Source organism: Salipiger mangrovisoli, from assembly GCF_015223355.1.
Taxonomy (GTDB): domain Bacteria; phylum Pseudomonadota; class Alphaproteobacteria; order Rhodobacterales; family Rhodobacteraceae; genus Salipiger; species Salipiger mangrovisoli.
Genome location: NZ_JADFFK010000007.1, coordinates 224,606 through 273,978 on the forward strand (window position 1 = coordinate 224,606; position 49,373 = coordinate 273,978).

Sequence of the window (49,373 nt, forward strand, 5' to 3'; positions counted from 1 at the left end):
AGGCGCGCTTCGAGGTCGTCCGCGCCCGCGGCTACGAGGTGAAGCCCTCGGCGCAGACCGTCGGCGTCACCAATCTTTCGGCCCCGGTGCTTGCGCCGAGCGGCGAGGCCATCGCCGCGGTCACCATCCCCTACCTGCCGCTGGTTGATCGCGAGGCCGCACCCAGCCCAGAGGAGGCGACGGCAGCGCTGGTCGAAACCACCGCAGCGCTGTCGCGGTTCGCCGGATATGGTGCTGAGGGGGAGACATTCGCATCTGAATGATCCATTCTTGGGTGAATGATTTGCTCAGGGAGGAGCACATGCAAGAGCCCGCGATTCTGGACAGCCACCTTCACCTCGTAGACCGCGGGAGGCTCGACTACCCGTGGCTCTCCGGCGCCCCGGCGCTGGACCGGGACTGGCTGCTGGAGAGCTATGCTGCCGAGGCGCGCCGCGTCGGGATCGGCGGGGCGATCCATATGGAGGTGGATGTCGCCGATCCGCGGATCGAGGACGAGACCGCTTGGATCGAGGAGCTCGCCGCGAGCGGCAGCTTCCCCATTCTCGGCGCGATTGCCGCCTGCCGTCCCGAGGCGCCCGACTTTCCCGCCTTCCTCGACCGCTCGGCCGCGCGCGAGATCGTCGTCGGCTTCCGGCGGGTGCTGCACGTGGTGCCCGACGAGGTCTCACAAGGGGAGCTTTTCCGGCAGAACATCCGCCTGCTCTCGGGCCCCGATCTGCCCTTCGATCTCTGCGTGCTTGCCCGGCAATTGCCGCTGGCCATCGAACTGGTCGACTCGGCCCCCAACACACGCTTCGTGCTCGACCATTGCGGTGTGCCGGACATCGAGGGCGGGCAATGGGACAGCTGGGCGCGCGACCTCGCCGAGATCGCCGAACGGCCAAACGTCTGCGCCAAGATTTCCGGCGTGGTCGCCTATGGCGGCGCGGGATGGACGCTGGACGAGTTGACCCGCTGGGTCAGCTACACCGCCGAGACCTTCGGCCCCGAGCGCATCTGCTGGGGCGGTGACTGGCCGGTGAACACGCTGGGCGGCGGTCTTTCCACCTGGGTTGCCGCCACCCGCGCGATCTTTGCCGGCTGGAGCGCGGAGGAGCGCGCCGCGCTCTATGCAGGGAACGCAGCGCGCATCTGGAAGCTCTGATCGCTCAGAAGGTCGCGGTGAACATCCGGTCGAGGTCGTCCATGGCAGCCTCGAACCTTCCGTTCTGCAGGGCCGCGTTGATCCGCTCCGAGGCCTCTTGCTGGAACGGCATGTAGCCGTCGTGGCGCGGGCGCATCCAGGCCCGGTCCAGTGTCGCCAGCGTGCCGGAGTAGAAGCTTCCGGCTCCCGCGTCGCAGGTCGGCGAAATCCACGCGTCCCGGTGTCCGGCCTGACCGCCTGCCGAGGCCCAGGGCCCGGTCTGCGCCTCGGGTCCCGCCGCGTGGCGGGCGAAGGCGATGGCCTCCCGCGGGTGCTGGCAGAAGGAAGAGACGGCGAGCCCGGTGCCGCCGAGCGCGCTGCCCTTCGGCCCGGCACCGGGCACGGCCTCGGGGATGTCGTGGAAGGTCACGCGGTGCGGCGCGGCATCGGGCAGGGAATAGCTGATATAGCCATAGATGAGCGGCGCGCAGGCGATCCGATTGCCTTGTGCCATCTCGCCGAGCACGGCGATCGGGTCCATCTCGAAGCAGGCGGGATCAACCTTGTCCGCCAGCGCCTTCAGCAGTTCCAGCGCGCGCAGCGCTCCGGTGCGGTCCACGAAGGGCGCGCTGCCGTCGACCCGGCAAGGGTGCCCGAGGTTGCCGCAGAGCGTGTAGAAGCTCATCAGCACGTGCGGCGGGCGCAGCGGGATCATCACGCGGCCGTCCTCGGCAAGGCGCAGAACACCCCCCCAATCCTTCGCCGGCGCGCTCAGGTCGGGCCGCACCGCCTGCACCTGCGCGGCGGCATCGACCGGATAGGCCCATTGGCGCGCCTCCCAGGTGTAGCTCTCATAGGAGCGTCCGAGAGAGCCCGCAGCGATTTCGGGCGCGTCGGGCAGCGGCAGCAGGCAGGTTTCTGCGGTGATCTGCCCGACGTGCGGGTGGTCGATGATGACGAGGTCGTAGGCGCGCGCCAGCTCAAGCACAGGGTAGCTCTCGAAGTCCTGCAGCGAGCGACGGTCCCAGGTGATCGAGACGCCGTGCGCGGCCTCCCATTCCCGCGAAAGGGCGGCGAGCGGATCGTAGCCCCGGGGGTGGTCCCAGGTCATGCCTTTGAGGGAGATCATAGTCCGAACTCCTTGCGGATCTGCGCGGAATGCTCGCCCACGCGCGGCGCGGCGCGGTGGCCCGCCGGTCGGCGGCCGTCGATGGTCAGCGGCGCGCGGGTGGTGTCGATGCTGACGCCGTCATCGCGGGTCACGGTCTGCAGAAGATCGAGGCGCTTGAAGGCCTCCGCCTCCATCAGCCCCGACCAGTTCAGCACCTCCGAGCACCAGATGTCGGCGGGCTGCAGGATGGCGAGCCATTCGGCGACGGTCTTCTCGGCGACGCGCTCGGCGAGTTGCGCCTTGATCGCGTCGCGGGCGCTGAAGGCGTCGCTGGCAGGGCGGCCCGCCAGCTCCGGCAACCCCATCAGCGCGGCGAGCTTGTCGAGCGGGGTCATCGCCAGCGCCAGATGCCCGTCCCTGGCGGCGTAGACGCCGTAGGGCGCGCCCAGATAGGCATGCGCGCCGTTGGTTTGCGAGCGGGTGGGCAGGCGGCGTCCGTCGTTGAGCCAGGTGGTCAGCACCTCGAACTGCAGGTCGACCAGCGCTTCGAGCAGCGAGGTCTCGACGTGCCGCCCGATGCCGTCGATGCCGCGCCGGACGAGTGCAGCCAGGATGCCCTGCGACAGTGCCACCCCGGCGAACATGTCGCCCACCGCGAGCCCCATGGGCACTGGCCCCTGCGCCGCATCGCCGGTCAGCCACATCAGCCCGGAACGCGCCTGCGCCAGCAGGTCCTGGCCGGGGAATTTCACCCAGGGGCCGTCGTCGCCATAGCCCGAGATCGAGCCGTAGACGAGCCGCGGGTTGAGCGCGTGCATCTCCTCCCAGCCGACGCCGATGCGGTCCGCCACGCCAGGGCGGAAGTTCTGGATCATCACGTCGGCCTGTGTCGCCAATCGCTTCAGTGCCGCAAGGTCGGCGGGGGTCTTCAGGTCGAGCGCCAGGCTCTCCTTGCCGCGGTTGATGGCGTGGAAGATCGTCGAGTCGCCGCCGATCTCGGTGTCCGACAGGTAGAGTTGCCGCGACAGGTCGCCCGCGCCCGCGCGCTCGATCTTGATCACCCGTGCCCCCAGGTCGGCCAGCCGCAGTGAGCAATAGGGACCGGACAGGAACTGGCTGAGGTCGACCACCAGCAGCCCCTCGAGCGGGCGCTCGGGCAGCGAGCCTTGGTGGCCTGCGGCAGTGGTCGTCTGGGATGTGGCGATCATTCGGACGCTCATTCTTTGGTGAAAGATGTACTCACATATGAATGAACGCTTCACGCATGGCGCGTCAAGCCCGATGGCGCAAGCTGGAAAGAAATGCGCGCGGGTCCCACGCTGGTACCCGCGCGCAACGGGATGGAACGGCGATGTCAGTCCAGCGTGGCCGCGAAGATCACCAGCTCGCGCTGCGCGGCCTTCATCGCGAAGGCGCGGGCCGCCTGGTAGTCGGGGTCGTCGTAGCAGGCCTGCGCAGTCGCCAGATCGGCGAATTCGACCAGCAGGATTCGGGACTTGTCCCCGGCTTCCAGCATCGTTGGCGCCTCGTCGCCACGCCTGACCCTCGCGCCGTATTTCGCCGCGACCGGGGCCCAGAGCCGCCCGTATTCCGCCTGCGCCTCGGCGTCTGTCACATCGGTGCCGAGCACCAGCCAGTAGCCTTTCATCGGGGTCTCCTGTCCCTGCGTGTCATGTCGCCCCGCTCTAGCGCGGGCCGGGGCTGCGGGGAAGGGCGGGAGGGGTGAGCCTTGCCTTCGAGGTGGGCCGGGCAAAAGCAGGCCCTCCCGGGGCCTGCGGCGGAAAGGCCAGGGAACGGATCAGCGCTCTGTCGGATGCCCCGCGTCGATCCAGCCTTGCGTACCGTTCTCGAGGAAGGCGACGCGCGCGATCCCGGCCTTGACCAGCGCATGAGCGGCAATCGCGCCCATCGGCCCGGCCTGGCAGGCGGTGATCACCTCGCCCCTGTGACCGGAGATGGCGGTGGGAATGTCCCCCGCCTCGAGCCGGTCGAGCGGCACGATGAGCGCGCTGGGGATGCGGCCTGTTGTCTTGGCGATGGCCTCGGGCGGCCGCGGATCGACGAAAAGCGCGCCCCTGCCGTGGCGGCTGGCGGCCTGCCCGGCGGCGATCGAGGGAACGGCCGCGCGGGCCTCTTCGAGACGGGTGTTGAAGGAGTTTGACATCGGAAGGGTCCTTTTCAGGTTGGGGTGAAGATGCGGCGTGGCCGCGCGGGAAAACGGGGGATCAGGCGGCGAGGCGCAGGGCGCCTGCCTGCCGGGCGAGCCATTCGCGGCGCAGCGCGGCGGCACCGATGCAGGCCGAGATCAGCGCGCCGACGAGGCCGGGCAGGGCGCCGACCGAGAGGTCGAGGCCGATGCCGAAGGGCGCGGCGCAGAGCATGACGGCGCGCATCCGCAGCGTGTCACGCTGCATCCGGCCGACCATCACGAGGCAGCAGGCGGTCATCGCCAGTCCCGAGGCCAGCCCGCTCCATGTCAGCGCCGTGACCAGCCAGACCACCGGCAGGAAGCCCAGACCCATGTGGCGCAGCCAGGGGCGCTCGCCAGCGGCAAGGGCGATAAGCGTCTGGGTCGCGCCGATGGCGCAGACGCCGGTGCCGCTCCACTGGCCAAGCAGCGCGTATTGAGCGGCGTAGCAAGCGGCGATGCAGAACTGCGCTGTGAGGATCTGGCGGCGCTGCTTGAACAGGGGCCAGACAAGCTGTCCGGCCAGGCCCGCGGATCCGAAGAGGACCGCCGGGGAGATCGCGGGGATCAAGGCGAGTACGTCGGGCATCTTGGCCTCCATCAGAGCAGACTTTTTGGTCTGCATCGAACGTACCAACCGGTCTGTTTTCGGGGGAGAGCCTTCCGGGTTTCGCTTGTTTCACCGCCGTATCAGCGCGTTTCAGTCTCGTATTCGCGGTAAATGTTGCGATCCGGGCCGAGGCGGCATAGTCTGATTACAGACTAAGCGGTTTGGAGGTGCCCCATGTCCCGCAAGGGTGAGCAGTCCCGCGAACACATTCTCGGAAGCGCCCGCGCGCTGGTGATGGAGAAGGGCTTTGCGGGCACCTCGATCGACGACATCCTGCGCAGGGCGGGGGTGTCGAAGGGGGCCTTTTTCCATCACTTCGCCTCCAAGGCCGAATTGGCGCGTGCGCTCGTGCGCTGGCATGCGGGGCAGGATCTCGAGATGTTCCGCACCCTCGCCGCCCGCGCCGAGGCGACCCATGACGATCCCTACGACCAGCTGCTGATGTTCCTTCAGGGGTTCGAAAGCTACATTTCGAACCCCGAGCAGCCGTCGCGCGGCTGCATGTACGCGGTCTACACCTACGAGAACGCCCAGTTCGACGAGGAGGTGCGTGGCATCGTCACCGAGGTGCTGCGGGACTGGACGGCGATCTACATCCGCAAGTTCCAGGAGGTGCTGGATGTACACCCGCCGCGCATCGAGGTCAGCGCCCGGCAGCTTGCCGAGTTGGCGGTCTCGATCATCGAAGGCGCGCTGGTGCTTCAGCGTGCCTATGGCAAGCCCGACATGACCGCCCGCCAATCCCGGCATTTCCGCGAGTATCTCGCGCTGCTCTTCGACCGGCCCGCGCGTGCCGCGGTGGCCTGAACCGTTGCGGGCTTCGGCGTGAAACGAATGAAACAGCGCGCGCAATCGGCCTGAAACGCGGCCCCGTCAGAACTTCTGTCCATCGGAAGGGCACAGCGCCCGACGAGCCCAGACACTCCAATGGACAGGAGCCCAAGATGACGACCCAGACCCTCGAGAAGCCCGCCAAGACCGCCATGAACGGCGTCGACGTGCCGACCTTCCTCGCCACGCTCGGCGTGGTGGGCGAGACCCCGGACATCGCCAAGTTCACCTTCCGCGCCGACGGCGAATGGCTCTCCGGCACCCACAGCCGCACCGCCTTCACCGGCTTCCACGGTGCCATGCAGGAGATGCAGCACCGCCGCGACTACGCCGTCGAATGCGACCACCCGCAGGTGCTCTGCGGCGCGGACAACGGTGTCACCCCGGTCGAATTGCTGCTGGCGGCGCTGGCCTCCTGCATCACCGCCGGGATCGGCAACATCGCCTCGATCCGCCAGGTCAAGCTGCACGCGGTCGAGACGAAGATCGAGGGTGACATCAATCTCAATGGCATCCTCGGCCTCGACAAGAGCGTGCGCAACGGTTTCGCGGGCATCCGCATGGCGGTGAAGATCCGCGGCGACGCCCCGCAGGAGAAGCTTCGCGAGATCGTCGAGCAGTCGGTGGCCCGCTCCGCCGTCTTCGACGTGCTGAGCAACGGCGTGCCGGTCTCGGTCGAGATGGCCGCCTGACCCCGGACAGACTGCCCGCGCCGACCGGTGCGCGGGCCACGTCCCCCAAGCCCTCAATCCCCCTCATCCGAAAGGACAGATCCATGCCCCGTTTCTCCGCCCCCGCCGCCAAGCCCAGCTACGGCTCCGGTTTCGACAACGTCGCGATGCGCGACACCTTCGCCGACTTCCGCGCCTGGTGGGACCGTGCCTGCCTGCTCGCCGAAGCGCCGGTGCAGGCTCCGAAAGGCACCTCCCTGCCGATGGCCGCCTGAGCCGGGCTCTCCTCCCATCCTCCCACCCTCCCCAACGGCCCGCTGCCATTGCGCTGCGGGCCGTCTGCTTTTCACGGGCCGCGCGCCGGCGCTGAAACACTCGAAACGCGAAGGCCTGCGGCAAGACGCAGTGGCGAAACACGGCGCGGTCAATCTTGGGCAAACCCCAATGGAGTGAGCCCATGAGCACCGCAACGCGCGTTCTGATCCTTGGTGCCGGCCAGGCCGGCCTTGCCCTGAGCTGGTCGCTGTCGCGGCGCGGCATCGACCATATCCTGCTCGAACGCGGGCGGGTGGGAGAGCGCTGGCAGTCCGAGCGCTGGCCGGGGCTGCACCTTCTCACGCCGAACTGGATGAACCGGTTGCCGGGGCCGTGGGCCGAGAAGGATCCCTCGGGCTTCATCTCCGCCGCCGAGTTCGGCCAGCGGCTCGACGCCTACCGCAAGGCCATCGCCGCGCCGGTGGTGACAGGCTGCGAGGTGCAGCTGGTCGAGCGGGAAAGCGACCGCTTCCGGGTGATCGCCGGCGGTCGGCAGTGGTTCGCCCGCGCGGTGGTCATCGCCACCGGCGCATGCGATCTGCCGGCGGTTCCGGAGTGGGCCGCCGCGCTGCCGAAAGAGGTCACGCAAGTGGTGCCCACGCGCTACCGCGGTGCGCAGGCGCTGCCGCAGGGCGGGGTGCTTGTCGTCGGCGCCTCGGCCACCGGCGTGCAGCTGGCGGCCGAGATCCGCGCCTCGGGCCGTCCGGTCACGCTTGCCGTGGGCCGTCATGTGCGCTGCCCGCGCCGGTATCGCGGGCGCGAGATCTTCGATCTGCTGCAGGACAGCGGATTTCTCGATGCCCCCCGCCCGCCGGATGCCGATGCGGCGCAGCTTTTGGCGCTGCCCTCGCTGCAACTCACCGGATCGGAGGGCGGCGGGGCGCTTGGCCTCGACCGGCTCCGCGCGATGGGTGTGCGGCTGGTGGGCCGGGCGCTCGGCGCCGAGACGGGCGTGCTTCGGCTCGATCCTGCACTCGGCGCGGAGGTCGAGGCGGGGGAGCGTCGGCGGCGCAAGCTGCTCACGCATGTCGAGACCCATCTTGCGCTGTCCGGCAGCGCGCTGCCGGCGGATGCCGACGCCTGGCGCAGGCCGGAGCTGCCGCGCCACGGTCCCGAGCGGCTCGACCTGGCGGCGGCGGGCATCCGCAGCGTCATCTGGGCCACTGGCTTCCGCCGCGCCTACCCGTGGTTGCAGGTTCCGGTGCTGACCGGTGCCGGAGAGCTGGAGACCCAGGGCGGGCGCACCGCAGTGCCCGGTCTCTACGCGCTTGGCCTGCCGTTCCAGCGCCATCGTGCCTCGGCCTTCATCCACGGCGTCGGTCGCGATGCCGAGGCGCTGGCCCCGGTCATCGCCGCCGGGCTGCGCCGGGCTCTGCCACGTGCCGCCTGACCCCCTTCACACAAGGAGATTCACAATGAACATAGAAACATACGACGTACTTATCGTGGGGGCCCGCTGCGCCGGCGCGGCCACCGCCCTGCAGCTCGCCCGGCAGGGCGCGAGGGTGCTGCTGATCGACAGCGCGGCGCCGGGAAGCGACACCATGTCCACCCACGCGCTGATGCGCGGCGCGGTCATGCTGCTGGACCGCTGGGGGCTTGCCGAAGCACTGCGCGACGCGGGAACACCGCAGATCACCCGGACCAGATTCATCTACGGGACCGAGGCGATCGACATCGCCATCCGCCCGGAACAGGGGGTCGCGGCGCTCATGGCGCCACGGCGCCACCTGCTTGACCGGCTGCTCGCCGAGGCGGCCGCGGAGGCGGGCGCCGATGTGCGGTTCGAGACCGCTTGCACCGGGCTGATCGAAGACGCGCAGGGCCGGGTGCGCGGCGCGCGGCTGGCCTTGCCAGATGGCGGCACCCGCGAGGTGCGCGCAGGGCTGGTGATCGGCGCCGACGGCAAGCGCTCGCGCGTGGCCCGGCTCGCGGGGGCAGAGGTCACGCGGCGTGCGCATCACACCGTGGCCTGCACCTACCACTACGTCACGGGCCTGCCAAACCGCGGCTTTCGCTGGCATTTCGCGCCCGGCGCGGCGGGCGGGATCATCCCGACAAACGCCGGGGCAAGCTGCGTCTTCATTGCGCTGCCTCAGGGCTCCGCCTCCGAGCTGCGCCGCACGCCTCTGGCCGACCTGGCGGCGCGGCACATGCCCGCGATGTCCGAAGACCTGGCCGGCGCGGTGCCGGTCGAGGGGCGGGTGACCTTCGCGGGCCTGCCGGGCTACATGCGCCGCTGCGCCGGGCCGGGCTGGGCGCTGGTCGGCGATGCCAGTTGGTTCCGCGATCCGATCACCGCGCATGGCATCACCGACGCCTTCCGCGATGCCGAGCTGCTGTCCTCTGCGGCGAGCAGCGGCACGCTCGGCGGCTACGAGGCACTGCGCGACCACCTGTCGCTGCCGATCTTCGACCTGTCGGACCGGATCGCCAGCTTTGAGTGGTCGATGGACGAGCTGGCCGGGCTGCACAAGCACCTCAACCGTGCGATGAAAGCCAATCAGGGCTGGATCGCCGGAGCGCCTGACCCGGCGCGCCGGGTGGCCTGAGACGTCGCAAGGCCGCGCGGCGCGCCTATGCCGGGCTGCCTTGGCGCATCGGCGGAAGCGGCGGCGGTGGGACACCTGACCCGTGCAAGACAAAAAGGACCCGCCGATCTGGCGGGTCCTTCCTTTTTTTGTCCAGCGGCTGCGCGCGGCGGCTCAAAACCCGTGGGTGCGGCGAAAGACCCGGTGCCACTCGGCCTCGCGCTCGATCTCGGCCTTGGCGCCGTAACCGTGCCGGGCGCGGCGCAATCTGCGGTCCGCGCGGGGCTGCTGCAGGGCATTGTTCAACGCGTTGAGGGCTTTCATGTCATGGCTCCTTGCGTTTGGCGGTGATGCGCCAGTCTCGCGTGCCGGTCTCGCGTGCCAGTCTCGCGCGCCGGTGTTTCAGCCCGATGTCCCGCGGCGGCCCCGTGCGTATCGCGTGCAGCGCCGCCCCAGCGCGCTGCTGAAACAATCGAAACACGGCCCAACCTTGCGCGACATGCGCCTGAAACACGGGCGACCAAGACTTGGATTTCCGCCCTTGGATGAAAACCTTGCCACAGAGGTGCAAGATCCCGCATGTTTGTAGAGCATTGCATGTTCGCGCATTTTTACGGTGGGGAGCCGCGGGCTCCGGGGGAGGTTGCCATGGAGAAGTCCCTGTTCGACAAGTACGGCGGCTTTTCCGTCGTCAGCAAGATCGTCCTCGACCTCTACGACCGGCTGCTGGACGATGATGACGTGGGCCCGTTCTTCGACGAGATCGACATGGCCCGCATCGTCGATCACCAAACCAAGTTCGTCTCTTCGCTGATGGGCGGCCCGGCCTCCTACACCGACGAGCAGATCCGCAAGATGCACGCGCATCTGCGGATCGATCAAAGGCATTTCGACAAGCTCCAATCGCTGCTGCGCGCCACGCTGGCAGATCATGGCGTGGCACCCGAGGATCAGGACGCGATTCTCGGGGCCTTCGAGGCGCGGCGCCCCTTGGTGACGGAGTAACGCCATGACCATCGCCGCGATCAACGAGCAGCTGCTGCGGGCGATCGGGGTGGGGGTTGCGCTTCTCGACCTGCAGAGCCTGCGCCTGCGCTTCTGCAACGACACGTTCCGCGGCTGGTTCGGCGAGATGGAGGTGGGCTCGAACCTGCTCGAGCAGTTCCAGGACTTCGACACCGAGGCCTTGCGCGCCGCGCTCGAGGCCGAGGGCCGCTACACCACCGAGACCACCTTCCGCCTGCGCCGCCGCACGATGACCGTGGCGATGGATTTCAACCGCGCCCTCGACGAGGACGAGCCGATCGCGGTGCTGGTGTGCCAGAACATCTCGCGCATCAAGGAACTGGAGTCGATGATCGACAGCTATTCCATGATGGTCGAGCGCAACACCCGCGAGATCAAGCGCGAGAAGGAGCAGGTCGAGAAGCTGCTGCTGAACATGATGCCGCGTTCGGTCTACGAGGAATACAAGACCTTCGGCATCGTCACGCCCCGGCTCTACGATCCGGTCTCGGTGGTCTGTCTCGATTTCGTCGGCTTTTCCGATATGGTCAGCGCGCATGAGCCGGGGGTGATCGTCTCGGAGCTCAACGACATCTACACCGCTTTCGACCGCATCGGCGAGCAGTTCGGCTGCGCGCGCATCCGGGCGGTGGGCGATCTCTACATCGGTGTCGCCGGGCTGCCCGATCCCACCGACGACCACGCGCAGGCGGCCGCCAATGCCGCGATCCGTTTCATGCGCTACCTCAACCAGCGCAACGGCAGCCATCCGATCCAATGGTCCTGCCGCGTCGGCATCGCCTCGGGAGCGGTGGTCGGATCGGTGGTCGGCGTGCAGAAATACATCTACGATGTCTTCGGCCCCGCGGTGATCACCGCGAGCCAACTGCGTTACAAGGCCGAGCCGATGACCATCTCGGGCAACCGCGCGGTGGTCGAGCGGCTCGGTGACGAGTTCACCGCCGCCGAGGCGGGCAGCATCACGCTCTCGGATGGCAGCGAGGAGGCGGTCTTCCGCATCGCCGCCGAGATGCGCGCGGCGCAGGAACGCTGAGATGGCGGTGCGCTTCGATCCCTCGGTGCCGGAAGCAGGGGGCGGGCCGCAGCGGCGTCCGGCCGACATGCTGGCCGAGGTGATCGATGCGCTGTCCGAGGGTCTGGCGATCTTTGACGAGAACGCCCTGCTGCTGCGCTTCAATGCGGGGTTCGCCGAGATGAACCCGGCGGTTGCCGACCTGCTGGCCGAGGGGCTCGACTGGTCGCTGCTGCTGCGCGAATGGGTGGTGCGCGGCGGGCTTGCGCCCGAGGATGCCGAGCGGCTCAACTTCATGGAGGCCAGGCTTGCGGGGGGCGACTGGATGGTCACCCCGCTTGAGATCGAGAGCGGCGACCGCGTGACGCAGATGGTTCTGCGCAGCACCGCCGCTGGCGGCTTCGTGCTGGTTCAGACCGACGTGACCGAGCGCCGCGTTGTCGAGGAGACCGAGCGCGCGGCTGACCAGCTGGTGCGCAAGGTGCTGGAAAGCTGCCCGGCAAATATCATCATGTCGCGCGTCGGCGACGGCGAGGTGATCTACCGCTCGCCCGCCGCGACCGAACTCTTGGGCAGCGCCGAGCACACCCACGCGCATTTCGCCTCGCGCGCCGAGCGGGCCGACTTCATCACCGCAGTGCTTCCCGACGGGCGGGTCGACGACATGCCGGTGACCGGGATCCGTGCCGATGGCGCGCGGTTTCCCAGTCTGGTCTCGGCGCGGCTGATCCAGTATCGCGGCGAGGACGTGCTGGTCTCCTCGACCATCGACGTGTCGAAGGAAGTGGAGCTGCGCCGCCGACTTGCCGCGCAGCGCGAACAGATCTTCCAGGCGGAGAAGATGTCGGCGCTCGGCGAGCTCCTGGCCGGGGTGGCGCACGAGCTGAACAATCCACTCTCGGTGGTGGTAGGCCACGCGCTTATGTTGCGGGACGAGGACATCTCGGACGAGGTTCTGCGCCGGGTCGAGAAGATCTCGGATGCCGCCGAGCGCTGCGCGCGCATCGTGAAGTCCTTCCTCGCCATGGCCCGGCAGCAGCCTGCGAGGCTGGTGCCGATGGACATCGCCGAGACGGTCGAGACCGCGGTGGGCGCGCTGTCGCAAAGCGCCGAGGGGCTGGGGGCAGAGGTCTCGCTGCAGATCGCGCCGGATCTGCCGCCGGTACGCGGCGATGCGCATCAGATCGCGCAGGTGGTCATCAACCTCGTGACCAATGCCGATCAGGCCATCGGCGAAAGCGGCACTGGCGGGCGGATCGACGTATCCCTGAGCCACGACCTTGCTGCGCAGCGGGTGGTCCTGCGTGTCGCTGACGACGGGCCGGGCATCCCGAGGGACATCCGCAGCCGCATCTTCGACCCGCTTTTCACCACCAAGCCCGTCGGCTCGGGCACGGGCATCGGGCTTGCGCTCTGCCACCGTATCGTCACTGCGCATTCGGGGACGATCGCGCTGGCCGAGAGCGGTACGGGCGCGACGCTGGTGGTGCGCCTGCCGACCACCGAGGCGCGCGAGGCCGAGGGCGAAGGCGCAACCTTGGCCGCGAAGCCTGCCGGGCGCGGCGCGGTGCTGGTGGTCGACGATGAGGAGGACGTCTCGGACCTCATCCGCGAGATCCTCGGGCGCGACGGCTTCGAGGTGACGGTCGCCGGCTCGGCCGAGGCCGCGCTCGACCTTTTGGCCGGAAGAGAGTTCGCGCTGATCCTGACCGACCTCAACATGCCGGGGCTGGGCGGGCGCGGGTTCTACGAACGGCTGCTGCGTGACCGCCCGTCGATGGCCCGCCGCATGGGCTTCGTCACCGGCGACACGATGAGCCCGCAGGCGCGCGGTTTTCTCGACGGCGCCGGGCGCCCCTTCCTCGAAAAGCCCGTTGCGCCCGAAGAACTCCGCCGCCTCGCGCGCGGCATGCTGGAGGGCAACGCATGAGCGATCACGTCCTGATTTGCGACGACGAGCAGGACCTGCGCGAGATGGTCGGCGAGTACCTCGGCAAACGCGGCTATCGCACCACGCTGGCGGGCGGGGCCGACGAGTTGCGCGAGAAGCTGGCGCAGGACCGGCCCGATCTCATCCTGCTCGACATCAACATGCCCGGCGAGGACGGGCTTTCCGTGCTGCGCAGCCTGCAGGGTCCGGAGGCGCCGATGGTCATCATGCTGACCGCCGCAGGCGAGGTGATCGACCGGGTGGTCGGCCTCGAGATGGGGGCGGACGATTACCTTGCGAAACCCGTCGATCTGCGCGAGCTCGCCTCGCGGATAAAAGCGGTGCTGCGCCGGCAGACCTCGACCCCAGAAGAGGCGCCGCGCGAGCGCACGCGCTTCCGTTTTGGCAAGACATGGCTCGACCTCGACGCGGCCAAGCTCTTCGATGAAGAGGGGGTGGAGCTGCCGCTCACCGCCATGGAATTCAACCTGCTGAAGCTCTTCGCCCGCAACCGGGGCCGCGTGCTCAACCGCGACCAGATCCTCGAGGGGGCGCATGACCGTTCGTGGGATCCCTTCGACCGCTCGATCGATATCCGCATCTCGCGCATTCGCAAGAAGATCGAGGTGAACCCGGCCAAGCCCGAAGTGATCCGCACCGTGCGCGGCGTCGGCTACATCTACGATCCGGGCTGAAATGATTGAAACCATCTTGACCGGGGTCTGACACAGGCGGGAAACTCGGGGCAGAGAGACTGGCGGCATCATTCGAACATGAGGATCGCGCCATGACCCTGACCACGCAGAACATCTCTGACATCCGCGCCAGCTGGCAGGTGCTTGCCGCGGACGCCGATGCCTTCACCAGTGACTTCTACGCGGCCCTCTTCCGCCGGAACCCGGCGCTGCGCTCGCTTTTCGCGAACACCGATCTGCCCGCGCAGCGCAAGAAGCTGGTCGCGGCGCTTGCGCTGGTGGTGCGCCAGGCCGACGATCTTGCGCCGCTGCTCGCCCCCCTCGCGGACATGGGGGCCCGCCACCTCGGCTACGGCGTGAAGGAGGCCGACTATGACGCCGTGGGGGGCGCGCTGATCGAGACCATGGAGACGCACCTTCGCGCGCTCTTCACCGCCGAGGTCCGCGCGGCCTGGCTGGCCGCCTATGGCGCGGTCGCGGGCGCCATGATGGCCGGGGCCAGGGCCGCGGCCGCGCGCAAGTCGGCCTGAGGAGGCGCGGCATGCCCCGGTCACCCGCCCCCTCGATCCCGCCCGCCGCCTTTGTCGCGGCGGGGCGCCGCAAACTGGCCGCCGCCGGTCTCGCGACAGCGGCGGCCGGGGTCTTTGCCCATTGCCTCCTTTCGTTTCTCTGACCGCATTTCAGAAGGACACATCCGATGACCAAAGCCTTTGACTCCATTCTCGAGACCGTCGGAAACACCCCAATCGTCCGGATCACCAAGCTCGCCCCCGAGGGTGTCGAGCTCTTCGTCAAGCTCGAGGCTTTCAACCCCATGGGCTCGGTCAAGGACCGGCTGGCGCTGGGGATCATCGAGGCCGCCGAGGCCGACGGCTCGCTCACGCCCGGTCAGACGGTCGTCGAGGCCACGAGCGGCAACACCGGCATCGGCCTTGCCATGGTCTGCGCTGCCAAGGGCTACCCGCTGGTGGTGACCATGGCCGAGAGCTTTTCGATCGAGCGGCGCAAGCTGATGCGCTTTCTCGGTGCCAAGGTGATCCTCACCCCGGCCTCGGAGAAGGGCTCGGGGATGATCGCCAAGGCGCGCGAACTGGCCGACAAACATGGCTGGTTCCTTGCGCGCCAGTTCGAGAACGAGGCCGGGCCGGACATGCATTCACGCACCACGGCGCAGGAGATCCTCGAATGTTTCGACGATGCCCCGCTGGACTACTGGGTCAGCGGCTTCGGCACCGGCGGCACGCTCAAGGGGGTCGCGCGCAAGCTGAAGGCAGACAGCCCCTCTACCAGGATCATCGCCGCCGAGCCCGACAATTCCGCGCTGCTCGCCTCGGGCTGGTGCCAGCCCTACAACGCCGACGGCTCTCCGGCCGCCAGCCACCCCGCCTTTCGGCCGCACTTGATGCAGGGCTGGTCTCCCGATTTCGTGCCGAAGCTGGTCGACGACGTGCTGCGCGCGGACTGGATCGACGAGCTGGTGCCGGTGGCCGGCGCCGATGCCATGACCTGCGCGCAGGATCTGGCGCGCTACGAGGGCATCCTCTGCGGCACCTCGGGCGGGGCCACCTTTGCCGCCGCGCTGGACATTGCCCGGCGCGCTCCAAGGGGATCGCGCATCCTCGCCATGCTGCCCGACACCGGCGAGCGCTACCTGTCGACGCCGCTCTTCGCCGAGATCGAGGAGGTGATGAACGCCGAGGAGCTGGACATCGCCGCCTCGACCCCTCGCTTCCGCTTTGACGCGAGCGCCAGCACCCCGGCTGCGCAGGCCGCTCCGCCCGCCGTCCCGACCGAGGCGGCGCGGGCAGAGCTGGCGACGCTGATCTCGAACCCCGAGACTCCGGTGGTCTTCTTCGCGCTCGAGTGGTGCGAGTTCTGCTGGTCGGTGCGCAAGCTCTTCGCCGCGGCCGGGATCGAGTATCTGTCCGTCGATCTCGACGGCGCCGCCTATCGCCAAGACGATCGCGGCGGCGCGCTGCGCAAGGCGCTGGCCGAGAAGACCGGCGCGGTGACCATCCCGCAGATCTTCATCGGCGGTCGCCACGTCGGCGGGGCCACCGAGACCTTCGACGCCTTCAACAGTGGCGCGTTGCAGGAAATGCTGGCGGGTTTGGGGCGGCAGGTCCATACCGAGGGCATCGGCAATGCCTATGGATTCCTGCCCGCGTGGCTGCACCCTCGCAAGCCGGCGTCCGCCTGAGGAGGAGAGGACATGGAACAGATTGGCGACGCACCGAAGGTCTCGCAGGACCGGTATCGCTGGGTCATCGTCATCGCCGCCTCGATCGTGCTGGCCGTGTCGATGGGGCAGCTGGTCAACGGGCTCTCGGCCTTTTTCACGCCGCTTGAGGACAGCCAGGGCTGGAGCCGGGGCGACATCGCGCTGATCAACTCGGCGGGGCTGATCGGGCTCGCCCTAGGGGGCATCGCGATGGGCTGGCTTGCGGACCGGGTGGACACGCGCAGGGTGGTGCTGGCGGGCGCGGTGGTGACCGGGCTCTGCGTGACCGCCGCGGGCTTCACGACCGCACTCTGGCAACTCTACGCACTGTTCTTCTTGGCCGGAGCGCTTGGCGGAGGGGCGCTTTTCGCGCCGCTCTTCGCGCTTGTTGGAAGCTGGTTCCGCACCGGCGCGGGGCTGGCGATCGGCATCGTCTCGGCAGGTCAGGCCATGGGGCAGGGCGGCATTCCGCTGGCCAATGCCATGCTGATCGACGCCCTAGGCTGGCGCGGCGCCTTTGTCGCGATCGGGCTTGCCTCGCTGGTGGTCATGGTGCCGCTGGCGCTGCTGGCGCGCGCACCGAGGGCCGAGACGGCCGGTGCCGCGGCGCAGGCCGCGGAGGAGGAGCCCGCGGTCCGGCCCGCGGTCGTGGTCGTTCTGATGAGCCTCGGGGTGATCTTCTGCTGCGGCTTGATGTCGGTGCCGCTCATGCATCTTGCGCCGCTGGTCGAGCTTTGCGGCGCGAGCGGCCCGGAGGCGGGCGGCGTGCTCTTCGTGATGATGCTGACCGCCATCGCCGGCCGGGTGGCCTTTGGCAAGCTGGCGGATGTCATCGGCGCGCTGCCGGCCTATCTGGCCGCCAGCGCCTGGCAGACCGCGCTGGTCTATGTCTTCATCCAGATCGACGACATCGGCCTGTTCTACCTCTTCGCGCCGATCTACGGCTTCGGCTACGCCGGGGTCATGACCGGGGTGCTGACCACCATCCGCGCCTTGATCCCGGCGTGGTGCCGGGCCGGGGCGAGCGGCATCATCATCGCCTTTGCCTGGGGCGGGCACGGGCTTGGCGGCTGGCTTGGTGGGGCGTTTTTCGACCGGACCGGCAGCTACGACCTGACCTTCGGCGTGGCGGCGCTGGCGGGGGTGGTGAATCTGGCGCTGCTGCTCACGCTCGGGGCGCTGGTGCTGCGCGGCCGGGCAAACCCGCCCAAGCCGCTGAGGCCGGTCCACGCCTGACCGCGGCGATGGCGACGGCGCCGGACACAGGCCGTCCGGGGCCGTCGTCACATGCCGCTGCGGTCAGGGCTTGGGGATCGCGCCGCGCGGCAGCGGCGACGCGCGCCGAACCACCTCGTCCCAGCCGGGCCGGCGGGTGTAACGCACGACGAGCGATGCATCCACGGCGATGACAAGGGCGTTCAGCGTGTAAAGCCAGACGATGGGCGGCAACACACCGGTTTCGCGCCAGAGCAGCAGCTTCGAGGCGACGCCGCAGAGGTAGCCGAAGCCGATCACCAGCACGAAGGGCAGGCTTTTGCCTCGCGCCTCCCGCTGCCGCATCATCTTGTAGATCGAACAGTACCAGCCGGTCGAGAAGGCGACCAGCATGATGGCTTCCAATACCCCGGACATGTGCAGTTTCCCCTGTCAGGGAGCGCGGGCCGCTCGGCTGATGGCGTGATCGGGGAAGCTTGCGCGGCGATTGTTGCAGAACTGTTTGAAAGTGCCGCAACGCGGCGGGCGGGCAAGGGGCCCGCCGTTCGGCGGGCGCCTTGCGCCGGTTCAGAGCATCCCCGCCGCGCGCGGCAGCCAGAGCACCAGCTCAGGCACGAAGGTCAGCACCATCAGCAGCGCGATCAGGATCGCGAGGAACACCCAGACCTCGCGGATCATCTCGCTGACGGGGATGCCGTTGAGCGCCTTGATGATGAAAAGCAGGATGCCGTAGGGCGGGGTGATCAGCCCGATCATCATGTTGAAGACCAGCACCACGCCGAGATGCGTGAGATCGATCCCCAGCGCGGCCGCCGAGGGCAGGAAGAGCGGCGTGACCACCAGCATGATGGTCGAGACGTCGAGGAAGCAGCCCATCGCGAGGTAGAGCAGGTTGAGCAGGATCAGCAGCTGGATGGCGCTCAGGTCCATGCTGTCGAAGAAGGCGAAGACGCTCGCCGGGACCCGCTCGACGGTGACCACGTAGTTGAAGATGAACGCGCCGCAGAGCACGATGGTGACCACCGCGGTGGTGCGCACGGTGGCGCGGACCACGTCGAGGAACTCGCGCAGGCCCAGCACCCGGTAGGCGAAGACCGACAGCAGCAGCGCGTAGAAGGCCGAGACCGCGGCAGCCTCTGTCGGGGTGAAGACGCCGGTGTAGATGCCGCCCAGCAGGATCGCCGGCATCATCAGCGCCGGGGCGGCGCGCAGGAAGACGAGGGGGAAGGTCCGCCAGGGGATCGCCGCCTCGACCGGGAAGCCGCGGACCTTGGCCATGATCATCACCGAGACGCCCAGCACGACGACCAGAAGCAGCGCCGGCACCACGCCGCCGAGGAAGAGCGCGCCGACCGAGGTCGAGGAGATCAGCGCGTAGAACACCATGGGAATCGACGGCGGGAAGATCGGCCCGATCACCGCCGAGGTCGCGGTGATCGCCCCGGCAAAGCCGCGCGGATAGCGCCCGTCCTTTGTCATCATGTCGGTGATCACCTTGCCGACTCCCGCCGCGTCCGAGATCGCCGAGCCCGACATGCCCGAGAAGATCAGCGAGGTCAGGATGTTGACCTGCGCCAACCCGCCTGGCACCCGGCCCACCAGCGCCAGCGCGAAGGTCAGCAGCCGGTCAGACACCTTGCCCGCGTTCATGATGTTGGCGGCGAAGATGAACAGCGGCACCGCCAGGGCGACGAAGTTGCCGAAGACCCCGTTCAGCACGTTCTCGGCGGCAAGACCGATATCGCGCCCGGCCATCAGCAGGTAGAAAACACTCGAGACGATCATCGCGAGCCCCATCGGAAGCCCGGCCACGGTGGTCATCACCAGCAGCCCGATCATCAGCAGCAAGGCGTTGTCGGCGAAGAATTCCATTGAGTTCCCTTGGAGTCTGAGGGGCTCTTGTCAGAGCGCGTCGCGCCAGTGCGGCCCGAAGAGGCGCAGCAGGCGGCCGAGCATCTTCAGCGCCAGGCCGACGACGAAGAGCAGGTAACATCCGTAGATCCAGTGCATGGGCAGGCGCAGCACCGGGCTCTTCTTGCGGGTGAGGAAGTCGAGGTAGTCGAGCGTCGGCAGGAACAGCAGCGCGAAGGCGACGAGCGCGACGATCATGGTGAAGATCGCCATTGCCCGCTGCACGCGGGGCGAGACCACGTCATAGACCACGTCGAAGGTGACATGCTCGCGGATCGGCACGAGGAAGGCCGCGGCCCAGAACACCGTCCAGATGAAGGCGATCATCACGAACTCCTCGGTCCAGACGAGGGGGGCGCCCATCACATAGCGGAAGAAAATCTGCACGATGAACCCGGCGAAGGCGGCAAGGAAGAGCCCGATGCCAACCACGTCGGCCGCCCGCGAGAGCAGGCGGCCAAGGGTCTCGATCGTGCCGCGCCGGGCTGTCTCGGGCTTCGCCCCGGATCCGGAGGCCATGCGCGCCGTCATGGCGGATCACTCCGCCAGCGCGTTGATCTTCTCGGCCCAGCCTTCGGGCCAGTCGGCCGAACGGTCGGAGCTGAAGTAGACCTCCTGCACGTGGCTGCGGAAGGCGTCCACGTCTGGTTCCGTCACCTGCAGCCCCTCGGACTTGAAGAAGTCCACCAGCCGCTCCTCGTTGGCAACGCGCTCGGCGTTGTTCCAGTCGCAGGAGGCCACGGCAGCCTCGGTCATCGCGGTCTTTTCCTCGTCCGAGAGCTTGTCCCAAGTCTCGTTGTTGATCGCGATGTTGATGCCGTCGACAAGGTGGCTGGTCAGTACGATCTGCTCGGTGACCTCGTAGAACTTCGCGGCCTCGACGGTGGGCAGCGGGTTGTCCTGCGCATCGATCGTGCCGGTCTGCAGGCCGAGGTAGACCTCGCCGAAGGGCAGCGGCGTCGGCGCGGCGCCTAGTGCGCTGCCAAGGAACAGCCAGGCGTCGGAGCCGGGCATGCGCAGCTTCAGCCCGTCAAGATCGGCCGGGGTCTGCACGTCGCGCGCCTTGCGCAGGTTCAGTTGGCGGGTGCCAAGATAGCAGGTGTCGAGCAGCTGCACGTCCATTTCGTCCGACACGGTCTGCTTGAACTCGGCGCCGATGTCCGAGGCAAGGAAGGCGCGGTAGTGCTCGGGGCTCTGGAACAGGTAGCCGGCGGTCAGCAGCCCGTAGGCGGGAATGGCGTCGGCGATGAGCTGGTACGACAGGTAGGTCATCTCGGCGTTGCCGCGTTGCAGCGCGTCGAGGTCGGCACCCTGTGCGAAAAGCGAGCCCGAGTCGTAGATCTGCACGTCGAAACGGCCGGGCGCGCGCTTTTCCAGTTCGTCCTTGAACACCTGCATCGCTTTGGTGTGCAGGTCGCTGGGCACCGATGCGGTTGTATACTTGATCTCGATCTGATCGGCGGCGAGCGCCGGGGTCGCCAGCGCGGTGCCAAGGGCAAGCGCGGTCAGCGTGCGTGTGAATGTCATGTCAGTCCTCCCTGAATTCCGTTTAAGGATTTTCGCCGCTTTGCCAATGGCCGGACCCTCCTCCGGCGGCGATTGCTGAAGACTTTACAAAGCACAGGGGCCTATGTAAACACTGATTGTATCAGTTATGGGATTATTGAAACAACCAGTACAACAGGGCTGGTTGTCCCGTGAAATGGAGGAGAGTGGGATGCGTGCTGGGTCGGATTTCAGGGGGGTGGTCGGCGCCGCGGTGACGCCGGTCACGGCGGCGCTCGAGATCGATGTGCCGCGCCTCCTTGCGCATTGCGAGGCAATGCTCGGGGCGGGCTGTGCCTTCACCTCGGCCTTCGGCACCACTGGCGAGGGCGCATCGCTCTCCACCGATCAGAAGATCGCCGCGCTGACGGAAATGAAGGCGGCGGGCCACGACATGGCGCGGCAGGTGCCGGGCATCATCTCGGCAGCGGTCGAGGATGCGGCGCGGCTCTACCGGGCTTGTGCCGATCTCGGATGCCGCGCGGCGTTGATCATCCCGCCGTTCTACTACACGCCCTCCTCGGAAGCGGCGGTGGCCGAATTCTACGCCGCCGTCGCCGAGAAGGCGGGACATCCGGGGCTCGACATCGTGCTCTACAATTTTCCGCACTTCTCTGGCGTGACCTTCACGCCGTCGCTGGTGCGCGCGGTGCAGGCGCGACTGGGCGATCTGGTGATCGGCATCAAGGACTCCACCGGCAACCTCGAAGGCGGGCTCGAGCTGATCCGCGCCTTTCCCGATCTGTCGATCTTCACCGGCGACGACCGCATCCTGACGCGCATGGTCGCGGCGGGCGGCGCGGGGATGATCGGCGGGCTGGTGAACCTTTTCCCGGCCGACAGCGTCACGCTTTGCGGTGGCAATGTGGACGCGGCTTTCGAGAAACGCGCGGCGATGCGGATCGAGGCGGTTGACGCTCACGGCGGGCTCGTGGTTCTGAAGGCGCTCGTGGCGGCCCGCTACGGCGACGACGGCTACCGCCGCACCGTGCCGCCGCTTGCGCCGCTGGAGGCCGGGATGAGCGCGCGCCTCGCGGAAGAGCTGGGGTTCACGGGCGCGACGCTCTGAGCCGCGGCACAACAGGACGACAGGAGACAGCTGATGCCGGGCAACCGCGCCGAGGACACCCAGAAGCGCCACGACGGGCGCGTCCGGCAATCGGGCTACGAGCAGTTCCAGAAGGCGCTGCTCGACGGTCGTCTGCGGCCCGGCCAGCTGGTCAGCCAGCGCGATCTCGTCGCCATGCTCGGCCTGTCGATCGGGGCGCTGCGCGAGCTCCTGCCGCGGCTCGGATCCGAAGGGCTTATCAACGTGCTGCCGCAGCGCGGGATCCAGATCCCGGCGATCGACCTGCCGTTGATCCGCGATGCCTTCCAGATGCGGGCCGCGCTGGAGCGCGAGGCGGTGCTCCACGCGGTGCGGACCATGCCCGACGCGGTCATCCGCGAGCAGCTCGACCTGCACCGAGAGGTGCTTGCGCAGGTCAAGGCCGATCCCAGCGAGGCGGTGCTGGAACGCGGCCAGGAGATCGACACGAATTTTCATGCGCTGCTGATCGCCTCGACCAAGAACGAGCTGATCCTCTCGGCCTATGACATCAACTCGATCCGCATCCGGCTGATCAAGCTCGACCGGATCCGCCTCAGCCCGGTGACCCTGCCTGCTGCCTTCGCCGACCACATCGCGGTGATCGAGGCGCTGCTGGCGCGCGATCCGGTGGCGGCGACGGCGGCGATGGACCGCCATATCGCGAATGCCCGCGAGCGCGCGCTCGAGATCTGAACTGGAGACCTGAGATGCCCGGACCTGCTGACCGACCCGCAGCCGCAGCCCTGCGCCCCGTCGCGCTGCGCTGCGAGTTGCAGGAGGAGCCTCGGGGTCTCAACGATCTCGCGCCCCGCCTGAGCTGGGGATGCGAGGGCGACGCCGAGCTGGCCGCGAGCCGGGTGGTGGTTGGTCTCGATCACGATGCTATAGGATCGGGGCAGGGTGATCTCTGGGACAGCCGCTGGCTCTCCGGCAGCCCGTCGCCGCTGCGCTACGCGGGTGCCGCCTTGCCGCGCGATGCGCGCCTGTGGTGGGCCGTCGGCCTGCGCGACGCGCAGGGCGCCGAGACATGGTCGAACCCCGCGCCGATCTTCACCGGCCTCGATCCCTCGGATTGGGATGCGCAGTGGATCGCCCGCTACTTCGTCCTGCCTGCCGGGCGCGAAGTGCCGCAGGACAGCGCCTATGACAACCGCTTCCAGGCCCGCCCTGCCGATTACCTGCGCCGAACATTCGACCTGCCAGAGGCGCCGGTGCGGGCCTTTGCCTATGTCACCGCGCTGGGTCTCTACGAGCTGCACCTCAACGGCGCGCGGATTGGCGAGGACGTCATGGCTCCGGGCTGGACCGACTACCACAGGCGCACCGAATATACCGTGCATGACGTCACCGCGCATCTGAACGCAGGCCCGAACGCCCTCGGCGCGATCCTCGGCGAAGGCTGGTATTCGGGCCGCATCGGCCACAACCAGCGCCGCGCGGGCAACCATTACGGCGGCCGCCCGGCCTTCCTGTGCCAGCTGCACCTCGAATACGCGGGCGGGCGGACCCAGCGCATCGTCACCGACGCGCAGTGGCGCACCAGGCAGGGGCCGGTCTGCTACTCGGACTTCCTCGCGGGCGAGATGTACGACGCGCGGCGCGAGATGCCCGGCTGGGATACGCCAGCCTTCGAAGAGGTGAACTGGCAGCCGGTCGAGGTCTTCACCCCCGATCCCCGCGCGCCGGAGCTCGACGCCGCCCGCGCACCGCTGGCCCGCGAGGTCGCCGCGCTGGAGCCGCGAGGTGAGACCCTTGCGGCGGATGGCGAGCGTGTTTTCGACTTCGGCCAGAACCTGGCGGGCTACGTGACGCTCGAAGTCGAGGCCCCCGAGGGCACCGAGATCCGCCTGCGCCACGCCGAACGGCTGGACGAGTCGGGCGCGCTCTACACCGCCAACCTGCGCTTCGCGGTCAGCGAGGACATCTACATCTGCAAGGGCGGCGGGCCAGAGACCTTCACGCCGCGCTTCACCTTCCACGGTTTCCAATATGTCGGCCTCAGCGCCAACGGGCCGGTCGGGGCCCTGAGCCTCAAGGCGGTGGCGATCCAGTCCGACCTGCCGCAGACGGGCGCCATCGAGACCGGCCACCCGATGCTCAACAAGTTGATCTCCAACATCTTCTGGAGTCAGCGCGGCAACTTCCTTGCGGTGCCGACCGACTGCCCGCAGCGCGACGAGCGGTATGGCTGGTCTGCCGACGCACAGGTGTTCTGGCGCACGGCGGGATACTTCATGGATGTCAGCGCCTTCACCGAGAAGTGGCTTCAGGACATGGTTGATGGCCAGTCCGCCGAAGGCGTCTTCCCCGATGTCGCGCCCACCAAGCCGCTCAACCCCTACCGCCTGACGCCGCAACCCGGCGCCCCCGCGTGGGGCGACGCACCGGTCATCCTGTGCCGCGATCACTGGATGCGCTACGGCGATGCCGGGCTGCTGCGCCGCATGTGGGGCCCGCTGGTGGCCTGGATGGACTACATCGAACGCGAGAACCCGGATGGCATCCGCGAGCGCGCGGTGCACAACAACTACGGCGACTGGCTGTCGATCGGCCCGGTCACCGACCGGGCGCTGGTGGCGACGGCCTACTGGATCCATATGGCCGATATCATGGGCGCATTGGCCGCGGTGCTCGGCGAGTCCGAGGCGCGCTGGACCGCGCTGGCAGTGCGGCTGCGCCGTGCGTTTCTCGGGCGCTTCTGGCAAGAGGGCCGCCTTCGCGGCGATACCCAGACAGCCTACCTGCTGGCGCTGGACTTCGCTCTGCTCCCCGAGGCGATGCGCCCGCAGGCAGCGGAACGGCTCGGGGCCTTGTTCGAGGCGTCGGATGGCCACCTGCAGACCGGCTTTCTTGGCGTGCGGCACCTTGCGCCGGTGGTTTGCGACTGGCTCGGGCCGGAGCGGGCGGTCGATCTGCTGCTCAAGGAGACCTACCCCTCGTGGGGGTTCTCGATCCGCCACGGCGCGACGACGATCTGGGAGCGCTGGGACGGCTGGACGCCGGAGCAGGGCTTCCAGTCCACCGCGATGAACTCCTTCAATCACTACGCCTATGGCGCGGTCGGGGAATGGATCTGGGCGCGGCTGGCGGGCATCGACTGGAGCGCGGCGGGTCCGGGATTCCGCGTTCTTGCCATGCGCCCGGTGTTCGACCGGCGCATCGGTCACGTCACGGCGCGCTACGAGGCGGCCTCGGGACCGGTGGCGAGCGCCTGGCACTTCGAGGGCGAGGCGGTGGTTTGGAAGGTGACGCTGCCCCCCGGCACCCGCGCCGAGGTCGCCTTGCCCGACGGGTGGCATTGCGACGGGCAGCGGTGTTTCGCGCTGCCGGCAGGCGCGCATGTCCTGAGCCTGAGCCTGAGCCGCAGCGCGGCCTGACGGCGCGCGCGTCTCGGCGTCAGAGTTCCTCGAGCGAGGACATGAACTTGGAGAAGAGCGCGCCCTGGGAGCTGACCCCCAGCTTGCCATAGATGTTGCGCCGGTGAATGCGCACCGTGCCCGGCGCAATTCCCAACGCCTGGCCGGTGGCCTCGGCGGAATGGCCCTTGAGCGTGTATTCAACGATCTCCGCCTCGCGCGGGGTCAGCAGGTTGCGCCCGAAGCTCTGGAAAGCGTCGTCGATGAGCTTTGGAAGGCGCGGCTCCTCGCTGCCGGGCTGGCCCGCGAAGTCTTCGATCAACCCGACCCAATGCTTCCGTGCGCAGGCCTCGATGAACGGGAAAACCGCCTGAAAGTCACGGAATTCCTTGGCAGAAAATGCCTTGTGCTCGCGCATCGCCGAAATCACGACGCTCACATCGTCACCGACATCGACGATGAAGCCTATTTCTTCAGCAAGTCCGGTCTGCACATAGTAGTTGCGAAAGTACTCGGCCTGGTAAAATCGGTCTGGAGCAAGCTCGCGCAGGCGCACCAGCCGAGAGGTCGTCGGGGCGGCAGAGTGAAGGTAGAACGGGTCCAGCAGATACGGGCCCTCCTGGTAGTCATCCACCATGACCCGGCGCTTTGCTGCGGGGAAATCATCATAAATATCAATAGGTCGTCGGTCACGGTAGTAGGCGAAGGTGACGGTGAACTCGAAGGGGACGACGGCGCGCATCGCATCGGTCAGCGCCTTTGGAAAGCCCGCTGTACCGATCGCGGTCACCGCCGCCGCGCTGGCCGCGACCCAAGTCTCTGTGTCAAATTTTCCAGCCATCTATGCCCTTTGTGGTATATACAACCATTACCAGTTTCCGTACCGTTTTTGAAAATTACGGCATATGCCGCTTGGCGCAAGAGCAAACAGCCACGCCAGGCATCGCGGGGTAAGCCGGGACGGGGAGCACGATGATTCAGGAACCGCACATGACCGACACCACCACTCACGTCCGCGCTCCGGAGGTCGTGGCCGAATTTGTCGGCGCAACCAAGCGTTTCGGCGAGGTTCTTGCGGCGGATCGTATCGATCTGCGGATCCGGCGCGGCGAGTTCCTGTCCTTCCTCGGACCTTCCGGTTGCGGCAAGACCACGGCGCTGAGGATGCTTGCAGGCTTCGAGAGCCCGACTGCGGGCGAGGTGCTGATCGACGGGCGCGACGTCTCGGCGGTGCCCGCCCACAAGCGCCCGGTGAACATGGTGTTCCAGCACTACGCGCTTTTCCCGCATATGACCGTGGCGCAGAACGTCGGTTACGGGCTGCGCCAGCGGCGCCCTCGGCTGCCCAGGCGCGAGATCGAGCTGAAGGTGGCGAAGGCCCTCGCGACGGTGCGTTTGGCGGATTTCGGCCCGCGCCGGATCTGGGAGATGTCGGGCGGCCAGCAGCAGCGCGTGGCACTCGCCCGCGCCATCGTCAACGAGCCGAAGATCCTGCTGCTCGACGAGCCGATGGCGGCGCTCGACGCCAAGCTGCGCGGCGAGATGCAGCGCGAATTGCTGGATCTCCAGCGCAGCCTCGGGATCACCTTCGTGCTGGTCACCCACGACCAGGAAGAGGCGCTCGCGATGTCTGACCGCATCTGCATCATGGGCAAGGGGCGCATCGCGCAAGTGGGCACGCCGCAGGATCTCTACGATCGCCCGCGCAGCCGCTACGTCGCCGATTTCGTGGGCAAGGCGAATATCGTGTCGGGCCAGATCACCGGACGGCAGGCCGGCCTTGCCCAGGCGGTGGTGGGCAATGGCGTGAAGGTCGTGCTGCGCGACGAGCCGGACGATGACCGAAGCGCCGCCGAGATCGCCGTGCGCCCCGAAGCGCTTTCGCTCGCGTCGCGGGATGCAGCTGCCCCGGAGCGCGCAGCCTCGCTGCCCGCGCGAGTCACCCATCGCACCTTCCTCGGCGATCACACCGAATACCTGCTGGTTGCCGAAGGCATCGGCCCATTGCAGGTCAACGTTCCGCGACAGGCCGAAAGAGCCTTGGGCGGACATGACGTGGGCGCGTCTGTCCACGTGATCTGGCCAGAGGGAACGGGTCTCGTTCTCGCTGCCGACGACTGAAGACATTCCTATAAGTCAAAGTCCAACAAGGGAAAATTGAGATGAAAGACGATAACACGCCGATCTCGCGCAAGGCGTTCATGGAAGAGCTTCGGCGCTACCAGAAGGGCTCGGTCAGCCGCCGCCACTTCCTCGGGGTGACCGGGCTCGGCACCGCCGCGGCGGTCATGGGCGGCGCGCTGCCGGGCTTGCTGCCGGGCCGCGCCCGCGCGCAGGACATCGGCGACCGCGTGGTGCTGGCAACCTGGCCGAACTACCACGACCCCGCCAACTTCGACGCCTTCACCGACGCGACCGGCGCCTACACGCAGGTCAACGTGTTCGGTTCCAACGAGGAGATGCTGGCGAAGATCCAGGCGGGCGGCTCGGGCTGGGACGTTTTCGTGCCCACCAACTACGCCATCCCGACCTATGTCGAGGCGGATCTCATCGAGCCGCTGGATCTGAGCAAGATCCCGAACTTCGACGCGGCGGCCTTCGAGAAGCGCTTCTCGGATGCGGGCACGATCGACGGCGTCGTCTACGGCGTGCCGAAGAACTGGGGCACCACCGGTATCGCCTTCAACTCGGACAAGACCGGCGGTGTTGTGGACAGCTGGAAAGCCTTCTTCGACGGGGCCCGCGACAAGTGGGACGGCCGGGCGATGGTGCATGACTACCAGCTCACCACGATCGGCAACGCGCTGGTTTACCACGGTTTCTCCTTCAACTCGGTGGACCCGAACGAGCTGGCGCAGGCCGAGAAGCTGCTGATCGACGTCAAGCCGCACCTCTATGCCATCTCGTCCGACTACCAGCCCGCGATGCGCAACGGCGATGCCTGGCTCACCATGTGCTGGACCGGCGACGGCAAGCAGATGAACGCCGACATGCCCGAGATCGGCTTCGCGCTCGGCAAGGAGGGCGGCGAGATCTGGTCCGACTATTACGCCATCCCCAAGGACGCGCCCCACAAGGAGGCCGCCTACGCGCTGATCAACTACCTGCTGTCGCCGGAGGTGAACGCCAAGGAGGCGCTCGCCCACGGCTACCCGGTGGCCGACAGCCGCACCAATGCGCTGCTGCCCGAGGAGCTGCTGAACGATCCGATCATCTATCCCGCCGCCGAAGCCCTCAGCCCGCTGGAGTTCGGCGCGGCGGTGACCCTGACCGACCCGAACCGTGCCGAGCTGATGGCGCGCTTCAAGTCGGCCTAAGAGCGAAGACGGAGACAGGACGATGGCCATGACCCAATCCCGGGCGCGGGCGCTGCTGCTGACACCGGCAGGGCTGTGGTACGCGGCGATGCTGCTGCTGCCGCTGGCCGTCGTCCTGATCTTCTCCTTCGGCGAGCGCAGCGCCATTGGCGGCTACGCGCCCGGCTTCACCTTCGAGCAATACGCAAACCTTCCGGCGCGTTTCGCGGCCTTCCGCAACACGCTGACGCTGGCACCTGTGGGCACCGTCGCGGCGCTCGTCATCGCCTATCCGCTGGCCTATTTCCTGGCGGTAAAGGTCTCGCCGAAATGGAAGACCATGCTGCTCGTGCTGGTGATCGTGCCGTTCTGGACCTCGATCCTCATCCGCTCCTACGCGTGGATCTTCCTGCTCGGCGGCAAGGGCATCCCGGCGCTGCTGGAGTCCATCGGCCTTGATGACGTGCGGCTGCTCAACACGCCCTTCGCGGTGCTGGTGGGCATCGTCTACGGCTACCTGCCGCTGATGGTCTTCCCGATCTACGTGGCGCTGGAAAAGCTCGACAAGCGGCTGCTCGAGGCGGCGGCGGATCTTGGCACGCCCCCCTGGCGTGCCTTCCTGCAGATCACGCTGCCGCTGTCGATGCCCGGTGTGCTGACCGGCTCGATGCTGGTGTTCATCCTGCTGATGGGCGAGTTCCTGATCCCCGCGATCCTTGGCGGCGGCAAGGTCTTCTTCGTCGGCAACGCGCTGGTGGACCTCTTCCTGCAGTCGCGCAACTGGGCCTTCGGCTCGGCGGTGGCGGTGGCGCTGGTGGGGGTCATGCTGATCACCGTCGGCGTCTACACCCGCCTGGTGAAGCGCTTCGGCGCCAGCCGCGACGACGTCGGCCTGATGTGACCCCCCTGATGTAAATTCCTGAGAGACACGCATGAGACTTTACGCCTGGGCGGTCTACGCCTTCCTCTACCTGCCGATCGGCATCATCGCGCTGTTCTCCTTCTCGGCGGGGCGCTCGGCCTCGCAGATGCAGGGCTTCTCGCTGCAATGGTACGGCCGCGCGCTGAACAACCCCTTCGTGATGGAGGCGCTCTGGACCTCGGTGCGTGTCGCCTTTCTGTCGGCTGTTCTGGCGACGGTGGTGGGCACCATGGCGGCGCTGGCGCTGACCGGAATGCGCGGGCGCACCCGCAAGGTCTTTGACCTTTTGGTGCAGATCGCGGTGATGATCCCCGGCATCGTCATCGGCATCGCGACGCTGATCGCGCTGGTCTCGGTCTTCGACCTGGTCAACCCCTGGCTCGAAGGGCTGACCGGCTGGAAGCTGTCGCTGGGCACCGGCTCGCTGGTCGCGGCGCACGGGCTTTTCACCATGTCGCTGGTGGTGCTGCTGGTGCGCGGGCGGATGGAGACGCTGGACGGGGCGCTGATCGAGGCCTCGGGCGATCTTGGCGCAACGCCCATGGGCACCTTCTGGCAGGTGACCTTTCCGCAGATCCTGCCGGCGATCCTCGCGGGCTTCCTGCTCGCCTTCACCTTCAGCTTCGACGATTTCATCATCGCCTTCTTCGTCGCGGGCGCCGAGACCACACTGCCGATCTACGTCTTCTCGTCGATCCGGCGCGGCGTGACGCCCGAGATCAACGCGATCGGAACCATGGTCATGGCCGCCTCGCTTCTCATGCTGATCGTCGCGCAGCTCTTGCTGCGGCGCTCGCAGGCGCAGGCGCGCCGGTAATTCAAGACTTCAGGAGAGACCCATGCTGAAAGACCGTGTCGCATTGGTGACCGCCGCCGGTTCCGGGATCGGCCGTGCCGGCGCCGTGGCCATGGCCCGCGAGGGCGCCTTCGTGGTGGTGACCGACCTGCGCGAGGAACTGGCCGCCGAGACGCTGGCCGAAATCGAGGCCGCCGGGGGCCGGGGCATGGCGCAGGGCCTCGACGTGCGCGACGATGCGGCAGTCGAGGGGCTGATCGACCGGGTGGCGAAGGACCATGGGCGGCTCGATGTGCTGCATTCGCACGCGGGGATCCAGATCGAGGGCAGGGCCGAGGACGTGACCCCGGCGCAGATGGATTCTTCCTGGGCGCTGAACGTGCGGGCGCATTTCGTCGCCTCGCGCGCGGTGATCCCGCACATGCGGGCGCAGGGCGGCGGGTCGGTGATCATCACCGCGTCCAATTCCGGCTGCCAGTACGACCGGGGCATGGTTTCTTACGCGACCACCAAACATGCCGCCGTGGCGATGGTGAAGCAGATGGCGGTGGATTACGCGCGCGAGAGGGTCCGCTTCAACGCGCTGTGTCCGGGGTTTGTCGACACGCCCTTCAACCTTGGCTTCGAGAAGCAGATGGGCGGGCGCGCGGCGCTCGAGAGCTACGTCGCCGACACCATCCCGATGGGCCGCTGGGCCAGCGTGGAGGAGATCGCCGAGGGCATCCTCTACCTCGCCTCGGACCGCTCGGCCTTTGTCACCGGGCTGGCGCTGGTGATCGACGGCGGCGAGATCCTCTGATCCCGCCCCGAAGGGGTCAGCCGTTCGGCGAGCCGAAGCCGATGGTGGCCTCGACCGCGCGCTTCCAGGCGGCGTATTTGCGCTCGCGCACGGCGGGGTCCATCTGCGGCTCGAAGCGCGCGTCGCGGGCCCAGGACGCCGCAAATTCCTCCATTCCCGGCATGATCCCGGCGTTCTGACCGGCAAGCCATGCCGCGCCCATGGCGGTGGTTTCAAGCACGGTGGGCCGCTCGACCGGCGCGTCGAGGATGTCCGAGAGGTACTGCATCCCCCAGTCCGAGGCGCTGAGTCCGCCATCCACCCGCAGCGCCGCCATCTCGGCATCGCCATGCGCAGCGGCCCAGTCCGCCTTCATCGCCTCGATGAGGTCGCGGGTCTGGTAGCCGACGCTTTCCAGCGCGGCGCGGGCGAACTCGGCGGGGCCGGAGTTGCGGGTGAGCCCGTAGATCGCCCCCCGGCAATCGGCGTTCCAATAGGGCGCACCGAGCCCGGTAAAGGCGGGCACCAGCACCAGCTCCTGCGCCGGATCGGCGGCCTCGGCCAGAGGCTGGCTCTCGGCGGCTTCGCGGATCACCTTGAGCCCGTCGCGCAGCCATTGGATCACCGCACCGGCGACGAAGATCGAGCCCTCGAGCGCATAAGTGGTCTTGCCGCCGATGCGGTAGGCGATGGTGGTGAGCAGGCGGTTCTGCGACACCACCGGCGTCTCGCCGGTGTTGAGCAGGGCAAAGCAGCCGGTGCCATAGGTGGATTTCACCATGCCGGGGGCAAAGCAGGCCTGGCCGATGGTGGCCGCCTGCTGGTCACCGGCGATGCCGAGGATGGGGATCGGGCGGCCAAAGAGATCGGCGCGGCAGTCGCCGAAGTTGGCGTCGCAGTCGCGCACCTCGGGCAGCATGTTCGTGGGAATGTTGAGCCGCTTGCAGATCGCCTCGGACCAGCGCCCCTCGCGGATGTTGTAGAGCATGGTGCGCGCGGCGTTGGTGGCGTCGGTGGCATGGACCGCGCCGCCGGTCAGCTTCCAGACCAGCCAGCTGTCCACCGTGCCGAAGAGCAGCTCGCCCGCCTCGGCTTTCTCGCGCGCGCCCTCCACGTTGTCGAGAATCCACGCCAGCTTGGTGGCCGAGAAATAGGGGTCGAGCAGCAGGCCGGTCTTTTCGGTGACGGTGGCTTCGAAGCCCTCGTCGCGCAGGCCCCGGCACATCTCCGAGGTGCGGCGGTCCTGCCAGACGATGGCATTGTGCACCGGCTTGCCGGTGGTCTTGTCCCAGACCACGGTGGTCTCGCGCTGGTTGGTGATGCCGATGGCGGCGATGTCATCCGGGCCCGCGCCCGCCTTCTCGACCACGGCGCGACAGGTGGCGGCGGTGGTGGACCAGAGGTCGAGCGGATCATGCTCGACCCAGCCGCTCTGCGGGAAGTGCTGCGGGAACTCCTCCTGCGCCGAGGCAACGACCTGCAGCTTTTCGTCGAAGAGGATTGCGCGGGTCGAGGTGGTGCCCTGGTCGATGGCGAGGATGAGGGTCATGTCTTTGGTCCGGCCTTCTCTTGTGTCGTCTGTCGTGTCGGACGCGCGGCGCAGGGCCCGCGCGATCCCTGGGAGATCTGCCTCTCGGGTCAGTCCTTTGCCCAACTCGTATCGGCGATGGCCACGCAAGGCCATGGCGAAGACGAGAAAACGGGGGCGGGCCGAAACCCGCCCCCGTGCAGTTAGCTCAGTTCCAGGAGGCGACGAGTTCGTCGTAGGAGACGGTCTTCGGCTCCTCGCGCTCGTTTTCGATCTTCGGCTTCGGCGAGCCTTCCATCGAGAGCCATTCCTCGGCGTCCTTCTCCTCGTTCATCACCGGGCCCAGGTCGCCCTGGATACCGGCGCGCTCGAGGCGCTCCATGACCTTCTCCATGTCAGAGCAGAGGCTGTCGAGGGCCTCTTGTGCGGGCTTCGCGCCCGACATGGCGTCGCCGATGTTCTGCCACCAGAGCTGCGCCAGCTTTGGGTAGTCGGGCACGTTGGTGCCCGTGGGCGACCAGCGCACGCGGTCCGGCGAGCGGTAGAATTCCACCAGGCCGCCGAGCTTCGGCGCGCGGTCGGTGAAGCTCTGGTCCTGGATGGTGCTCTCGCGGATGAAGGTCAGGCCGACGTGGCTCTTCTTCACGTCCACCGTCTTGGAGGTGACGAACTGCGCGTAGAGCCAGGCGGCCTTGGCGCGATCTTCCGGGGTGGATTTCATCAGCGTCCAGGAGCCCACGTCCTGATAGCCGACCTTCATGCCTTCCTCCCAGTAAACGCCATGCGGCGAGGGCGCGAGGCGCCACTTCGGCGTGCCGTCCTCGTTCATCACCGGCAGGCCGGGCTCGACCAGCGAGGCGACGAAGGTGGTGTACATGAACATCTGCTGCGCGATGTCCCCCTGCGCCGGGACCGGACCGGCCTCGGAGAAGGTCATGCCCATGGCCGAGGGCGGCGAGTACTTGTTGAGCCACTCGATCGCCTTCTCGACGGCATAGACCGCCGCCGGGCTGTTGGCCGCGCCGCCGCGCGCCATGCAGGCGCCGACCGGCTGCGAGTTCTCGTTCACCCGGATGCCCCATTCGTCGACCGGCAGGCCGTTCGGCTCGCCCTTGTCGCCCATGCCGGCCATCGACATCCACGCGTCGGTGTAGCGCCAGCCGAGCGAGGGGTCCTTCTTGCCGTAGTCCATCGAGCCGAAGACCTTCTTGCCGTCGATCTCGCGGCCGGTGAAGAACTCGGCGATGTCCTCATAGGCCGACCAGTTGACCGGCACGCCCAGCTCGTAGCCGTACTTTTCCTTGAACTCGGCCATGATCTCGGGATCGGTGAACCAGTCGTAGCGGAACCAGTAGAGGTTGGCGAACTGCTGGTCGGGCAGCTGGTAGAGCTTGCCGTCGGGCGCGGTGGTGAACTGGGTGCCGATGAAGTCCTCGGGATCCAGCGTCGGGCTGGTGACCTCGGAGCCCTCGTTCGCCATCCAGTCGGTCAGGTTGCGCACCTGCTGGTAGCGCCAGTGGGTGCCGATGAGATCGCTGTCGTTGACATAGGCGTCGTAGATGTTCTCGCCCGACTGCATCTGCGTCTGCAGCTTCTCGACCACGTCGCCCTCGCCGATGAGGTCATGGGTGATCTTGATGCCGGTGATCTTCTCGAAGGCCGGGGCGAGCACCTGGCTTTCGTACTCATGCGTGGTGATCGTCTCGGAGACCACCTTGATCTCCATGCCCTGGAACGGCTGAGCGGCGTCGACGAACCACTGCATCTCGGCTTCCTGGTCGGCGCGCGAAAGCGTCGACATATCGCCGATCTCGGCGTCGAGGAAGGCCGTGGCCGCCGCCATGTCGGCGAGGGCTGGCCCGCCCAGCAGGCCAAGCGCGAGCGCTATGGCGGTTGTTGTCTTCAGGTTCATGGTTTCCTCCCTTATTGAACCATTTTGACGGATGCGGTGGTCCGGGCCTCCTCCGGCCCAGAGAGCGCTCTGCGGGGTCTCAGACCCAGCGGAACACCGCCACCGCGTAGAGCAGGCAAAGGGCAAGCGCCCCGGGCTGCGCCTGGCCGACAAGGCCGAGCCAGGCGAGATTGATGAAGGCCGAGCCCAGCAGCGTGATGAACAGCCGGTCGCCGCGCGTTGTCTCGATGCCGAGAACGCCGTGGCGCGGGGTCTCGGGGAAGCGGATCGCCAGCACGGTGAAGATCACCAGCAGCGCCGCGATGGTCAGAAAGAAGGCCGCCGTGGGCCAGGTCCATGCCATCCAGTCCATGGTCTCTCTCCTCTCAGACGCGGCCCAGGGCAAAGCCCTTGGCGATGTAGTTGCGGACGAACCAGATCACGAGCGCGCCGGGAATGATGGTCAGCACCCCCGCCGCCGCCAGCACGCCCCAGTCGAGCCCGGAGGCCGAGACGGTGCGGGTCATGGTCGCGGCGATGGGCTTCGCGTCCACCGTGGTCAGCGTGCGCGACAGCAGCAGCTCGACCCAGGAGAACATGAAGCAGAAGAAGGCGGCGACGCCGATGCCCGACGAAATCAGCGGCATGAAAATCTTCACGAAGAAGCCCGCGAAGCTGTAGCCGTCGATATAGGCGGTCTCGTCGATCTCCTTCGGCACACCGCGCATGAAGCCTTCGAGGATCCACACCGCCAGCGGCACGTTGAACAGGCAGTGGGCGAGGGCCACGGCGATGTGCGTGTCGAAGAGGCCGATCGAGCTGTAGAGCTGGAAGAACGGCAGCGCGAAGACCGCCGGGGGCGCCATGCGGTTGGTCAGCAGCCAGAAGAACAGGTGCTTGTCGCCCATGAAGTGATAGCGCGAGAAGGCATAGGCCGCCGGCAGCGCCACGGTGAGCGAGATCACCGTGTTCATCACCACGTAGATCAGCGAGTTGATATAGCCGGTGTACCAGCTCGGATCGGTGAGGATCGTTGCATAGTTGGCAAAGGTCAGGTTGCGCGGCCAGAGCGTGAAATCGCCGAGGATCTCGGTGTTGGTCTTCAGGCTCATGTTGAGCAGCCAGTAGATCGGCAGCAGCAGGAACAGCAGGTAGAGCGTCATGACGATGGCGCGCCCGTTGATCCGCGGCAGGCTGCGCGACCGGCTTGCGGCGGGGGCGAGGGTGGTGTCGGTCATCTCACATCCCCTTTTTGTCGAGGTTGGTCATCACGGTGTAGAACACCCAGGAAATCAGCAGGATCACCAGGAAGTACATGATCGAGAAGGCGGCGGCGGGGCCAAGGTCGAACTGTCCAAGCGCCATCTTCACCAGGTCGATCGACAGCAATGTCGTCGCGTTGCCGGGGCCGCCGCCGGTGACCACGAAGGGTTCGGTGTAGATCATGAAGCTGTCCATGAAACGCAGCAGGATGGCGATCATCAGAACCCCCGCCATCTTCGGCAGCTCGATGTAGCGGAACACCTTCCAGCGGCTGGCCTGGTCGATCTTCGCCGCCTGGTAGTAGGCGTCGGGGATCGACTTGAGGCCCGCGTAGGCCAGCAGCGCCACCAGCGAGGTCCAGTGCCAGACGTCCATCACCACGATGGTGATCCAGGCGGCCAGCGGGCTCTGCGTGTAGTTGTAGTCGATGCCGAGATTTTCCAGCGTGCGCCCCAGCAGGCCGATGTCGACCCGGCCGAAGACTTGCCAGATGGTGCCCACGACGTTCCACGGGATGAGCAGCGGCAGCGACATGAGCACGAGGCAGAAGGACGCCCAGAAGCCGGACTTCGGCATGTTGAGCGCGACGAAAATGCCCAAAGGCACCTCGATGGCGAGGATGATGCCTGAGAACATCAGCTGCCGCCCGAGCGCGTTCCACATCCGGTCGGAATGCAGCATCTCGTCAAACCATTCGAGCCCGGCCCAGAAGAACTGGTTGTTCCCGAAGGTGTCCTGCACCGAGTAGTTGACCACGGTCATCAGCGGGATCACCGCCGAGAAGGCCACCAGCACCAGCACAGGCAGCACGAGGAACCATGCCTTGTGATTGACGGTCTTGTTCATCAGGCAGCCTCCCCCTCGGGTGCGACGCGCCAGTCGTCGCGGTAGACGTTCACATGCGCCGGATCGAAGCGCACCCGGGTCATGTCCGGCCCGATGCTCTCGTCCTCATGCGCCACGATGTTGATGTCATGGCCGAAGAACTCGGCGCGGATGATCTTGTGCCGCCCGGCGTCCTCGACGCGGCGCAGTTTCACCGGCAGCCCCTCGGTGGCACTGAGCCGGGCGAACTCGGGGCGCACGCCGATTTCGACCTTGCCATCCATCGCGCGGTAGCCGGCACCCAGATCGAAATCCGAGCCGTTGATATAAGCGCGGTTGCCCTCGACCTTGGCGGGGATGACGTTCATCCCCGGCGAGCCGATGAAATAGCCGACGAAGGTATGCTCGGGCCGCTCGAAAAGCTCCTCGGGCGTGCCGATCTGCACGACGCGGCCGTCATACATCACCACCACCTTGTCGGCGAAGGTCAGCGCCTCGGTCTGGTCGTGGGTGACGTAGATCATCGTGTGGCCGAAGTCGTGGTGCAATTTCTTGAGCTGGGTGCGCAGCTCCCACTTCATGTGCGGGTCGATCACCGTCAGCGGCTCGTCGAAGAGCAGGGCGTTCACGTCCTTGCGCACCATGCCGCGGCCAAGGCTGATCTTCTGCTTGGCGTCGGCGGTGAGCCCGCTGCACTTGCGGCGCAGCTGGTCCTCCATGCCGATCATCCGCGCGATCTCCTGCACGCGCTCGGCGACATAGGCTTCGTCGCGGCCGCGGTTGCGCAGCGGGAAGGCGAGATTGTCGCGCACGGTCATCGTGTCGTAGACCACCGGAAACTGGAACACCTGCGCGATGTTGCGCTCGGCGGTGGGGGCGTGGGTCACGTCCTGCCCGTCGAAGAGCACGCGCCCCTGCGAGGGGATCAGCAGCCCCGAGATGATGTTGAGCAGCGTGGACTTGCCGCAGCCCGAGGAGCCGAGCAGCGCATAGGCGCCGCCGTCGTCCCAGTCATGGGTCATCTGCTTGAGCGCGAAATCCTCTTCGCCGCGCGGGTGCGGCAGGTAGGAGTGGGCGAGATTGTCGAGCGTTATCTTGGCCATGTCGCCTCCTCCTCAGGCAGCTTGCGCATAGGCGGCGGGGGCGACGAGATCGCCGTTCTCGCCAAAGACGTAGACGTGCCGGGGCGACAGCCAGACATCCAGCGGCTCGCCGAGCGGCAGGTCATGCACACCGCTCACCAATCCGACCCAGCGTTCGCCGTGATGGTCGAGGTGCACGAAGGTTTCCGAGCCGGTCAGCTCGCTCACCTGCAGCTGGGTGCGGAAGCGCAGTGCCTCGGGCTCGTGCTGAATGATCTCCAGGTGGTTGGGCCGGAAGCCCGCCATGTAGCGCCCGTCGGGCAGGCCCTTGAGCTTGCCGGTCGCGGGCGCGCTCTGGCCCTCGCCGAACATCAGCCGCTCGCCGGTCTTGGAGATCTGCAGGAAATTCATCGGAGGATCGCTGAACACCCGCGCCGTGGTGGCGTCGAGCGGCTGGCGGTAGACCTGCGGCGTCGGGCCGAACTGTGTCACGCGGCCCTCCCAGAGCGTCGCAGTATGGCCGCCGAGCAGCAGCGCCTCCTCGGGTTCGGTCGTGGCGTAGACGAAGATCGAGCCGGAAGCCTCGAATATCTTTGGGATTTCCACCCGCAGCTCTTCGCGCAGCTTGTAGTCGAGGTTGGCCAGCGGCTCGTCGAGCAGGACCAGTCCGGCGTTCTTCACCAGCGCCCGCGCCAGCGCGCAACGCTGCTGCTGACCGCCCGAGAGTTCCAGAGGCTTGCGCTCAAGGAAGGGCGTCAGCTTCATCAACTCGGCGCTCTCGCGCACCCGGCGGTCGATCTCTGTGCGGTCCACACCCATCAGCTTCATCGGCGAGGCGATGTTCTGGTACACGGTCATCGAGGGATAGTTGATGAACTGCTGGTAGACCATCGCCACCTTGCGGTCCTGCACCCGCATCCCGGTGACATCCTTGCCTTCCCAGAAAATCTTGCCGGTGGAGGGCACATCGAGCCCCGCCATCAGCCGCATCAGCGACGTCTTGCCCGACAGGGTCGGGCCCAGCAGCACGTTCATCGTGCCATTCGCGAGCGTCAGATCGGTGGGGGCAATATGGGTCTGCCCCTCGACGATCTTCGACACGCCTTTCAGTTCCAGCGACATAAGGTCCTCCTCCCCGCGCCGTATGTCTCCGCCGGGCTATTCGGCGGCGTCGGCCCTCTCGCGGCGGGATGCCATCCAGCCGTCAAGTGCCGAGATCTCCTCTTCGCTCAGGCGCAGCCCGAGCTTGGTGCGTCGCCACACCACGTCCTCGGCCGTGCGGGCAAACTCTTGCCGCATCAGCCAGATCACTTCCGCTTCGGTGAGCGTCGCGCCGAACCCCCTCCCGAGGTCCGCGGCGCAGGTCGCATCGCCGAGCAGCGCTTCCGCCTCGGTGCCATAGGCGCGCACGAGCCGCCGCGCCCAAACCGCCCCGAGGAAGGGATATTTCCTGTTCAGGCTTTGCACCAGCGCGTCGAACCCATCGACCGGGAAGTCGCCGCCCGGCATCGCCACGCCCGCCGTCCACGGACCGGACTTCAGCGTGATATGCGCGCCGATCTTTTCCAGCGCGCTTTCCGCCAGTCGCCGGTAGGTGGTGATCTTGCCGCCGAAGACGTTGAGCACGGGGGCGCCGCCCGTCGCGTCCACCTTGAGCGTATAATCCCGCGTCGCGGCCGTGGCGCTGCTCGCCCCGTCGTCATAGAGCGGGCGCACGCCGGAATAGGTCCAGACCACGTCCTCGGCCGAGATCGCCTTGGCGAAATACTGGTTGGCGAAGTTGATCAGATAGGCCTGCTCCTCGGGCGTGCAGACGGGGCGGCGGTCGGGGTTTTCATGCTCTGCGTCGGTGGTGCCGATCAGCGTGAAATCGCGCTCGTAGGGGATGGCGAAAATGATCCGCCCGTCGCTGCCCTGGAAGAAGTAGCACTTGTCGTGATCGTAGAGCCGGCGCGTGACGATATGGCTGCCGCGCACCAGCCGCACGCCCTCGCGCGAGGGCAGGTCGATCTTGTCGTGGATCACGTCGCCGACCCACGGCCCGCCCGCGTTGATCAGCATCTTCGCGTAATGGGTTGCTTTCGCACTCGTCTCCGCGTCCTCGGTCTCGATCCGCCAGAGCGCGCCGTCGCGCTGCGCATGGGTGACCTTGGTGCGGGTCATGATCGTCGCGCCGCGCGCCTCGGCGTCGCGGGCATTGAGCACCACCAGCCGCGAATCCTCGACCCAGCAGTCGGAATACTCGTAGGCACGCTCGAAGCGCGCCTGCAGCGGCGCCCCCTCCTTCGTGCCCTTCAGCGACAGCGTTGCCGTGCCCGGCAGGATCTTCCGCCCGCCGAGGTGATCGTACATGAACAGCCCCATGCGGATCAGCCAGGCGGGGCGGCGGCCCTTCATCCAGGGCATCGCGAGTCCGAGCATCTTCGAGACCGGCGTCTCGCTCTCGAAGCGCATGTCCTTGTGGTAGGGCAGCACGAAGCGCATCGGCCAGCTGATGTGCGGCATGGCGCGCAGGAGCACCTCGCGCTCGACCAGCGCCTCATGCACCAGCCGCACCTCGAGATACTCGAGATAGCGCAGCCCGCCGTGGAACAGCTTGGTCGAGGCCGAGGACGTCGCCGAGGCCAGATCGCCCATCTCGGCCAGGGTGACCGACAGGCCGCGCCCCGCCGCGTCCCGCGCAATGCCGCATCCATTGATGCCGCCGCCGATGACGAAGAGGTCTGAAGGGGTGTTCGGGGTGGTGTTGCGCAAGGTGGCCTCGTTCCAGTTGGTCCGAAACTACCCCCGGACCGCACATTCACGCAAGAAGTTTGTTTTCGTTTTTTTTCGCATGGGATCTTCGCTCGCTTTCCTCATAAAACGGCGTGTTTGTCCTGCCATGGCGAAAGAATACCATGCATCTGCAGCAACGAATTCGCTGGAACAGGCGCGCATTTACGGGTTTTCTGGGCCAGACTCGCAAAAGCGAAAGAAACCGAACACATGTCCCAATCGCTTCGCCATCCGGAAATTCTCGAGATCGCCCGCCGCGACGGCAAGGTGACCGTCGAGGGGCTCGCGCAGCATTTCGGGGTCACGCTTCAGACCATCCGCCGCGATCTCAGCGAACTGGCCGACAGCGGCCGGCTTGAGCGGGTGCACGGCGGCGCGGTGCTGCCCTCGGGGACAATGAACATCGGCTACGAGGAGCGCCGGCATCTCAATATGGAGGCCAAGACCGCCATCGCCCGCGCCTGCGCGGCGCGCATCCCGCAGGGCATCTCGCTGTTTCTCAACATCGGCACCAGTACCGAGGCGGTGGCGCGCGAGCTCTTGCACCACAAGGGGCTGATGGTGGTGACCAACAACATGAACGTCGCCAATATCCTCGTCGCCAACCCCGAGTGCGAGGTGCTGGTCAGCGGCGGCAGCCTGCGCCGCACCGATGGCGGTCTGATCGGCGCGCTGGCGACCGAGAGCATCCGGCAGTTCAAGTTCGACCTCGCCGTCATCGGGTGCTCGGCGCTGGATGCCGAGGGCGACATCCTCGATTTCGATCTTCAGGAAGTGGGTGTCAGCCGCGCCATCCTGCGCCAGTCGCGGCGCACCTTCCTCGTCGCCGACCACACCAAGTTCCGCCGCAGCGCCCCTGCACGCATCGCCTCGCTGGCCGAGATCGACAAGTTCCTCACCGACCGGCCGCTGCCGCCGGCGCTGGCAAGTGCCTGCGAGGGGTGGGGCTGCGAGGTGGTGGTGGCCGGACGGGGCTGAGCCGCGCCGCGCTTGCGCGCGGCGGTGGCGCCGCTATAGCTCGGCCCATGCGTTTTGAAACCCCGCTCATTCCCGCCCGGCTGCTGCGCCGCTACAAGCGCTTCCTGGCCGATTGCCGTCTCGAGGACGGCACCGAGATCACCGCCCATGTCGCCAACCCCGGCAGCATGCTGGGCATGGCCGAGCCCGGCAGCCGGATCTGGCTGGAGCCGAACGATGACCCGAAGCGCAAGCTGAACTACGCCTGGCGGCTGATCGAGCATGAGAGCGGCGCCTTCACCGGCGTCGACACCGGCGTGCCGAACCGCGTGCTGCGCGCGGCGCTCTCGGCCGGGCAGGTGCCGGGTCTCGAGGGCTACACGGCCGTCCGCCCCGAGGTGCGCTACGGCGAGAACAGCCGCATCGACTTCCTGCTCACCGCGCCGGGCCGCGCGGACTGCTATGTCGAGGTGAAATCGGTGACGCTGTCTCGCGCGCCGGGACTTGCCGAGTTTCCGGACAGCGTGACCGCGCGCGGCACCAAGCATCTCGCCGAGCTCTCCACCATGGTTGCGCAGGGGCACCGTGCCGTGATGCTCTACCTCGTGCAGCGCACCGATGCCGCCGCGGTGACCCTCGCCGCCGACATCGACCCGGCCTATGCCGCGGGTTTCGCGGCGGCCATGGCGGCCGGAGTCGAAGTCCTGGCGATCGGCTGCGACATCACGCCGGCGCAGATTTGCCTCGGTGCGCCACTGCCGTTCCGCGCAGGCTGACGGCAGCGGGTGTTCTTCTTCTAGGCCCAAATATCCCGGGGGAGGCCGCGTCAGCGGACGGGGGCAGAGCCCCCATCCGGGCGATCCGCCGGGCGCAGGCTCAGGCCAGCCGAGAGGCCGGCTCCGCGACGTTCGCGCTTTCCTCGTCATCGCGCGAGATGTGCAGCGTGCGGGTGGGGAAGGGGATGTCCACGCCGTGTGCGTCGAGCGCTTCCTTGACCTTGCGCTTCATGTCGGCCTGGAACTGGAAGAAATCGGCGCTGGCCACCCAGACGCGCACCAGGAAGTCGACGGAGCTGTCGTTCAGCGCGTTGACCTGGATGAACGGGGTGGGCTCGCCCAGGGCGCGCGGATCGGAGGTGATGGTCTCGCGGATCACCCGCTCGGCGGTGGCCAGGTTCGCGCCGTAGCCGACGCCGAAGGTCCATTCCGCCCGACGGGTCTGGTAGACCGAGTAGTTCTCGATGACGTTGCCCCAGACTTCCGAATTGGGAACGATGATCTGGGTGTTGCTGAGACCGGCAAGCTCGGTGGTGTTGAGAGTGATGTCCTTGACGGTTCCCGAGACCCCGGCGACCGAGATGAAATCCCCGAGCTTGATCGGACGGAAGATGATGATCATCACGCCGGCGGCGACATTCGACAGCGTGCCCTGGAGCGCCAGCCCGACGGCAAGACCCGCGGCCCCCAGCGCGGCGATCACCGAGGTGGTCTGCACGCCGAAGGTGTTGAGCACCACGAGGATGGTGAAGATCATCACCGTGTAGCGGGCGATATTGCCAAGGAAGTTGAAGAGCGTGTCGTCGAGCCGGGCGCTGCGCGCCGACATACCTGTGATGCGCCCCTTCACCCAGCGGCCGATGAACAGCCCCACCAGCAGCAGCACGATCGCCGCCACGACGTTGCCGAGCATGCTCGCCAGGAAATCCAGTGTGAACACGTCGGACAGCGACGTGCCGTTGTAAATGTCGGTGTTCAAGACTTCGTTGATACTGTCCATTGTGCCTCGTTGGTCCTTCTTGCGGCCTGCGCCTGTCTCGCGCGCCGCTGCGTCCGGCGCGTCTTTCGGTCGGTTCTGCCTGATCCCCTTCAGGCGGGCTTGGGCGATGCCGGGGCGCTGCGGCCGTCGTGAGAGCCGCGTGGCGTCCCGCCTCGCGGGACTTAACGCCGGGACATGCCATTGCGTTCCCCTGCCATCCTCTGGCAATGAAACGCAACACGCATTAAGTATTGAAGGGAAGAGACCAATGGAGCGCCCCGTCTTGAAAAATGACACGAGCGGCCGTCTCACCCGCGACGGCATCCGCATTCACGAAACCGCCGATTTTGACGGCATGCACAAGGCTGGCGCGCTGGCCGCGAAGATCCTCGACGATCTCGCGCCGATGGTCGAGCCCGGCCAGACCACCGGCGCGATCGACGACTTCATCCGCAACGCGGTGGAGGAGGCGGGCGCGGTTTCCGCGACGATCGGCTACAAGGGCTATCAGCACGCCAGCTGCATCTCGATCAACCACGTGGTCTGCCACGGCATCCCCGGCGACAAGAAGCTGAAGGATGGCGACATCCTCAATGTCGATGTCACGGTGATCGTCGATGGCTGGTACGGCGACACCTCGCGCATGTACGTGGCCGGCAAGCTTTCGCGCAAGACCGAGCGGCTGATCCAGGTGACCCACGATGCGCTGATGCTGGGCATCGAGGCGGTGAAGCCGGGCAACACCTTCGGCGACATCGGTAATGCCATCCAGACCTATGTCGAGGCGCAGCGCATGTCGGTGGTGCGCGACTTCTGCGGCCACGGGCTCGGCCGGGTGTTCCACGCCGCGCCCAACGTGCTGCACTACGGCCGTCCCGGCACCGGGCCTGTGCTGGAAGAGGGCATGTTCTTCACCATCGAGCCGATGGTCAACCTCGGCCGCCCCGAGACCAAGGTTCTGGCCGACGACTGGACCGCGGTGACCCGCGACAAGTCGCTCTCGGCGCAGTTCGAGCATTCGGTTGGCGTGACCGCCGACGGGGCCGAGATTTTCACCCTTTCGCCGGGCGGCAAGTTCCACCCGACCTGGGGCTGACGCCCCTCCAAAAGATCAAGGCAAACCGGGCGCGCTCTCGCAGAGTCGCGCCCGGTTTCCGTCTCAGCGCATCACGAAGGGATTGGCCATCGGCTCGGCCGAGGTGTTGATCCAGGTCGTGCGCGTGCGGGTGTAGTCCTTGATCGCCTCCATTCCCGCCTCTCGCCCGTATCCCGAGTCGCCGAAGCCGCCGAAGGGCGCGATGGGCGAGATCGCCCGGTAGGTGTTCACCCAGCAGATCCCCGCACGCAGCCGCCCGGAAACCCGGTGGGCGCGGGCGAGATTCTGGGTGAAGATCCCCGAGCCGAGGCCGTAAAGGCTGTCATTTGCCAGCGCGACCGCCTCTTCCTCGGTGTCGAAGGGCAGCAGCGACATGACCGGGCCGAACATCTCGGTGTGCAGCGTGGCGATCTCCGGCGAGGGGCAGTCCACCAGCGTCGGTGCGATATAGTTGCCCGGCCGGTCCAGCGCCGCACCGCCGAAGCGCAGCGTCGCGCCCTGCGCCTGTGCCGCCTCCAGCGTCCTGCCGATCAGCTCCACCTGTGCCCGCGTGCAGAGCGGCCCCATGTGGCTCGCCGCGTCGAGCGGATCGCCGACGACGATGCCCTGCGCCTTCTCGGTGATCTTCGCCACCAGCGCCTCGAAGATGCTGCGCTGCACGAGCCCGCGCGATCCGGCCACGCAGCTCTGCCCGGAAGCCCCGAAGTTGCCCGCGATCAGCGCATTGGCCGCCCCCTCGAGATCGGCGTCCTCGAAGACGAGGATCGGGGACTTGCCTCCAAGTTCGAGCGTCGTGACCGCGAAATTCTCGGCCGAGTTGCGGATCACCTGGCGCGCGGTCTCCGGCCCGCCGGTGAAGGCGATGCGGTCCACCCCGGGGTGGACCGTCAGCGGGATGGCGCAGCCTGCGGCGTCGCCGGTGATCACCGAAACCACGCCGGGCGGGAAGCCCGCCGCGTCGATCAGCCGGGCAAACTCCAGCATCGGCACCGGGGCCACCTCCGAGGCCTTCAGCACCACGGTGCAGCCCGCCGCCAGCGCCGGGCCGAGCTTGGTCGCGGTGAGGAACATCTGCGCGTTCCACGGCACCACCGCGGCGACCACGCCGATCGGCAGGGGCTTGGTGAAAACGTGCATGTCCGGCTTGTCGATCGGCAGCACCGCGCCCTCGATCTTGTCGGCGAGCCCGGCGTAGTAGCGGTAGTAGTCGGCGACATAGGCGGTCTGGCTGGCGGTCTCGGCCAGCAGCTTGCCGCTGTCGGTGGTCTCGAGGCGCCCCAGCTCCTGCGCGTGCTGCTCTACGAGGTCGGCCAGCCGGTAGAGCAGCTTGCCCCGCGCGGTCTGGCTGAGATCGCGCCACTTGGGATCGTCCAGCGCCCGGCGGGCGGCGGTTACGGCGCGGTCCACGTCGGCGGGCGCGGCGCAGGCAAAGCGGGCCCAGGTTTCGCCAGTGGCGGGGTTCTCGGTTGCTAGGGTCTTGCCCGTCGCGCCCTCGCAGAAGGCGCCGTCGATGTAGAGTTGGTAGTGCGGCAGGTCGGTCATCAAAGCTCCTCAGGCAAAGGCGGGCAGGACGTCATCAAGGAAGCGCGCCAGCGAGTCGCGCTTGCGCTGGTGGCTCATGCCGCTGTCGATCCAGAACGAGAACTCGTCGTAGCCGAGATCCTCGTAGCGACGGATCTTGTCGATCACTTCCTTCTTGGTGCCGATGGTCAGGTCACGCGCGAGCTTCTCGGGAGCCATGAGGTTGTTCCCGGCGATCTCCTCCTCGCTCAGTGCCTCGATCAGCCCGTTGCGGACCGGGCGCTTGTTCTGGAACCAGGCCCCGAAATAGCAGTAGTAGCGCGAGATTTCGCGGGCGGCCTGCGCCACGTCCTCGGCATCGCGGCCGACGTAGGTGTGGTGCAGCAGCATGATCTTGGGGGTCCTGCCGGGGGTCTCGGCTCGGGCGGCGTCGAAACGGGCCTTCAGCGCGGTGATCTCTTCCATCCCCTGCCAGAGCGGCGTGACCTGGATGTTGAAACCGCTGGCGACGCCGAACTGATGGCTGGCCTCCTCGCGCGCGGCGATCCAGATCGGCGGGCCACCCGCCTGCACCGCCTTCGGCACAGCGGTGGTGGCGGGGAAGCTGTAGAACTGACCCTCGTGCGTGCAATCCCCGGCCCAAAGCTGCGGCAGCAGCGGCGCGGTCTCGCGCATTCGAGCGCCCGCCTGCGCCGCGTCGAGACCGGGCATCATCCGCTCGTACTCGAAGCTGTAGGCGCCGCGGGCGATGCCCAGCTCGAGCCGCCCGCCGGTGATGAGATCGGTGGCCGCGGCCTCTCCGGCCAGCCGGATCGGGTGCCAGAAGGGGGCGATCACCGTGCCGGTGCCAAGGCGCACGTTCTTCGTGTGATGCGCAAGATCGACGATCGACAGGAAGGGGTTTGGCGCGATGGTAAACTCCATGCCGTGGTGCTCGCCGGTCCAGATCGCGCGCATGCCGCCCTCGTCGGCCATCTTGCAGATCGAAAGGAACTCCTCGTGCAGCACCGCGTGGGGCTGATCCGGGGTAAGGCGCTCCATATGGGCAAAGAGAGAGAACTCCATGACTCAGCTCCTTTGGGCTCGGGGGTGCAGGCTCGCCTCGAAAAGGCGGGTGAGTTCGGCGGTGACCGCGTCGGCGTGGGTCATCGGCATCATGTGTGCGGCCTCGGGCTGCACCACGGCGCGGCCCTTCGGCGCGAGATCGGCCATGGCGCGCGACATGGCGGGCGTGGAGTTGGGCTCCAGCGCGCCGGTCATGAACAGCGCCGGACAGGCGAGGCCGCGCAGCGTGTCATCCGCGGGGCCGTCCTCGGCGGCGAAGATCCGGTAGGCGGCGCGGTAGCCCTCGGGATCGACATCGGTCAGCCAGTCGCGGCAGGCGGCACGGGCAGGGCTTTCGGCGGCACCGAACCATCGGGTGAGCGTCGGCTCGGGATCGCCGGTGCCACGCCCATCCAGCTGCGCCGCACGGTCCGCCACGGCCTGCCGGGCGTCCGGGCTGCGGCGGTAGATGGCGTTGAGGCAGCCGATGCCTGCCACGCGGTCCGGCGCGATCCGTGCCAGCTCGGCGGCGATCATCGCGCCCATGGAATGCCCGGCGATCAGGCTCGGACCTTGCAGCGCCGCGGCGATGCGCGCGGCAAAGTCCCGCAGGGTGGTCTCGCCGCTGCCGCGGCTGCCGCCATGGCCCGGCATGTCCACTGCCGTCACCCGGCAGTTCCCGGCCAGCGCAGCAAGCTGCGCACCCCAGGCCTCGGCCCGCAGGCCGACGCCGTGGATCAGCAACACGCGCGGGCCCGACGTACCCGCGACGATCCCCGCCAGCCCGCCGCCGAGGTCAGACCGCGGCCGGGTTTTCCAGGTCATGGCCGAGGTCCTTCAGGTCCTGGTAGCGGTCGCCGATGCGGTGGTGCGGGCGGCCCCCGGTAGCGGCGCCGAGCACCACGACGATCTCGTCGTCGCGCGGCGCGTCGGGAATCGAGAACTGGATGGTCAGGTAGTGCGAGCGCCGCCCGGCGTCGTTCTTGTCCATCAGCGGCACCATGATCGGCGCGTTCGCGCCGCCGCGGGTGTTGGTGAAGGCAAGGTAGCTCTTGGCCTCCACCGCCTGGCGGTAATGGTTGCCAAAGCGCAACGTGTGGATCAGCCCCGAGGCATGTTCGATCTCGCCATCAAGTCCGACCACGGCGGCCTTGCCATAGGCCTCGATCGCCTCGCCGCTGCCGCCGAGCGCGATCATCCGCCGCGTCATCAACTCGCCCAGAACCGGACCATAGGCGCGGATCTCGGGGCCTAGGTCCTCGACGTAGCGCCCGGCCCAGGGATTGCGCACCACCGCGGCCACGGCGAACATGCGCCAGGGCATTGCCGCGGGGCGGAAGCCCTCGATCAGCACCTCTTCGTCATAAGTCACGATCTTGCGTATTTCCGGCGTCATTCACCCACTCCTATTCGCTATCCCAGTGTGTTTCGCAGAGGGACGGTTTGACAAACGTGGAAAACGCGGTCTTATCCATTAGTCCTGCTAATGAAGGTGTGGAATGGCCCGATCCCTGCCGCCCGTCGCCTGGTTCCGCGCCTTCGAGGCGGCCGCCCGGCACCTCAGCTTTACGGCTGCGGCGGAAGAAATCGGCATGACGCAATCGGCGGTCAGCCAGCAGATCAAGGCGTTGGAAACGCGCTTCGGAGCCGAACTCTTCGCCCGCAAGCCGCGCGGGCTCGCGCTGACCGACGCCGGGCGCAAGCTGATGCCGCAGGTCGGCGCGGCGCTCGAGATGCTGCAGGCGGCAACGCTGGCGCTCGACGGCCCGCCCGAGGCCGAACTGTTGACCGTGGCCAGTTCCGTCAGCGTGGCAAGCTGGGTGATTGCGCCGCATCTGCCGGATTTCCACCGCCGCCATCCCGAGGTCCGCATCCGGTTCGCCAGCGCCATCTGGCCCGAGGACTTCCGCAGCGCCATGGCAGACGTCGAAATCCGCTTCGGCTCGCAGCGGCAGGTCGGGCAGAGCGCGCTGCCGCTGGAACCGAGCGAGCTGGTTGCGCTGAAATCGCCGCAGCTCGACGCCCCTCTTGAGGCTCTGCCGCTGATCGAATCCGTCGGCACCTCGGTCGGCTGGGACGCCTTCGGCGCGGCACATGGCCTCGGGTCGCTGCGCCCCCGGCTCTACGTGGATTCCTACGGCATGGCGCTGCACCTGGCGGCAGGCGGCAGCGGCGTCGCTCTGGTCAGCGCGCTGCTCGGGCGCGATGCCGAGGCCTCGGGGCAGCTTGTCCGTGCGCACGCCGGAAGCATCGCTCCGCGCGAAGGTTACTACATCGCGGTGCGCGAAGGCGTGCCCGCGGCGCGGGCCTTCGCGGCTTGGCTCGAAGAGCGTCTGATGGCGGGCTGAGGCGGCGCCGATGTGCGCCGCCCCGCTGGGCCTAGCCCATCAGCGCCTTGCGCAGCATGTTGCCGGCGAGCAGCAGCACGGTCAGCGCGAAGACCAGCCGCAGCCGCGCCGG

Annotated in this window: 51 protein-coding genes and 1 pseudogene (1 of these 52 cut by a window edge); 28 read left to right on the forward strand and 24 right to left on the reverse strand. The window is 67.5% G+C overall.

From position 1 onward, the window contains the following. Positions 1-263 carry the 3' portion of an IclR family transcriptional regulator gene (locus tag IQ782_RS11460; protein WP_194134768.1) on the forward strand. The gene continues 535 nt to the left of window position 1, outside the view, so the window shows 263 of its 798 coding nt (coding positions 536-798); the start codon falls outside the window, past its left edge; the stop codon is at positions 261-263. 38 nt (positions 264-301) lie between these two features. Beyond that, positions 302-1,147 carry an amidohydrolase family protein gene (locus tag IQ782_RS11465; RefSeq protein WP_194134769.1) on the forward strand — a complete coding sequence of 282 codons (846 nt, stop codon included), beginning with the start codon at positions 302-304 and terminating at the stop codon, positions 1,145-1,147. A gap of 4 nt (positions 1,148-1,151) precedes the next feature. Here IQ782_RS11465 and IQ782_RS11470 read toward each other — a convergent pair whose 3' ends face one another. From IQ782_RS11470 to IQ782_RS11490, 5 genes are all read right to left on the reverse strand, one after another. Further along, positions 1,152-2,255, reverse strand: a complete 1,104-nt coding sequence (locus IQ782_RS11470) for an extracellular solute-binding protein (RefSeq protein ID WP_194134770.1) — start codon at positions 2,253-2,255, stop codon at positions 1,152-1,154. After that, positions 2,252-3,445: a CaiB/BaiF CoA transferase family protein gene (locus IQ782_RS11475; RefSeq protein ID WP_194134771.1), complete on the reverse strand. Its 1,194-nt coding sequence runs from the start codon at positions 3,443-3,445 to the stop codon at positions 2,252-2,254. The genes IQ782_RS11470 and IQ782_RS11475 overlap by 4 nt, the downstream gene beginning before the upstream one ends. A gap of 146 nt (positions 3,446-3,591) precedes the next feature. Next, the gene (locus IQ782_RS11480; protein WP_194134772.1) at positions 3,592-3,885 is read right to left on the reverse strand and encodes a DUF1330 domain-containing protein; all 294 of its coding nucleotides are present in this window, start codon (positions 3,883-3,885) and stop codon (positions 3,592-3,594) included. A 150-nt stretch (positions 3,886-4,035) separates the two neighbouring features. After that, complete coding sequence (locus IQ782_RS11485) at positions 4,036-4,401, reverse strand: rhodanese-like domain-containing protein (protein WP_194134773.1); 366 nt, start codon at positions 4,399-4,401, stop codon at positions 4,036-4,038. Positions 4,402-4,462: 61 nt separating this feature from the next. Then, complete coding sequence (locus IQ782_RS11490) at positions 4,463-5,014, reverse strand: YgjV family protein (protein ID WP_194134774.1); 552 nt, start codon at positions 5,012-5,014, stop codon at positions 4,463-4,465. Between the two features lie 195 nt (positions 5,015-5,209). On the opposite strand from IQ782_RS11490, the gene IQ782_RS11495 reads away from it, so the two are divergent. The 5 genes from IQ782_RS11495 (at position 5,210) to IQ782_RS11515 (ending at position 9,404) form a co-directional block, all read left to right on the forward strand. Continuing rightward, positions 5,210-5,842: a TetR/AcrR family transcriptional regulator gene (locus IQ782_RS11495; protein WP_194134775.1), complete on the forward strand. Its 633-nt coding sequence runs from the start codon at positions 5,210-5,212 to the stop codon at positions 5,840-5,842. Between the two features lie 137 nt (positions 5,843-5,979). Then, on the forward strand, positions 5,980-6,558 hold the full coding sequence (locus IQ782_RS11500) for an OsmC family protein (RefSeq protein WP_194134776.1): 579 nt from the start codon (positions 5,980-5,982) through the stop codon (positions 6,556-6,558). Positions 6,559-6,641: 83 nt separating this feature from the next. Further along, positions 6,642-6,812, forward strand: a complete 171-nt coding sequence (locus IQ782_RS11505; protein ID WP_194134777.1) for a hypothetical protein — start codon at positions 6,642-6,644, stop codon at positions 6,810-6,812. A 182-nt stretch (positions 6,813-6,994) separates the two neighbouring features. Beyond that, positions 6,995-8,242, forward strand: coding sequence for a flavin-containing monooxygenase (locus IQ782_RS11510; protein ID WP_194134778.1), 1,248 nt, complete (start codon positions 6,995-6,997; stop codon positions 8,240-8,242). 25 nt (positions 8,243-8,267) lie between these two features. Further along, positions 8,268-9,404, forward strand: a complete 1,137-nt coding sequence (locus IQ782_RS11515; protein WP_194134779.1) for an FAD-dependent oxidoreductase — start codon at positions 8,268-8,270, stop codon at positions 9,402-9,404. A 153-nt stretch (positions 9,405-9,557) separates the two neighbouring features. On the opposite strand, the gene IQ782_RS11520 is transcribed toward IQ782_RS11515, so the two are convergent. Beyond that, on the reverse strand, positions 9,558-9,707 hold the full coding sequence (locus tag IQ782_RS11520) for a hypothetical protein (protein WP_194134780.1): 150 nt from the start codon (positions 9,705-9,707) through the stop codon (positions 9,558-9,560). Positions 9,708-10,031: 324 nt separating this feature from the next. Between IQ782_RS11520 and IQ782_RS11525 the strand changes: the two genes are divergently transcribed. The 9 genes and pseudogenes from IQ782_RS11525 to IQ782_RS11555 all read left to right on the forward strand — a co-directional run bounded on the left by IQ782_RS11525 (position 10,032) and on the right by IQ782_RS11555 (position 17,503). After that, positions 10,032-10,388 carry a group I truncated hemoglobin gene (locus IQ782_RS11525; RefSeq protein WP_194134781.1) on the forward strand — a complete coding sequence of 119 codons (357 nt, stop codon included), beginning with the start codon at positions 10,032-10,034 and terminating at the stop codon, positions 10,386-10,388. Between the two features lie 4 nt (positions 10,389-10,392). Beyond that, entirely contained in the window at positions 10,393-11,442 is a 1,050-nt protein-coding gene (locus IQ782_RS11530) for an adenylate/guanylate cyclase domain-containing protein (protein ID WP_194134782.1), read from the forward strand. Position 11,443: 1 nt separating this feature from the next. Next, positions 11,444-13,351, forward strand: coding sequence for a hybrid sensor histidine kinase/response regulator (locus IQ782_RS11535; RefSeq protein ID WP_194134783.1), 1,908 nt, complete (start codon positions 11,444-11,446; stop codon positions 13,349-13,351). Continuing rightward, the gene (locus tag IQ782_RS11540) at positions 13,348-14,046 is read left to right on the forward strand and encodes a response regulator (RefSeq protein WP_194134784.1); all 699 of its coding nucleotides are present in this window, start codon (positions 13,348-13,350) and stop codon (positions 14,044-14,046) included. Before IQ782_RS11535 ends, IQ782_RS11540 begins: the two co-directional genes overlap by 4 nt. A gap of 92 nt (positions 14,047-14,138) precedes the next feature. Beyond that, positions 14,139-14,576, forward strand: coding sequence for a globin domain-containing protein (locus IQ782_RS11545; protein ID WP_194134785.1), 438 nt, complete (start codon positions 14,139-14,141; stop codon positions 14,574-14,576). Positions 14,577-14,587: 11 nt separating this feature from the next. Beyond that, the gene (locus IQ782_RS30180; protein WP_277347848.1) at positions 14,588-14,719 is read left to right on the forward strand and encodes a hypothetical protein; all 132 of its coding nucleotides are present in this window, start codon (positions 14,588-14,590) and stop codon (positions 14,717-14,719) included. A gap of 24 nt (positions 14,720-14,743) precedes the next feature. Beyond that, positions 14,744-15,781: pseudogene (locus tag IQ782_RS11550) on the forward strand (PLP-dependent cysteine synthase family protein); the annotation flags it as partial. Positions 15,782-15,889: 108 nt separating this feature from the next. Next, positions 15,890-16,246, forward strand: a complete 357-nt coding sequence (locus IQ782_RS29765) for a glutaredoxin domain-containing protein (protein WP_338092577.1) — start codon at positions 15,890-15,892, stop codon at positions 16,244-16,246. Positions 16,247-16,258: 12 nt separating this feature from the next. Continuing rightward, the gene (locus tag IQ782_RS11555; RefSeq protein WP_194134787.1) at positions 16,259-17,503 is read left to right on the forward strand and encodes an MFS transporter; all 1,245 of its coding nucleotides are present in this window, start codon (positions 16,259-16,261) and stop codon (positions 17,501-17,503) included. Positions 17,504-17,566: 63 nt separating this feature from the next. Here IQ782_RS11555 and IQ782_RS11560 read toward each other — a convergent pair whose 3' ends face one another. The 4 genes from IQ782_RS11560 to IQ782_RS11575 form a co-directional block, all read right to left on the reverse strand. Beyond that, a complete protein-coding gene (locus tag IQ782_RS11560; RefSeq protein ID WP_194134788.1) occupies positions 17,567-17,899 on the reverse strand; it encodes a hypothetical protein in 333 nt (110 codons plus the stop codon). A 150-nt stretch (positions 17,900-18,049) separates the two neighbouring features. Then, positions 18,050-19,354 (reverse strand): TRAP transporter large permease, encoded by a 1,305-nt coding sequence (locus IQ782_RS11565; RefSeq protein ID WP_194134789.1) that lies wholly within the window; start codon positions 19,352-19,354, stop codon positions 18,050-18,052. Between the two features lie 30 nt (positions 19,355-19,384). Further along, the gene (locus tag IQ782_RS11570) at positions 19,385-19,912 is read right to left on the reverse strand and encodes a TRAP transporter small permease (RefSeq protein WP_194134790.1); all 528 of its coding nucleotides are present in this window, start codon (positions 19,910-19,912) and stop codon (positions 19,385-19,387) included. An 18-nt stretch (positions 19,913-19,930) separates the two neighbouring features. After that, the gene (locus IQ782_RS11575; RefSeq protein ID WP_194134791.1) at positions 19,931-20,920 is read right to left on the reverse strand and encodes a sialic acid TRAP transporter substrate-binding protein SiaP; all 990 of its coding nucleotides are present in this window, start codon (positions 20,918-20,920) and stop codon (positions 19,931-19,933) included. A 190-nt stretch (positions 20,921-21,110) separates the two neighbouring features. Here IQ782_RS11575 and IQ782_RS11580 point away from each other — a divergent pair, with 190 nt between their 5' ends. From IQ782_RS11580 to IQ782_RS11590, 3 genes are read left to right on the forward strand one after another with little or no spacing between them, the layout of a single operon-like run. Further along, positions 21,111-22,007 carry a dihydrodipicolinate synthase family protein gene (locus IQ782_RS11580; protein WP_194134792.1) on the forward strand — a complete coding sequence of 299 codons (897 nt, stop codon included), beginning with the start codon at positions 21,111-21,113 and terminating at the stop codon, positions 22,005-22,007. Between the two features lie 33 nt (positions 22,008-22,040). Further along, positions 22,041-22,721, forward strand: a complete 681-nt coding sequence (locus IQ782_RS11585) for a GntR family transcriptional regulator (protein ID WP_194134793.1) — start codon at positions 22,041-22,043, stop codon at positions 22,719-22,721. A gap of 14 nt (positions 22,722-22,735) precedes the next feature. Then, a complete protein-coding gene (locus IQ782_RS11590; protein WP_194134794.1) occupies positions 22,736-25,405 on the forward strand; it encodes an alpha-L-rhamnosidase in 2,670 nt (889 codons plus the stop codon). 19 nt (positions 25,406-25,424) lie between these two features. Here IQ782_RS11590 and IQ782_RS11595 read toward each other — a convergent pair whose 3' ends face one another. Beyond that, on the reverse strand, positions 25,425-26,225 hold the full coding sequence (locus tag IQ782_RS11595; protein WP_194134795.1) for a helix-turn-helix transcriptional regulator: 801 nt from the start codon (positions 26,223-26,225) through the stop codon (positions 25,425-25,427). Positions 26,226-26,374: 149 nt separating this feature from the next. Between IQ782_RS11595 and IQ782_RS11600 the strand changes: the two genes are divergently transcribed. Genes IQ782_RS11600 through IQ782_RS11620 form a run of 5 tightly spaced genes read left to right on the forward strand, consistent with a single transcriptional unit; the run spans position 26,375 to position 31,197 of the window. Further along, entirely contained in the window at positions 26,375-27,505 is a 1,131-nt protein-coding gene (locus tag IQ782_RS11600; protein ID WP_194134796.1) for an ABC transporter ATP-binding protein, read from the forward strand. 41 nt (positions 27,506-27,546) lie between these two features. Beyond that, entirely contained in the window at positions 27,547-28,701 is a 1,155-nt protein-coding gene (locus IQ782_RS11605) for an ABC transporter substrate-binding protein (protein ID WP_194134797.1), read from the forward strand. Positions 28,702-28,723: 22 nt separating this feature from the next. Beyond that, on the forward strand, positions 28,724-29,581 hold the full coding sequence (locus IQ782_RS11610; RefSeq protein WP_194134798.1) for an ABC transporter permease: 858 nt from the start codon (positions 28,724-28,726) through the stop codon (positions 29,579-29,581). A 31-nt stretch (positions 29,582-29,612) separates the two neighbouring features. Continuing rightward, positions 29,613-30,419 (forward strand): ABC transporter permease, encoded by an 807-nt coding sequence (locus IQ782_RS11615; protein ID WP_194134799.1) that lies wholly within the window; start codon positions 29,613-29,615, stop codon positions 30,417-30,419. A 22-nt stretch (positions 30,420-30,441) separates the two neighbouring features. Continuing rightward, the gene (locus IQ782_RS11620; RefSeq protein ID WP_194134800.1) at positions 30,442-31,197 is read left to right on the forward strand and encodes an SDR family NAD(P)-dependent oxidoreductase; all 756 of its coding nucleotides are present in this window, start codon (positions 30,442-30,444) and stop codon (positions 31,195-31,197) included. 16 nt (positions 31,198-31,213) lie between these two features. On the opposite strand, the gene glpK is transcribed toward IQ782_RS11620, so the two are convergent. From glpK to glpD, 8 genes are all read right to left on the reverse strand, one after another. Further along, positions 31,214-32,725 (reverse strand): glycerol kinase GlpK, encoded by a 1,512-nt coding sequence (gene glpK, locus IQ782_RS11625; RefSeq protein ID WP_194134801.1) that lies wholly within the window; start codon positions 32,723-32,725, stop codon positions 31,214-31,216. Between the two features lie 187 nt (positions 32,726-32,912). Further along, complete coding sequence (locus IQ782_RS11630) at positions 32,913-34,616, reverse strand: ABC transporter substrate-binding protein (protein ID WP_194134802.1); 1,704 nt, start codon at positions 34,614-34,616, stop codon at positions 32,913-32,915. Between the two features lie 79 nt (positions 34,617-34,695). Next, the gene (locus tag IQ782_RS11635) at positions 34,696-34,968 is read right to left on the reverse strand and encodes a DUF2160 domain-containing protein (protein ID WP_194134803.1); all 273 of its coding nucleotides are present in this window, start codon (positions 34,966-34,968) and stop codon (positions 34,696-34,698) included. A gap of 13 nt (positions 34,969-34,981) precedes the next feature. Further along, the gene (locus IQ782_RS11640) at positions 34,982-35,833 is read right to left on the reverse strand and encodes a carbohydrate ABC transporter permease (RefSeq protein WP_194134804.1); all 852 of its coding nucleotides are present in this window, start codon (positions 35,831-35,833) and stop codon (positions 34,982-34,984) included. Between the two features lies 1 nt (position 35,834). Further along, positions 35,835-36,704: a carbohydrate ABC transporter permease gene (locus IQ782_RS11645; protein WP_194134805.1), complete on the reverse strand. Its 870-nt coding sequence runs from the start codon at positions 36,702-36,704 to the stop codon at positions 35,835-35,837. After that, on the reverse strand, positions 36,704-37,786 hold the full coding sequence (locus IQ782_RS11650) for an ABC transporter ATP-binding protein (protein ID WP_194134806.1): 1,083 nt from the start codon (positions 37,784-37,786) through the stop codon (positions 36,704-36,706). Before IQ782_RS11650 ends, IQ782_RS11645 begins: the two co-directional genes overlap by 1 nt. 12 nt (positions 37,787-37,798) lie before the next feature. Next, on the reverse strand, positions 37,799-38,887 hold the full coding sequence (locus IQ782_RS11655; protein WP_194134807.1) for an ABC transporter ATP-binding protein: 1,089 nt from the start codon (positions 38,885-38,887) through the stop codon (positions 37,799-37,801). A gap of 36 nt (positions 38,888-38,923) precedes the next feature. Beyond that, complete coding sequence (gene glpD, locus IQ782_RS11660) at positions 38,924-40,519, reverse strand: glycerol-3-phosphate dehydrogenase (protein ID WP_194134808.1); 1,596 nt, start codon at positions 40,517-40,519, stop codon at positions 38,924-38,926. Between the two features lie 231 nt (positions 40,520-40,750). On the opposite strand from glpD, the gene IQ782_RS11665 reads away from it, so the two are divergent. Both IQ782_RS11665 and sfsA read left to right on the forward strand, forming a co-directional pair. Beyond that, positions 40,751-41,518: a DeoR/GlpR family DNA-binding transcription regulator gene (locus tag IQ782_RS11665; protein ID WP_194134809.1), complete on the forward strand. Its 768-nt coding sequence runs from the start codon at positions 40,751-40,753 to the stop codon at positions 41,516-41,518. 47 nt (positions 41,519-41,565) lie between these two features. After that, positions 41,566-42,273, forward strand: coding sequence for a DNA/RNA nuclease SfsA (gene sfsA / locus IQ782_RS11670; protein ID WP_194134810.1), 708 nt, complete (start codon positions 41,566-41,568; stop codon positions 42,271-42,273). Positions 42,274-42,373: 100 nt separating this feature from the next. Here sfsA and IQ782_RS11675 read toward each other — a convergent pair whose 3' ends face one another. Next, the gene (locus tag IQ782_RS11675; protein WP_194134811.1) at positions 42,374-43,273 is read right to left on the reverse strand and encodes a mechanosensitive ion channel family protein; all 900 of its coding nucleotides are present in this window, start codon (positions 43,271-43,273) and stop codon (positions 42,374-42,376) included. 262 nt (positions 43,274-43,535) lie between these two features. Here IQ782_RS11675 and map point away from each other — a divergent pair, with 262 nt between their 5' ends. After that, positions 43,536-44,348, forward strand: a complete 813-nt coding sequence (gene map, locus IQ782_RS11680) for a type I methionyl aminopeptidase (protein ID WP_420832640.1) — start codon at positions 43,536-43,538, stop codon at positions 44,346-44,348. Positions 44,349-44,411: 63 nt separating this feature from the next. Here map and IQ782_RS11685 read toward each other — a convergent pair whose 3' ends face one another. Genes IQ782_RS11685 through IQ782_RS11700 form a run of 4 tightly spaced genes read right to left on the reverse strand, consistent with a single transcriptional unit; the run spans position 44,412 to position 48,309 of the window. Then, complete coding sequence (locus tag IQ782_RS11685) at positions 44,412-45,890, reverse strand: aldehyde dehydrogenase (RefSeq protein WP_194134813.1); 1,479 nt, start codon at positions 45,888-45,890, stop codon at positions 44,412-44,414. Positions 45,891-45,899: 9 nt separating this feature from the next. Next, positions 45,900-46,934 carry an LLM class flavin-dependent oxidoreductase gene (locus IQ782_RS11690; RefSeq protein ID WP_194134814.1) on the reverse strand — a complete coding sequence of 345 codons (1,035 nt, stop codon included), beginning with the start codon at positions 46,932-46,934 and terminating at the stop codon, positions 45,900-45,902. 3 nt (positions 46,935-46,937) lie between these two features. Further along, positions 46,938-47,738 carry an alpha/beta fold hydrolase gene (locus IQ782_RS11695; protein WP_194134815.1) on the reverse strand — a complete coding sequence of 267 codons (801 nt, stop codon included), beginning with the start codon at positions 47,736-47,738 and terminating at the stop codon, positions 46,938-46,940. Continuing rightward, positions 47,710-48,309 (reverse strand): amino acid synthesis family protein, encoded by a 600-nt coding sequence (locus tag IQ782_RS11700; RefSeq protein ID WP_194134816.1) that lies wholly within the window; start codon positions 48,307-48,309, stop codon positions 47,710-47,712. Before IQ782_RS11700 ends, IQ782_RS11695 begins: the two co-directional genes overlap by 29 nt. A 103-nt stretch (positions 48,310-48,412) precedes the next feature. Here IQ782_RS11700 and IQ782_RS11705 point away from each other — a divergent pair, with 103 nt between their 5' ends. Then, positions 48,413-49,261: a LysR family transcriptional regulator gene (locus IQ782_RS11705; protein ID WP_194134817.1), complete on the forward strand. Its 849-nt coding sequence runs from the start codon at positions 48,413-48,415 to the stop codon at positions 49,259-49,261. Positions 49,262-49,373: the final 112 nt, after the last annotated feature.

Bases quoted from the DNA above. Each gene is read 5' to 3' on its own strand.
- IQ782_RS11485 (WP_194134773.1), bottom strand. From the start codon at position 4,401: ATGTCAAACTCCTTCAACACCCGTCTCGAAGAGGCCCGCGCGGCCGTT.
- sfsA (WP_194134810.1), top strand. From the start codon at position 41,566: ATGCGTTTTGAAACCCCGCTCATTCCCGCCCGGCTGCTGCGCCGCTAC.
- IQ782_RS11505 (WP_194134777.1), top strand. From the start codon at position 6,642: ATGCCCCGTTTCTCCGCCCCCGCCGCCAAGCCCAGCTACGGCTCCGGT.
- IQ782_RS11545 (WP_194134785.1), top strand. From the start codon at position 14,139: ATGACCCTGACCACGCAGAACATCTCTGACATCCGCGCCAGCTGGCAG.
- IQ782_RS11515 (WP_194134779.1), top strand. From the start codon at position 8,268: ATGAACATAGAAACATACGACGTACTTATCGTGGGGGCCCGCTGCGCC.
- IQ782_RS30180 (WP_277347848.1), top strand. From the start codon at position 14,588: ATGCCCCGGTCACCCGCCCCCTCGATCCCGCCCGCCGCCTTTGTCGCG.
- IQ782_RS11565 (WP_194134789.1), bottom strand. From the start codon at position 19,354: ATGGAATTCTTCGCCGACAACGCCTTGCTGCTGATGATCGGGCTGCTG.
- IQ782_RS11675 (WP_194134811.1), bottom strand. From the start codon at position 43,273: ATGGACAGTATCAACGAAGTCTTGAACACCGACATTTACAACGGCACG.
- IQ782_RS11665 (WP_194134809.1), top strand. From the start codon at position 40,751: ATGTCCCAATCGCTTCGCCATCCGGAAATTCTCGAGATCGCCCGCCGC.
- IQ782_RS11605 (WP_194134797.1), top strand. From the start codon at position 27,547: ATGAAAGACGATAACACGCCGATCTCGCGCAAGGCGTTCATGGAAGAG.
- IQ782_RS11495 (WP_194134775.1), top strand. From the start codon at position 5,210: ATGTCCCGCAAGGGTGAGCAGTCCCGCGAACACATTCTCGGAAGCGCC.
- IQ782_RS11510 (WP_194134778.1), top strand. From the start codon at position 6,995: ATGAGCACCGCAACGCGCGTTCTGATCCTTGGTGCCGGCCAGGCCGGC.
- IQ782_RS11600 (WP_194134796.1), top strand. From the start codon at position 26,375: ATGACCGACACCACCACTCACGTCCGCGCTCCGGAGGTCGTGGCCGAA.
- IQ782_RS11525 (WP_194134781.1), top strand. From the start codon at position 10,032: ATGGAGAAGTCCCTGTTCGACAAGTACGGCGGCTTTTCCGTCGTCAGC.
- IQ782_RS11540 (WP_194134784.1), top strand. From the start codon at position 13,348: ATGAGCGATCACGTCCTGATTTGCGACGACGAGCAGGACCTGCGCGAG.
- IQ782_RS11615 (WP_194134799.1), top strand. From the start codon at position 29,613: ATGAGACTTTACGCCTGGGCGGTCTACGCCTTCCTCTACCTGCCGATC.
- IQ782_RS11585 (WP_194134793.1), top strand. From the start codon at position 22,041: ATGCCGGGCAACCGCGCCGAGGACACCCAGAAGCGCCACGACGGGCGC.
- IQ782_RS11575 (WP_194134791.1), bottom strand. From the start codon at position 20,920: ATGACATTCACACGCACGCTGACCGCGCTTGCCCTTGGCACCGCGCTG.
- IQ782_RS11520 (WP_194134780.1), bottom strand. From the start codon at position 9,707: ATGAAAGCCCTCAACGCGTTGAACAATGCCCTGCAGCAGCCCCGCGCG.
- IQ782_RS11685 (WP_194134813.1), bottom strand. From the start codon at position 45,890: ATGACCGACCTGCCGCACTACCAACTCTACATCGACGGCGCCTTCTGC.
- IQ782_RS11465 (WP_194134769.1), top strand. From the start codon at position 302: ATGCAAGAGCCCGCGATTCTGGACAGCCACCTTCACCTCGTAGACCGC.
- IQ782_RS11535 (WP_194134783.1), top strand. From the start codon at position 11,444: ATGGCGGTGCGCTTCGATCCCTCGGTGCCGGAAGCAGGGGGCGGGCCG.
- IQ782_RS11655 (WP_194134807.1), bottom strand. From the start codon at position 38,887: ATGTCGCTGGAACTGAAAGGCGTGTCGAAGATCGTCGAGGGGCAGACC.
- IQ782_RS11640 (WP_194134804.1), bottom strand. From the start codon at position 35,833: ATGACCGACACCACCCTCGCCCCCGCCGCAAGCCGGTCGCGCAGCCTG.
- IQ782_RS11570 (WP_194134790.1), bottom strand. From the start codon at position 19,912: ATGGCCTCCGGATCCGGGGCGAAGCCCGAGACAGCCCGGCGCGGCACG.
- IQ782_RS11700 (WP_194134816.1), bottom strand. From the start codon at position 48,309: ATGACGCCGGAAATACGCAAGATCGTGACTTATGACGAAGAGGTGCTG.
- IQ782_RS11475 (WP_194134771.1), bottom strand. From the start codon at position 3,445: ATGATCGCCACATCCCAGACGACCACTGCCGCAGGCCACCAAGGCTCG.
- IQ782_RS11580 (WP_194134792.1), top strand. From the start codon at position 21,111: ATGCGTGCTGGGTCGGATTTCAGGGGGGTGGTCGGCGCCGCGGTGACG.
- IQ782_RS11470 (WP_194134770.1), bottom strand. From the start codon at position 2,255: ATGATCTCCCTCAAAGGCATGACCTGGGACCACCCCCGGGGCTACGAT.
- IQ782_RS11610 (WP_194134798.1), top strand. From the start codon at position 28,724: ATGGCCATGACCCAATCCCGGGCGCGGGCGCTGCTGCTGACACCGGCA.
- IQ782_RS11695 (WP_194134815.1), bottom strand. From the start codon at position 47,738: ATGACCTGGAAAACCCGGCCGCGGTCTGACCTCGGCGGCGGGCTGGCG.
- IQ782_RS11595 (WP_194134795.1), bottom strand. From the start codon at position 26,225: ATGGCTGGAAAATTTGACACAGAGACTTGGGTCGCGGCCAGCGCGGCG.
- IQ782_RS11530 (WP_194134782.1), top strand. From the start codon at position 10,393: ATGACCATCGCCGCGATCAACGAGCAGCTGCTGCGGGCGATCGGGGTG.
- IQ782_RS11630 (WP_194134802.1), bottom strand. From the start codon at position 34,616: ATGAACCTGAAGACAACAACCGCCATAGCGCTCGCGCTTGGCCTGCTG.
- glpK (WP_194134801.1), bottom strand. From the start codon at position 32,725: ATGACCCTCATCCTCGCCATCGACCAGGGCACCACCTCGACCCGCGCA.
- IQ782_RS11690 (WP_194134814.1), bottom strand. From the start codon at position 46,934: ATGGAGTTCTCTCTCTTTGCCCATATGGAGCGCCTTACCCCGGATCAG.
- IQ782_RS11560 (WP_194134788.1), bottom strand. From the start codon at position 17,899: ATGTCCGGGGTATTGGAAGCCATCATGCTGGTCGCCTTCTCGACCGGC.
- IQ782_RS11590 (WP_194134794.1), top strand. From the start codon at position 22,736: ATGCCCGGACCTGCTGACCGACCCGCAGCCGCAGCCCTGCGCCCCGTC.
- IQ782_RS11490 (WP_194134774.1), bottom strand. From the start codon at position 5,014: ATGCCCGACGTACTCGCCTTGATCCCCGCGATCTCCCCGGCGGTCCTC.
- IQ782_RS11645 (WP_194134805.1), bottom strand. From the start codon at position 36,704: ATGAACAAGACCGTCAATCACAAGGCATGGTTCCTCGTGCTGCCTGTG.
- IQ782_RS11705 (WP_194134817.1), top strand. From the start codon at position 48,413: ATGGCCCGATCCCTGCCGCCCGTCGCCTGGTTCCGCGCCTTCGAGGCG.
- IQ782_RS11500 (WP_194134776.1), top strand. From the start codon at position 5,980: ATGACGACCCAGACCCTCGAGAAGCCCGCCAAGACCGCCATGAACGGC.
- IQ782_RS11620 (WP_194134800.1), top strand. From the start codon at position 30,442: ATGCTGAAAGACCGTGTCGCATTGGTGACCGCCGCCGGTTCCGGGATC.
- IQ782_RS11555 (WP_194134787.1), top strand. From the start codon at position 16,259: ATGGAACAGATTGGCGACGCACCGAAGGTCTCGCAGGACCGGTATCGC.
- IQ782_RS11480 (WP_194134772.1), bottom strand. From the start codon at position 3,885: ATGAAAGGCTACTGGCTGGTGCTCGGCACCGATGTGACAGACGCCGAG.
- IQ782_RS11635 (WP_194134803.1), bottom strand. From the start codon at position 34,968: ATGGACTGGATGGCATGGACCTGGCCCACGGCGGCCTTCTTTCTGACC.
- IQ782_RS11650 (WP_194134806.1), bottom strand. From the start codon at position 37,786: ATGGCCAAGATAACGCTCGACAATCTCGCCCACTCCTACCTGCCGCAC.